Below are 45532 nucleotides of genomic sequence, written 5' to 3'. Positions count from 1 at the left end.
GGCGGGGGTCTGGATGTTGCGGAAGACGCTGGCCTGGGAGGCGTGGCGGATGACGTCGTCGCGGGTGACCTCGCCGGCGAGGCCGGTGGCCTGCACCTCGAGGAGGTCGACGTCGAGGTCCTTCGCGAGCTTGCGGATCGGCGGCTTCGCGATGACGGGGAACGGGGCAGCGGTCAGCGGGGGGCGACCGCGAAGGAGTGCAGGGCGAGAACGTCGCTCAGGCGGGCGGCGACGCGGGCGCCGCGGACGCTGGTGCCCTGGGGGTCCAGCGGCGGGCTGACGACGGCGGCGCCGAGGCGGCCGGGAGCGGAGAGGACGAGGGCGCCCGAGACGCTCGACTTGGCGGGGACGCCGACCGCGCGCATCCAGCGGCCCGAGCCGTCGTAGACACCGCACGTCGCCATGACCGCGACCACGTCGCGCGCGACCGACGCCGGCACGACCCGCTCGCCGGTCCCCGGGTGCACGCCGCCGAACGCGAGGGTCGCGCCCATCGCGGCCAGGTCGCGGACGTCGACCAGCACGGCGCACGCCCGGGCGTACGCGGAGACGGCGTCGTCGGCGCTGCGATGCAGGGTGCCCTCCGCGCGCATCAGGTGCGCGAGGGCGTGATTCCGGTCACCGAGGAGGTGCTCGTCGGCGGCGACGCTCTCGTCGACGGAGAGCGGGCGGCCGGCGAAGGCGGAGAGGCCGCGGAGGATCCGCTCGCTCCGGCCGTCGGCGTCGCCCCCGTCGACCAGGGCGGCGGTCAGCAGCGCTCCCGCGTTGACCATCGGGTTCGGCGGACGCCCGGTGCCGCTCTCGAGCTTGAGGGCGTCGAAGGCCTCGCCGGTGGGCTCGATGCCGACGCGGTCGAGCGCGTCGCCGCCGGTGTCGAGGAGCGCGAGCGCGAACAGGAACGGCTTCACGGCCGACTGGATGCTGAACCGCTCCTCCGCGTCGGCGCTCGCGCGGACGGACCCGTCGGGCAGGACGAGCGCGATCGCGCACAGACCCGGGTCGGCGTCCGCGAGCGCGGGGATGCTGTCGTCGACCTCGCCCCCGTCGTCCGGCAGCACCTCCCGGCGCAGCGCCTCGAGGTCGAAGGCCAGGGGATCGGGGAGGGGGCTCATCCGTCCACTCTGTCAGGGCGGGGAGCCCGTCGCGTCCCGGGCCTCAGACGAGCCCGAACTCCGCGTCCAGCGCGTCCAGCTCCGCGGCGAACGACGCGCGCAGACTCTCCTTCTCGTCGGCGGGCAGCCAGGAGGCCTCCGCTCCGGTGAGCGCCATCGCGCGCAGCTGCGCGGCGGTCGCGCCGATCGGGCCGGCGGTGAGGCGGTACTCGTCGGCGAGCGTGGTCGGGAACATCCCGGGATCGTCGGAGCAGGGCACGACCCGCAGTCCCGCGTCGAGCATCGCCCGGATGGACGCGCGCCGCCAGGGCCGCCAGGAGCGGCGAGAGGTCGTCGAGGCGACGGTGAACACGACGCCCTGCTCGCGGACGCGCTCGACGACGGCGGGGTCCTCGAGGACGAAGTAGCCGTGGTCGATCCGGTCGCAGCCCAGCAGATCGAGGCAGGTCGTCGTGTTGGCCGCGGTCGGGGCGTGCTCGGAGGAGTGGGCGGTCCGGCCCAGGCCGGCCTCCCCGGCGAGGCGGTAGGCGTCGGCGAAGCGCTCGGGCGGACCCGCCGTCTCGAGGTTGTCGAGCCCGATCCCCGCCACGTACTCGTGGGGGTGGCGGACGACCTCGCGGACCAGCTCGAGCGCCTCCTCCCCGCAGTGGCCCGCGGCCTGAGCCGGGACGGTTCCCGACGGGGCCGGCGGGACCGCGCGGCTCCGGGAGGCCGGACGCGGTCCCGCGGGTGTGGCGCCGCTACGCCGTGAGGGCGACCGCCGTCCACGAGACGGGCGGGAGGGTCAGCGTCAGCACGCCGTCCTCGAGCGTCGCCGGGGCCTCGCGCAGGCGCACGCGGTCCTGGTCGTCACGCGTGTTCTTCGCGTAGGGGTCCTCGTCGAACAGGGCCACCGCCTCCGCGATGCTCGAGACTCCGAGGCCGCTGACGTCGACGGTGACCTCGATCGGCTCCGTCTGCGAGCGGTTCACCAGGAAGACGGCCGCGCGGCCCTCGTCGACGGTGGCGACGGAGTCGATGAGCGGAGCGTCGCCGTGGCGGGCGGTCGAGTAGGTCCCCGCGTCGATCCGGGGGCGCAGCACCGAGCCGGAGGCCAGGCGTGCAGTGGTCGAGAACGGGAAGAACGTGGTCTGGCGCCAGGCGGCTCCGCCCGGCTCGGTCATGATCGGCGCGATCACGTTGACGAGCTGCGCGAGGGAGGCGGAGGTGACCCGGTCGGAGTTCTTCAGCAGCGTGATCATCAGGTTGCCGAGGACGACGGCGTCGGCGACGGAGTAGACGTCCTCGAGCAGGCGCGGGGCGTAGGCCCACTCGCGGGTGCTCTGGTCGCCCTCGGCGTCGGCCTTCTCCTTGGCCTGCCACTCCTCGAGGTACCAGACGTTCCACTCGTCGAAGGAGAGCTTGATGTCCTTCGTCTTCTTGAGCTTGAACTTCACGTGGTCCACGGTCGCCGCGACGGTGGCGATGAAGTACTCCATGTCGAGGGAGGAGGCGAGGAAGGAGCCGAGGTCTCCGTCGTACTCCTGGTAGTAGGCGTGGCACGAGACGTACTCGACGTCGTCGTACGCGTGCTCGAGGACCACGCGCTCCCACTCGCCGAAGGTCGGCATCGACGAGCTCGACGAGCCGCAGACGACCAGCTCGAGCGAGGGGTCGGCGATCTTGAGGGCCTTGGCGGTGCGGGAGGCGAGCTTGCCGTAGTCGTCGGCGCTCATGTGGCCGACCTGCCAGGGGCCGTCCATCTCGTTCCCGAGGCACCACATGCGGATGTCGTAGGGCTCGGTCCCGCCGTTGGCGATGCGCTGGTCGGCGAGAGCGGTGCCGGCCGGCCCGTTGGCGTACTCGAGGACGTCCAGCGCCTCGAGGACGCCGCGGGTGCCGAGGTTGACGGCGTACATGATCTCGCTGCCGGTCAGCTCCGCCCACTTCGCGAAGTCGTCCAGCCCGACCTCGTTGGTCTCGAGCGAGTGCCAGGCCAGGTCGCGGCGGCGGGGGCGCTCGGAGCGCGGGCCGACGCCGTCCTCCCAGCGGTAGCCCGAGACGAAGTTGCCGCCGGGGTAGCGGATCGTCGTGGTGCCCAGCTCCTTGACCAGCTCGACCACGTCGAGGCGGAAGCCGTCCTCGTTCGAGGCGGGGTGGCCGGGCTCGTAGATGCCGTCGTACACGCAGCGGCCGAGGTGCTCGACGAACGAGCCGAAGAGGCGCGGAGTGACGGGGGCGACGACCGCGGCGGGGTCGAGGCTGATGCGCGCGGTGGCGGCGGGGGCGTCGGTCATGAGGGCCTTTCGGGCTTCGGGCTCCCGCAGCGGGCTCGGCGGCGAGCGGTCTTTCTAACGTTGTACACGATGGTCCGCCCCGGCTCGGCCGCTGTCAAGAGCGGCACGGGGCCCACCCGCCTCGCTGCGTGCCGCTCCCGAGGTCGGCCGACCTCCTCCCGCATCGACCCTCCCCGCCGCCGCTCAGCGCACCTGTGCTCGACTGGGCGGGTGCCCTCCTCCGATGCCGTCACCGACGCCTGCTCCGAGCTCGCCGACCGCGCCGACGCCCTCGCGGCGTCGCATCCCCGCCCGCGCGCGTTCCTCGCGGCCGTCGCGAAGGACGTCGCCGGCATCCGCAGCGCCCCGCTCGGCGCTCTCGACCTGGCGCACGGCGGCCGCAACCGGGTCCGGGGGAAGGGCTTCCGCCGCCCCTACGACGACGGCACCCGCGGCCAGGCCCGCCACTTCGCCGGCGTCGCGGGCGCCACGCTGTACCTCGGCGGCCCGCTCGCGCACCTGTTCCTCCGGACCGTCGGCGGCGACGTCCGCGGCTCGGCCGACGACCGGCTGACGACGCGGGCCGTGGAGTGGAGTCGGCTCCTCCGCCGCGGCGAGCTGGCCGTCGCGGACGCGGGAGCGTGGATCCGCCGCGAGATCTGCGGCAGCGGGACCTGCGCCTAGGCCCCGGCCGACGCCCGGCCGACCGGCGGGTCCTCCGCGATCGGCCGGCCCGCGGTCGACTCCCGGGCGACCACGGTGAACGCCGCCTCGTGGAGCGTCCCGGGGCCGGTGCGGGTGCCCTCGATCCGGGCCTGCAGCACCTCGACCGCAGTGCGCGCGATCTCGTCGCGCCCCGAGTCCACGCTGGAGAGGCTGGGGGAGGAGTAGCCCGCCTCGTCGATGTCGTCGAAGCCGATCACCGCCACCTCCTCGGGCACGCGGACCCCCGCCTCCTGGAGCGCGCGGACCGCGCCGAGCGCGAGGGTGTCGTTGAGTGCGAACACGGCGTCGAAGTCGAGCCCGGAGGCGAGCACGCGGCGCATCGCCTCGGCGCCGCCGGAGCGCCGCCACGGGCCCGAGACGCCGATCATCCGCTCGTCGTAGGCGATGCCGGCCTCGGCGAGTGCGGCGCGGTAGCCCTCGAGGCGGAGCGACGCCGAGCTGACCGCGGCGTCGGGGTGCGTCCCGAGCACCACGATCCGGCGCCTTCCGGAGGCGAGCAGGTGCGCGGTGGCCGCGTGCGCCGCCGCAGTGTTCTGCATGGTGACGTGGTCGACCAGCCCGGTGAAGATCCGCTCGCCGAGCAGCACCAGGGGGAAGCCGACCGCGAGTGCGTCCTCGTCGGCGAGGCCCAGCGGGCTGAAGAGCAGGCCGTCGGTGAGCTGCCGGCGCTCGCTCGCCAGGACGCTCCGCTCGCGCTCGGGGTCGCCGCCGGTCTGCTCGATCAGCACCGTCAGGCCGCGCTCGTCGGCGGCGCGCATCACGCTGTCGGCGAGCTCGGCGAAGTAGGGGAGGCTCAGCTCCGGCAGGGCGAGGCCGATCACGCCGGTGCGGCCGCGGCGCAGGCTCCGCGCGGAGAGGTTGGGGCGGTAGCCCAGCTGCGCGATGGCCGCCTGCACCCGGGAGCGGGTGGCCGGGCGCACGTGCGGATAGTCGTTGATCACGTTCGAGACGGTCTTGATCGAGACGTCGGCGGCGCGGGCGACGTCGTGCAGCGTGACGGCCACGGTCCTCCCTCCGCTCGGCCCTCACGCTACCCCGGGGCTCCGCTCCGGCCTGTCGCGGATCGACGCCGGGGCGGCGTGCGGGCGGGGCGCGCCGCCGGAGCAGGACGCGCCCCGCGGCCGATCAGGTGTACCAGCTGGGCTCGGGGACGGTGTCGAGCAGGGCGAAGACGCCGACCTCGCGGCGCTTGTAGGGCAGCGGATCGTGCAGGGAGTGGGTGCGGAGGTTCCGCCAGTAGAGGTCGAGTCCGACCGAGCTGGCGGAGGCGCGGGCGCCGGTCAGCTCGAAGACGCGGGTCGCCGTCGCGAGGCCGTCCTCCACGATCCGCGCCTTGGCGGCGGCGATCCGCACGGCGATCTCGCCGCGGCGCCGAGGCGTCAGCTCCTCGCGCGGAGCGTGCAGCGCGGCCGAGAGCGCGGCCCCCGTCGCGTCGATCAGCGCCTCGTCGGCCCAGAGCCGGGACTGCAGGTCGCCGTATCCCTCGAGCACGTACCACTCGTCGCCGGCGCGCTCCTTGTCGTCGCCGCCGTACGGCCAGGCCCGGGTGCGCTCGCGGGTGTACTGCGCCGCGCGCTCGAGAGCTCCCTGCGCGATGCCGAGGTAGAACTCGGCGAAGACCTGCTGGATGACGGGCACGTTGAGGGTGTTGTAGACGAGCGGACGGTAGACCTTGTCGACGAAGCCGGCCGCGGCCGCCCACGGCACGCGGACGCCGCGGATCTCGACGGAGCCGGACTCGGTGAGGCGCTGGCCGAGGCTGTCCCAGTCGCGGCCGAAGACGATCCCCTCCTGATCGGTGGGCACGATCGCGAAGAGGTGGGTGTCCGTCCCCTCGAGCACCCCCTCGAGCACGGTCAGGTCGCTGACCACGCCGCCGGTCGAGAACGACTTGCGGCCGGTGAAGACCAGCTCGTCGCCCTCCTCCCGCACGGTGAGGTCGGAGTCGCGCGGGTTCACCGCGCCTCCGTAGAGGAGGTCCCCCTCGGTCGCGAGCTGCTCGACCGCGATGATCTGCTCAGGGGTCCCCACGAGGCGGGCCGCCCAGGCCCAGAGGTAGTGGTAGCCGAGCAGCTGGCCGATCGAGCCGTCGCCGCGCGCGACGGTGCGGACGACGCGGAGGGCGGTGGTCCACTCCTGGGCGCCGCCGCCGTGCTCGGCGGGCCCGAGCAGCGTGACGAGGCCGGCCGCCTTGAGCAGGGCGACCTCGGCGAAGGGGGCGGCGCCGGCGCGGTCGCGCTCGAGGGCGTCGGTCGCGAGCACGGCGGCGACCTCCTCGGCGCGGACGAGCCAGGCGTCGGGGGAGTCGGGCCGGGGGGCGGCCGACCAGTGCTCGGCGGCGGCGCCGATCGGCGTCGCGGCGTCGGCGCCGGTGGTCGTGGGTGCGGTGGTGGTCACGGTGTCCTCGTCTCGTCGGGGGCGGTGTGCAGCGACTGTGCCAGGGGCGAGGTGCTCGGAGCGAGGCGCGTGTCGCCCCGTGTCCGCGTGTGTCCGCGGATGACCGGCGGGCGCCTCTGCACGATTTTGACAATCGTTATCAATAGCCGTTAGCGTGGGGGCACCCGCCCGGCCCCTGACCCAGATCGGCTCACCGTGAAGACCCGCCTCCTCGCCCTCACCGCCCTCCTCGGCGGCACCGCGCTCGCCCTGAGCGGCTGCTCCGGAGCGGGCAGCGCCTCCGACAGCTCCTCCGCCGCCGCCGCGGGCGGGCCCGTGAAGGTCGTCGCGTCGACGAACGTCTACGGCGACCTCGTCTCGAGCATCGGCGGCGACCTGGTCGAGGTGACCAGCATCATCGACAGCCCGGACAAGGACCCGCACGAGTACGAGGCCACCGCCCGCGACCAGCTCGCCGTGTCCGGCGCGACCCTCGTGATCGAGAACGGCGGCGGCTACGACCACTTCCTCGACACCATGATCAGCGCGGCCGGCACCGAGGCCCCCGTCATCACGGCCACCGTGATCGCCGGCCTGGAGGACGTCCACGACCACGCGGAGGAGGAGGAGTCGGAGGGCGGGCACGAGCACGCGGAGTTCAACGAGCACGTCTGGTACGACCTCTCGGTGATGAAGGAGGTCGCGGGGCGGATCGGCGACGAGCTCGCCGCGCTCGACCCCGACAACGCCTCCGCCTACTCCGCCAATCTCGCCACCCTCGACGAGGGGCTCGACGCCCTGATCGCCCGCGAGGGCGAGCTGAAGGGCACGCTCTCCGGCCGCTCCATCGCGATCACCGAGCCCGTCCCGCTGTACATGACCGATGCGCTCGGCCTGACCGACGCGACTCCCGAGGCCTTCAGCGAGGCGGTCGAGGAGGGCACCGACGTCCCCGCGACCACGCTCCAGGAGACGCTGGCGCTGTTCTCCGGCGAGGCCGTGGACGCGCTGATCTACAACGAGCAGACCGAGGGCGCGCAGACGGACGCGGTGCTCGACGCCGCGAAGGCCGCCGGGATCCCGGCCGTCCCCGTCACCGAGACGCTGCCCGAGGGCGACGACTACACCGGCTGGATGACCGCCAACCTCGACGCGATCGAGGGAGCCCTCTCCCAGTGAGCCACGACTCCCCGACCAGGCCCGTCTCCCCGGAGGCGGGCCCTTCGGCGTCCGTGCTGCGGCTGCGCGGCGCCGGCCTCCGCTTCGGCGACCGCGAGCTGTGGAGCGGCGTCGACCTCGACGTGCGCGCCGGCGAGTTCGTCGCGGTGCTCGGCGCGAACGGCTCCGGCAAGACGAGCCTCCTGCGCGCGGTGCTCGGCCAGCAGCAGCTGAGCGCGGGGGAGCTGCAGGTGCTCGGCGAGCCCGTGCACCGCGGCAACCGGCGCATCGGCTACATCCCGCAGCAGAAGCTCGCCGACGAGGGCACTCCGCTGCGCGCCCGCGATCTGCTCGGGCTCGGGATCGACGGCCACCGGTTCGGCCTGCCCCTGCCCTCCCGCTCCCGGCGCGCAGCCGTCGACGCGCTGCTCGAGGCCGTCGGCGCCACCGCCTTCGCCGACGCCCCCATCGGCAGCCTGTCCGGCGGCGAGCAGCAGCGCGTCCGCGTCGGCCAGGCGCTCGCGGGCGACCCGGCGCTCCTGCTCTGCGACGAGCCGCTGATCGCGCTCGACCTCGCCCACCAGCGGGCGGTCAGCGAGCTGATCGACCGGCACCGCCGCGAGCGGAACCTCGGCGTCCTCTTCGTCACGCACGACGTGAATCCGGTGCTCGGCATGGTGGACCGCGTGCTCTACCTCGCCGGCGGCCGGTTCCGGATCGGCACCCCCGACGAGGTCCTGCGCTCGGAGGTGCTAAGCGAGCTCTACGATGCACCCGTCGACGTGATCCGCGCCCGGGGCCGGGTCATCGTGGTCGGCGCACCCGACCACTCGCACGTGCACGAGCACGAGGAGGGGCAGTCGTGACGGACGTCTGGTCGCAGATCTTCGACTTCTCGGACTACGGAGCGCTGCTGTCGCTCCTGATGAACTCGGTGATCGCCGGCGCGGTCCTCGGAGTGGTCGGCGGGCTCATCGGCGTCTTCGTGATGTCGCGCGACATGGCCTTCGCGGTCCACGGCATCAGCGAGCTCTCGTTCGCGGGGGCGTCCGCGGGGCTGCTGCTGGGCGTCGGCGTCGTCGAGGGATCGATCGTCGGCTCGCTGATCGCGGCGGTCCTGATCGGCGTGCTCGGCTCGCGCGCCCGCGACCGCAACTCGATCATCGCGGTTCTGATGCCGTTCGGACTCGGCATCGGCATCCTCTGCCTGGCCCTCTACCCGGGCCGCAGCGCGAACAAGTTCGGCCTGCTCACGGGTCAGATCGTCGCGGTCGACGACCCGCAGCTCGGGTGGCTGATCGGCATCTCGGTGGTCGTCCTCGTCGGTCTCGCGCTGATCTGGCGCCCCCTCACCTTCGCGAGCGTCGACGCCGACGTGGCGGCCGCGCGCGGCATCCCCACCCGGGCGCTCTCGATCGCGTTCATGCTCCTGCTCGGCCTCGCGGTCGCCGTCTCGGTGCAGATCGTCGGCTCGCTGCTCGTGCTCGCGATCCTGGTGACGCCGGCGGCCGCGGCGCTGCGCCTGTCCGCCTCGCCGGTGATCGTGCCGCTGCTGAGCGTGCTCTTCGCCGTCGGCGCGCTGGTGGGCGGCATCCTGCTCGCGCTGGGCGGATCGATCCCGATCAGCCCCTACGTGACGACGATCTCGTTCGCGATCTACGCGGTCTGCCGGATCATCGGCCGCAAGGGCGTCCGGCGCTCCCGGCTCGCCGTCGGCGGGGGGCGGTAGCGTGGCCCGGGTCGTGCGGAGTGGAGGTGGTCCAGTGGTCAAGCGCAACACGTGGCAGCGCGAGGCGGTGCGCGAGGCTCTCGGGCGTCGCGAGGACTTCGTCAGCGCCCAGGGCCTGCACAGTGCGCTGCACGCCTCCGGCTCGCCGATCGGGCTCGCGACGGTCTACCGCGCGCTCTCGGACCTGGCCGTGGAGGGAGAGGCCGATTCGCTGCAGTCGCCCGAGGGCGAGAGCCTCTACCGCGCCTGCACGCCGGGGACGCACCACCACCACCTGATCTGCCGCCGCTGCGGGCTGACGGTCGAGATCGCGGCCGACGAGGTCGAGGAGTGGGCGCGCTCGGTCGCGTCGCAGAACGGATTCACGGACGCGCACCACGTCGTGGACGTCTTCGGGCTCTGCGCGGCCTGCACCGCGGAGCTCGCCGAGGCCTGACGCCGGTCCGGCCGGGAGCCCGTCCGCGGGCGCCCCTCGATCCTGGTCCGGCTCAGGCCGGGAGGAACACCCCGATCGACCGGTCCTTCACCACGGAGCCGGCGGGCAGCACCCGCCCGCTCATCGCGAGGTAGACGCCCGGCGGCAGCAGCTGCACGGCGGCCACCGCGGTGCCGAGGTTGAACGCGGCGTCGCTGTCGAGCATCCGTGCGGGCTGCATCGCGCCGGTGAGGACGACCACCCGATCGCGGACGACGCCGAGGGCCTCGGCCGTCGCGGTCATCGTGTCGGTGCCGTGGGTGAGGACGATCCGGTCCTCCTCGGCGGCGAGCACCCGCTCGCGGATGAGGGCCCGATCGGCGTCGTCGAGCTCGAGGCTGTCCTTGGCGAGGACCTCCTCGACGCGGAACTCGAGCGTGGTGAGCACCGGGGCGAGCAGGCGCGGCACCATCGGGGCGCCGATCTCGAGCTCGCCCGCGAGCGAGTACTCCTTGTCGACGGTGCCACCGGTGGTGAGGACGAGGATGCGGTCAGTCACGCGATCAGACTAGGCGCCGCCTCCGACACCGGCACGTTCGTGCGCAGTGGCCGCGCCACGGCGGCGGCGGCGGCCCGCATCGGGAACGATGGAGCGCATGACATCCTCCTCCCCCTCCCTCCTCCGCACCGGAGCCAAGGTGCTCCTCGGCTCCGCCCTCCTCTTCGCGGGGGTGAGCCACCTCACCCGCAAGCGGGAGGAGTTCCAGGCGCAGGTGCCCGAGTGGGTGCCGCTGGACAAGGACGCGGTCGTGCTCGCCTCGGGCGTGGTCGAGATAGGGCTCGGCGCCTCGCTGGTGCTCGCGCGCCGCCGGGCGCCGCTGGTCGGGGCCGCGGCCGCCGCCTTCTTCACCGCGATCTTCCCGGGCAACGTCTCGCAGTGGGTGACGCGGACGAGCGCCTTCGGCCTCGACACCGACCGCAAGCGCGCCGTGCGCCTCGCGTTCCAGCCGCTGCTGGTGGCGTGGGCGCTCTGGTCGACCCGTCGTCCGCGGGGCTGATCCCACTCGGCTGATGCCGCTCGGTGGGCGGCACGGCGCCGGCCGCGAGCGCGTGCCGTCCGCCGCCGGCCGCGGAGGATTCCCTTCAGACGTCGTGCTGCGCCTCGGCCAGCAGCGGCGCGAGCAGCTCCTCGATCCGGCGCCGCGCCCCCTCGGCGTCGCCCGCGGCGATCGCCTCGACCAGCTCGGCGTGCTGGCGGGCGTGCACGTCCTCCTCGCCGACGACGTCCTCCTCCAGCACCGACTCGAACATGCCGGTGAGGCCGTCGTAGAGCTCGACGAACAGGTCGTTGTGAGTCGCGACGACGACGGCCCGGTGCAGCGCGGTGTCCGCGGCGATCCGCTCGGCGAGCTCCGGCGCCTCCCACGAGCGGGCCCGGCGGGCCAGCAGGGCGCGGAGGGAGGCGACGTCCTCCCCGGTGCGGCGCTCGGCCGCCAGCGCGGCCGTCGCCCCGTCGATCGCGAACCGCAGCTCGAGGCCCTCCCGGCGGGCGGCGCTCGGGATGCGGCGGCGCAGCGACTCGGCGAGCTGCGAGCGCGCGGTGACGAACGTGCCGCGCCCCTGCTCCCGCCGCACGAGGCCCGCCTGCACGAGGGCCTGGACGGCCTCGCGGACGGAGTTGCGTCCGGCGCCGGTCCAGCGGGCGAGCTCGGCCTCCACCGGGATCCGCTCGCCGACGGCCCAGCGGCCGGAGCGGATCTCCTCGTGGAACAGCGCCGTGACGTGGTCGATCACGCTCTCGCGCTGGAACGGCGCCGCGGGGCTAGACTCGCCAGAATTCATCCCATCATCCTATCTCTCGGGGACTCCATGACCGCAGCACCGACGCTCCGCGCCACCGCCCTCCTGGCCCTCGCCGCCATCGCGATCACCGCGCTGAACCTCCGCACCGCCGTCACCGGCTTCAGCCCGCTGCTCGACACGATCGGCGCCGATCTCGGCTTCGGGCCCTCGCTCTACGGGGCGCTGGGGACGATCGTCACCGCCTCCTTCGCCGTCTTCGGCTTCGTCGCCGCGGCCGTCTCGCGCCGGATCGGCCTGGAGCGCACGCTCGCGATCGCGACGCTGGTGACCACACTGGGCATCGCCCTCCGCGCGCTCAGCCCGAGCCCGGTCGCTCTGGTGCTCTCGACCGTCGTCGCCTTCGCGGGCGTGGGCACCACGAACGTGCTCATCGTGCCGATCGTGAAGCGGTACTTCGCCGAGCGGATCAAGACGGTCAGCTCGCTCTACCTGGCGCTGCTGCAGGTGGGCCAGTTCGTCGCTCCGCTGGTCGCGGTGCCGCTGGCCTCGACGGCGGGGTGGCGCTGGGCGATCGGGATCTGGGCCGTGATGACGGCCGCGGCCTGCCTGCTCTGGGCGGCGCTCGCGACCCGCGGAGGAGGCGGGGCGGCTCCGGCCGCCGCCGGCGGCCGCGTGGACGGGGCCTGGCGCACGCCGCTGCTCTGGGCGATGGTGCTGATGCTCGGGATGACCGGTCTGCACACCTACGGGATCATTACCTGGCTGCCGACGATCCTCGTCGACGCGGGCGCGGATCCGGCGCAGGGCGGGGCGCTGCTGGCGCTGTTCTCGGTGTTCGGCCTCGCCGCCGCCTTCGTGGTGCCGCCGCTGACGCTGGGGATGCGCAACCCGGTCGTGGTCGTGGTGGTGTGCTGCGCGCTGCTCGCGGTCGGCTACGCCGGCCTCGTCGTCGCTCCGCTGGAGGGAGCCGTGGCGTGGGTGGTCTGCCTCGGGCTCGGCGTCAGCACGTTCCCGATGACGCTGACGCTCGTGAACGCGCGGACGCGGACGACCACCGGCTCCTCGACCCTCTCCGGCGCCACGCAGGGGCTCGGCTACGGGCTCGCCTGCCTCGGTCCGCTGCTGATCGGCGTGCTCTACGAGGCGCAGGGGGACTGGGGCGGCGCGTACGCGCTGCTGTTCGCCGGAGTGGCGGTGCTGCTGGTCAGCGGGATCGTCGCGTGCCGTCCGCGGTTCCTCGAGGACGAGGCGGCGCTCCGCCGGGCCTGAGCGGCGGCGCTCAGCGCGACGCGGCCGGAGCGAGCGCGGAGACGATCCGCCCCAGCCCGAAGCGCCAGGCGCTCTCCACATCGCCGCCGAGGGTGAAGGCGCCGGTGATCTCCATCCCGATGAACCCCGTCGCCCAGGCGGTCAGCGTGCGCGCCGCCTCGAGGGCGTCCTCCTCGCCCGCCAGCTGCGCGGTGAGGTCCAGCAGGCGGGCGCTCGCCGCGTCGCGGTACTCCTGGGCGGTGACGGGCGTGCCGGGAGCGGGGGCCGTCACGAGGAGGAACGCGGCCGGCCGCTCTCTGGCCGGAGCTCCTGGCCGAGCTGCGCGCAATGGGCCGCACCCTCGACGACGTGCGCGGCGTCGTGCTGACCCACGGCGACTCCGACCACGTGGGCTTCGCCGAGCGCCTGCGCCGCGACCACGGCGTGCCGGTCCACGTGCACGCCGCCGACGCCGAGCGGGCGAAGGGCGGGGCGAAGCCGAGGATCGCGACACCGCGGCTGCGCGTCCTGCCGCTCCTCGGCTTCGCGGCCTACGCGCTGCGGAAGGGCATCGCGACGGTCCCGCCGCTCACCGAGGTCGTCGAAGTGCACGACGGGCAGACGCTCGACCTGCCGGGCACTCCGCGCGTGATCGCGCTCCCGGGCCACTCCCCGGGGAGCATCGCCGTGCACGTGCCGCCGGCCGACGCGGTCTTCGTCGGCGACGGGCTGACCACCCGCCACGTGCTCACCGGCCGCACGGGTCCGCAGCCCGCGCCCTTCACCGACGAGCCGGAGCAGGCGCTCGCGTCGCTCCGGGCGCTCCTGCCCACCGGGGCGCGCTGGGTGGTGCCGGGCCACGGAGCGCCGTGGAGCGGCGGGATCGAGGCGGCGGTCCGGCTGGTCGAGAGCGCCTGAGGCGCGGAGCCGTTCAGGAGGCGGGGACGAGCTTCCAGCGGTCGGCGAGGATCTCGAGGCCCTTGTCGAAGGTCGCCGACCACGCCGTGACGTCGTGGGCGCTGTCCGGCACCTCGAGGTAGGTGGCGCTCATGCCGGCGGCGACGGCCGCGGCGTAGACGGTCTTCGCTCCGGGGAGGAACGAGGTGTCCTCGGCGCCGACTCCGAAGATCGCGACGGTGCCGGTGTAGGGGGCGTTCGCCGCGAGGACGTTCACCGGCTTCGCGGCCTCGTAGGCGGCCTGGTCGTCGCCGAACCCCTGCGCGACCGTCGCCGCCTCGCTGCCGAGGGTCGGCGCGAGCTCGCCCGAGGCGTCGACGATGTTGCCGAAGAGCGACGGGTGGCCGGCGCCGAGCTGGATCGAGCAGGTCCCGCCCTGCGAGAGGCCGCCGATCGCCCAGTGCTGCGCGTCGCCGAGCACCGGCAGGTTCGCGCGGATCCAGTTCGGGACGTCGACGGTGAGGTAGGTGGCGGACTTCCCGAGCGGCGAGTCGACGCACATCGGGTTCCTGTCCGGATCGCCCAGCTGGTCGGGCGACACGACGATCGGCGCGAGGCCGGCGTGCGTGGCGGCGTAGGCGTCGAGGGTCTGCTGGAACTTCTCGGTCGAGAGCGGATCGGAGGGCGACCCCGGCTGCCCCGAGAGCATGATCATCACCGGCAGCAGCGGCGGTGCCGCGGTGAGGGCCGCGGGCGGGAGGTAGACCACGGCGTCGCGGGCCGGGAAGCCCGACGCGGTGGCGGGGATGGCGACCGTCGAGACCGAGCCGACGGCGGGCATCCCGGCCGGGGCGGTCCAGGTCGCGAGGTCCGAGTGCGGTCCGTCCGCGGCGGCGACCGGCACGGAGGAGTCGGAGTACGCGCTGATCCCGAGCGCGCTGCGCACCGTGGGGTACTGGCCGAAGTCGATGTTGACGGTCATCGCGGCCGCCGCGACGACGAGCACTCCGGCCGCGAGCGATGCGAGAACCCCCCGCGCGCGGCGGCGGGCGATCGCGTGCCCGAGGACGACCAGGGCGACGCCCAGCCCGCCGATCCCGAGGCCGATCGCGACCCGGGTGACCGGCGTGAAGTCGACGCCGAACGGGCCGTCGGGCCCGTCGACGAGGGCGGCCAGGGCGGCACCGCCGATCAGGCCCAGGAGGAGGACCGCGACGGCGATCCCGCCGCGTCGGGAGCGCCCGCGGCGGGGAGCGCGGACGTGGGCGGCGAGCAGGAGGAGGAGCGCTCCGATCGCGAGCACGTAGACGGCGACGACGAGGGGGCCGGAGACGAGGCTCAGGTCGAGGAGAGAGGTCATGCGTCGATCCGGTCGGAGGGTGCTCGGGCGGGCGTCAGTCTGGCGGCGGTCTCTGGAGGAGAGCCGGGAGCTGTCGGGAGCGATTCTCCTCCCCGGGCGCGGATCCACCGAGCTCTCCACCGATCGGGCGCAACCCCGCGCGCCGCGCCGCCGCTCCCGCCTAGCGTGGGATTCCCGACGCACACCGCGCCCTCACGAAGGAGCCCGCACCATGACGCAGCACCCCCGCCTCGAGACCTCCTCCCGCGAGGCCCGCGCATGAGCCGCGGAGTCGCCGTCGTCACGGGCGGCACGGCCGGGCTCGGACGCGCCACGGTCCGCGAGCTCGCCTCCCGCGGCTGGGACGTCGCCGTGCTGGCACGCGGCGAGGACGGACTGGCGGCCACGGTCGCCGAGATCGAGCAGAAGGGCCGGCGCGGGCTGGGCATCCCGACCGACGTGGCCGACCGCGAGGCCGTCGAGTCGGCGGCCGACCGGGTCGAGGCCGAGCTCGGCCCGATCGAGCTGTGGGTCAACGACGCGATGGTCGGCGTCTTCGGCGAGTTCCTCTCGACCGAGCCCGCCGACTTCGAGCGCGCCGTGGGCGTCAACTTCTTCGGCTTCGTCAACGGCACCCGCGCAGCCCTCTCCCGGATGACCCCGCGCGACCGCGGGCACGTCATCCAGGTCGGCTCCGCCCTCGCGCACCGGGGCATCCCGCTGCAGGCCGCGTACTGCGCCTCCAAGTTCGGCGCCCGAGGCTTCACCGAGGCCGTCACCGCGGAGCTGCTGCACGCGAAGAGCCGCGTGCGCCTGTCCGAGGTCGACATGCCGGCGCTCAACACCATCCAGTTCAACTGGGTGAAGTCGCAGCTGCCGCACCACCCGCAGCCCGTGCCGCCGATCTACGAGCCCGAGGTGGGGGCGATCGCGATCGCCGACGTGGCCGATAAGCCGCGCCGCCGCACGTGGGTCGGCGAGCCGACCGCGGGCACCATCCTCGGCGACCGCTTCGCCGGGCGCTTCATGGACTGGTACCTCGCCCGCAGCGCCTTCGACGGTCAGCAGGCCCCCGACAAGACGGAGCCGATGCTGCCGAACAACGTCTACGAGCCGGTCCCCGGCGATCACGGCGCGCGCGGCCTCTTCAGCGACCGCGCGCACACCATGACGCCCCAGATCTGGATGATCCGCCACCGCGCCCTGAGCTACGCGGGGGCCGCCGCGGCCCTCGCCGCCGGCGCCGCGGGCGTCGTCTCGGCCCTGCGGAGGAAGTGACCGTGGTCGACGCCGTCGTCATCGGGGCGGGGCCCAACGGCCTCGCCGCCGCGGTCACGCTCGCGCGGGCCGGGCTCTCGGTCACCGTGCTCGAGCGCAACGAGACGATCGGCGGCGGCGCGCGCACGGCGGAGCTGACACTGCCCGACTTCCACCACGACGTCTGCTCGGCGGTGCACCCAATGGCGCTCGCGTCCGGCTTCTTCCGCGCCTTCGGGCTCGACCGGCGCATCGAGCTGGTCGTCCCCGAGATCTCGTACGCGCATCCGCTCGACGGCGGCCGCGCGGGCATCGCCTACCGCGACCTCGACCGCACGGCCGAGGCGCTGGGGCGCGACGGAGCGGCGTGGCGCGCCCTGATGGGACCTCTCTCCGAGCGGGCCGACCGCGTCGCGGGCTTCACGAACGACGCGCTGCTGCGGATCCCGACGGACCCGAGCGTGCTGATCCGCTTCGGACTGCGGGTGCTCGAGCAGGGCACCCCGGTGTGGAACCTGCGCTTCCGCGACGACGTCGCCCCGGCGATGTTCTCCGGGGTCGCCGCGCACTCGATCCGCCCGATGCCGAGCCCGTCGACGGCCGCGGCCGCCCTGGCGCTCGGCGCCTACGCCCACGCGCGCGGCTGGCCGGTGCCGATCGGAGGCAGCCAGTCGATCGTCGACGCGCTCGCCGACGACCTCCGGGCGCACGGCGGCACCATCGAGACCGGCGTCGAGGTGACCTCGCTCTCCGAGCTGCCCCCGGCCCGCGCCGTGCTCGTCGACGGCACGCCGACGGCGCTGCTCGCGATGGCGGGGGACCGGCTGCCCCCGGCGTACGCCGCGGCCCTCCAGCGCTTCCGCTACGGCAACGGCGTGGCCAAGGTCGACTTCGCCCTCGACGGGCCGGTGCCGTGGACGAACCCGGAGCTCGCCGGCGCAGGCACGTTGCACGTGGGCGGCAGCCGCGCCGAGATCGCGGCCGCCGAGCGCGACGTGAAGCGCGGCCGGCACAGCCGCAGCCCCTACGTGCTGGTGGCGCAGCCCTCGATCGCCGATCCGACCCGGGCGCCCGAGGGCAAGCACGTCCTCTGGGCGTACACGCACGTCCCCCGGTACTCGCCCGCCGACCAGCAGGAGGCGATCACCGCCCAGATCGAGCGCTTCGCCCCCGGGTTCCGCGACCGCGTGATCGGCGCCTCCTCGATGACCGCCCGCGACATGCAGGCCTACAACCCGAACTACCTGGGCGGGGACATCGCCGCCGGAGCCGCGAGCGTCGCGCAGCTGCTCTCGCGCCCGGTCCCCACGAACGACCCATGGCGGACGCCCGCGAAGGGGCTCTACCTCTGCTCCTCGTCCACCCCGCCCGGGCCGGGCGTGCACGGCATGGCCGGCTGGCACGCCGCCCGCAGCGCGCTGCGGCACGAGTTCGGGGTGCGCGAGTCGCCCGACCTGTCGCCGGAGGCGCACCCGGCCTGAGCCGCCGCCGTTGCGCTGCGCCCGTCGCCGCCCCCGGCCTGCCAGGCTGAGGGACGGCGCCGCCACGCGCCCGACCACCACCAGAAGGAGCCCGCGATGTCCCGCACCACCCGCGTCGTCCACTGCCCGCCCGAGTCCGTCTTCGCGGTGCTCGCCTCCGGCTGGCTGTTCCCGAGCTGGGTCGTCGGCGCGTCGCGGATGCGGAAGGTCGACGCCGACTTCCCGCACGTGGGCTCGCAGCTGCACCACTCCTTCGGCCTCTGGCCGCTCGTGATCGACGACCGCACCACGGTCCTCGAGTGGGACCCGCCGCGCCGGATGGTCATCCAGGCCGCCGGCTGGCCGCTCGGCGAGGCCCGGGTGCGCGTCGAGGTCGAGCCGCACGCGCGCGGCGCGAAGGTGCGGATGCACGAGGCGCCCGTGAAGGGCCCGGGCACGCTCATCCCGAAGCTGCTGATGCACTCGTTCCTCTGGATCCGCAACCGCGAGGCCGTGCGCCGGCTCGCCCACATGGCCGAGGCGGGAGCCGCGGGCCGCACGCTCGCGCCCGCCTCGCTCCCCTCGCCCGCCGACCGCGCCGGGATCGACCGGCCGAAGCACGTCTGGGCGCGCCTGACCGGAGCGATCGGGTCGATCGCGGTCGGGACGCTCGTGGTCCGCGGCGTCCTCGCGGCCGTGCGACGCGCCCGGAGCTGACGGGCCCGGACCCGACGGCGCCCGGAGTCGGCGGCGCCCCGGCAGGACGCCGCCCGGGTCAGACGATCCGCTCGACCAGCCGCACGTGCTGCACCGCGACGCGCTTCGGCTCGCCCGCGAAGGCGGCGTCGCGCTCTGGCGAGGCCAGGTACGCCCGCTCGACCTCGGCGAACGCGTCGGCGTCGCCGGCCGTGCTGACCGCCCAGACGAACTCGTTCACCTCGCGGTCGGCGTAGGCGAACTCGATCCGGAAGCCGTGGGCCTCGCGCGCCGGCACGATCCGCTCGGGGAACCAGGCGAGGAAGTCGTCCATCACCCCGTCCATCAGCTCGTAGCGTCGGAGTTGGATCGTCCTGGTCTCGGCTGCAGCGCTCATGCTGCGACGGTACCCGCCCGGCGGCCGCGCCGTCGCCGCGCTACGCTCGCCGCCGACAGCCCCACGCCGAGGAGGAAAGCACGGACCCCCGCCACCGCTCCCTCGCGCTGCTCGTCGCCGGCTGCTTCTTCATGGAGAACCTCGACGCCACGATCGTGACGACCGCCGCGCCCGCGATCGCCGCCGACCTGGGCGTCGACTCCGCCGCGGTCTCGATCACCGTCACCGCGTTCCTCCTCACCGTCGCCGTCCTCATCCCGGCCTCGGGCTGGCTCAGCGAGCGCTTCGGCGTGCGCCGCGTCTTCACCACCGCGATCGCCGTCTTCACCCTCGCCTCCCTGCTCTGCGCGCTCAGCCCCACGCTGCCGCTGCTGGTCGGCGCCCGCGTCCTGCAGGGCGTCGGCGGCGCGCTGATGGTGCCGGTCGGCCGGCTCGCGGTGCTGCGGGCGACTCCGCGGGAGGGGATCATCCACGCCATCGCGATCCTGGTCTGGCCGGGACTGGTCGCCCCCGTGATCGCGCCGTTCCTCGGCGGGCTGCTCACGACCGTCGCCTCCTGGCACTGGATCTTCCTGATCAACCTGCCCCTCGGGGTCGTCGCGTTCGCGATCGCGCGCCGGATCGTCCCCGCCACCTCCGAGAGCGCGCCGCCCCCGCTCGACGTCACGGGGCTGGTGCTCGTCGCGGTCGGGCTCGGCGCGCTGGTCGGAGCGGCGGGGCTCCTCACCGGCTCCGAGCTCGACGGGCGGGCGGTGGCGCCGCTGCTCGTCGGCGCGGTCGTGACGGCGCTCGCCGTGCGGCACCTGCGCCGCGCCGAGCATCCGCTCGTGCGGCTCGACGCCTTCCGCTTCCGCACCTTCCGGGTCGCCAACGCGAGCGGATCGCTCTACCGGGCGACCGTGAACGCGGTGCCGTTCCTGCTCCCGCTGCTGTTCCAGGACGCGTTCGGCTGGAGCCCGGTGCAGGCCGGCTCCGTGGTGCTGGCGCTCTTCGCCGGCAACCTGGCGATCAAGCCGGCCACGACTCCGCTGTTGCGGCGCCTCGGCTTCCGCGGGGTGCTGGTCGCGGCGAGCGCGGTCGGGGCGGCGTGCATGGCGGCGATGGCGTTCCTCGAGCCGGCGACTCCGGTGGCGCTCGTGGTGGCGCTGCTGGTGCTGAGCGGAGTGGCCCGCTCGGCGGGCTTCACGGCCTACAACACCGTCACGTTCGCCGAGGTCCCGCAGGAGGGGATGTCGGGCGCGAACACCCTCAACGCCACCACGCAGCAGATCGCGGCCGGACTCGGAGTCGCGGTGGGCGCGGTGGCGCTCGCCGTCGGCACCGCGATCGGGCCCGGCCTCGTCCCGTACCGCGTCGCCTTCCTCGCCCTCGCGGTGCTGACCCTCGTGCCGCTCGCCGCCGCCGCCCGGCTCCCGCGCGACTCCGGGAGCGCCCTCACCGCCTGACCCGCGCGCGCGTCAGGCGAGGCCGAGCGCGATCCCGTCGAGGATGTCGTGCGCGGTCGAGCGGACCCGGTCGACGCCCGGCGACGCCTCGTGGACCGCGCGGAGGACCTCTCCCCAGACCAGCGCGCCGGCCGCCAGCACGTCCTCGCGCCCCGGGCGCACCCAGGGGAGGGCCGCCGTCCCCTCCGGAGACAGCGCGGCGAGCTCGTCGCAGGCGGCGAGGACGTCGGAGAGGGGGAGGGACGTCTCGAGCGCAGCGCGGTCGGTGCTGCGGAGGACGTGCGCGGTGATCGTGAGCACGGTCGCGGCGACGCCGACGACGCTCCGGGCCTGCGAGAGGTCGACGGAGGAGGCGGCCAGCGCGGCGCCCACGTCCGCCCGCATCGCCGCGCGCTCGCCCTCCGTCGGTTCGGCGGCCCGGCGGTGGCGCTCGGTCAGGCGGACGCTGCCGACGTCCATCGAGTGCGCCTGCTCCGGCTCCGCTCCGCCGAGCACGAGCTCGGTCGAGCCGCCGCCGAGGTCGACGACCAGCACGGGCCGGGCGGAGTCGACGGCCGAGACCGCGCCGCGGAAGGAGAGCCGCGCCTCCTCCTCGCCGGAGATCGTCTCCGGGGTGACGCCGAGGATCCGCTCGACGGCGGCGAGGAAGTCCTCGCGGTCGGCCGCGTCGCGGGTGGCCGAGGTGGCGACGAAGCGGAGGTGCTCGGCGCCGGCCTCCTGCGCGGCGGCCGCGTACTCGCGGGTGACGGCGAGGGTCCGCTCGAGCGCGGCCGGGTCGAAGCGGCCGGTGCGGTCGACCCCGCGGCCCAGCCGCACGAGCTCGGTGCGGCGCTGGACGTCCCGGAGGCGGCCGCCCTCCACGTCGGCGATCAGCAGGCGGAGGGAGTTGGTGCCGCAGTCGAGCGCCGCGACGCGCGTGGGGGAGGACATCCGCCCATTCTGCCCGCGCGGCCCGGGCCGGAGGCGGGCGATAGCCTGGGGGAGAGACGAAGGAGCCGCCCGTGCACGAACACCACGTCCGCGTCCACCGCAGCGACGAGGAGCTCCCGCGACACGGGCAGCTCGCCCACGCGCTCGCCGAGGTCGCCGCCGATCCGGTCGAGATCGACGACGAGGTCGCCGAGATGGTGGTCAACCGGGTCATCGACAACGCCGCCGTCGCCACCGCGTCGCTCCTGCGCCGCCCGGTCGTCGCCGCCCGCGCGCAGGCTCTCGCGCACCCCGCCTCCATCGGCGGCCAGGGCTCGGTCGTCCTCGGCGTCGACCCGGCCCGCCGGGTCTCGCCCGAGTGGGCGGCCTGGGCCAACGGAGTCGCCGTGCGCGAGCTCGACTACCACGACACGTTCCTGGCGGCCGAGTACTCGCACCCGGGCGACAACATCCCTCCGCTGATCGCCGTCGCCCAGCACGCGGGCATCGGCGGGGCGCAGCTCGTCCGCGGCATCGTCACCGGATACGAGGTCCAGGTCGACCTGGTGCGCGCGATCAGCCTGCACCGGCACAAGATCGACCACGTCGCGCACCTCGGCCCCTCGGCCGCCGCCGGGATCGGCACGCTGCTCGGCCTCGACGTCGCGACGATCGAGCAGGCCGTCGCGCAGGCCCTGCACACGACGACCGCCACGCGGCAGTCGCGCAAGGGCGAGATCTCGAGCTGGAAGGCGTACGCGCCGGCCTTCGCGGGGAAGATGGCGATCGAGGCGGTCGACCGGGCGATGCGCGGCGAGACCAGCCCGTCGCCGATCTACGAGGGCGAGGACGGCGTCATCGCCTGGATGCTCGACGGCGCCGACGCGAGCTACGACGTCCCGCTGCCCGACCGCGGCGAGGCCAAGCGCGCGATCCTCGACACGTACACGAAGGAGCACTCGGCCGAGTACCAGGCGCAGGCGCTGATCGACCTCGCCCGCCGCCTGCACCGCACGCACCCCGAGGCCGCCGATCCCGAGCGCGTCGAGCGGATCGTCCTGCACACCTCGCACCACACGCACTTCGTGATCGGCTCGGGCGCGAACGACCCGCAGAAGTACGACCCGGCCGCGTCCCGCGAGACGCTGGACCACTCCGTGCCGTACATCTTCACGGTGGCGCTGCAGGACGGCGCCTGGCACCACGTGCACAGCTACGCCCCCGAGCGGGCCGCCCGCGCCGACACCATCGCGCTCTGGCACCGGGTCACGACGCAGGAGGACGCGGAGTGGACGCGCCGCTACCACTCCACCGATCCGGGCGAGAAGGCGTTCGGCGCCCGCGTCGAGATCCTGATGACGGACGGCACGACGATCGTCGACGAGATCGCGGTGGCGGACGCGCACCCGCTGGGCGCGCACCCGTTCAGCCGCGAGCAGTACGTGTCGAAGTTCCGCACGCTCGCCGCCGACGTGCTCGAGAAGTCCGAGATCGAGCGCTTCCTCGACCTCGCGCAGCGCCTGCCCGAGCTGACCCCGGAGGAGGTCGGCCGCCTCAGCGTGATCGCCGCTCCCGGCGTCCTCGCCTCGATCGAACCCCCGCGCGGCCTGTTCTGATCCCGCCGCGGGAGGGTCGTCCGCACGCACGGTGACGCGCGCACGGACGGCCTCCCGCGGCGGGGAGCGCCGTCGTCAGGCGGTCTGCTCGGCGACCCAGTCCTGGATCTCGGCGATGAAGCGCCGGCGCGAGAAGACCCGGCTCCGGGCCCGGAAGGCGTCGACGTCGAGCGCGAGCGCACGGCGCAGCAGGTCGCTCCAGTCGGGATCCCCCTCGAGGTCCGCGATGACGCCCCCGCCGGCGAGGGACACGCTCTCGCGCACTCCGCCGATGTCGGTCCCGATGACCGGCGTCCCGCAGGCCATCGCCTCGACGGGCATGATCCCGAAGTCCTCGACCGCGGGGAAGACGTACACGAGCGCCTGCGCGTAGAGCGCGCGGATCAGCTGGTCGGAGGGCGAGATGACGAAGGTCACGTCGGCCCGGATCTCCTCGGCGTAGGCGCGGAGCCGCGCCTCCCAGGGGCCGTGCCCGGCGATGACGACCGGCAGCCCGGTGCGGGCTCCGGCGTCCATGACCTTCTCGAGGCGCTTGTAGGGGACGAACCGCGAGGCGCCCAGGATGAACGGCCGGGCGAGCGAGTCGAGGAGGCGCAGCTCGTCGTCGTCGAGCGGGGAGCGCCAGTCGGTGATCGTCGAGAGCAGCTCGGTGTTCACCGGCGGGTAGATGACCCTCGACGGCTGGTGCCACGCGTCGCGCACCCGCTGCCCGGTGAAGAGGCTGTTCACCGCGATGGAGGAGGCCTCGGCGGCGCGGAGGCGGTCGATCGGCTTGAGGAGCAGGCTCGCGGTGCGGGCGGCGAGGCTGCTGCCGCGGCCGTCGCGGTCGGGCTCCCAGATGTAGCGGGCCGGGGTGTGCGCGTAGACGAGCTTGCGGGTCGGTCCGCTGGTGCGGACGTGGTGGGCGAAGAGGTGCGAGCTGACCAGCACCCACTCGCGGGAGGCGCCGACCGGGAGCCTCCACGTGGGCAGCATCGCCGGCAGAGCGAGGACCTTGTGGCGGCGCAGCGGCGTGCGCGCCAGCCAGGACTCCGAGACGGGCCTGCCGACGACCTCGGCGCAGTCGCTCCAGAGGACGCGGACGTCGGCGTCGGCGAAGGCCTCGGTCATCGCCTCGAGCACGCGCTCGGCGCCTCCGCGGCGCTCGACCCACTCGTGCACGATCAGGCCGGGACCGACCGGGGGGACGGATCGGGAACGGGTGGTCGCGTCGATGACGGCAGTGATGATGGGCCCCTTCCCCCGGGCGTGCGGTGAGGATCGGGCGGCCATCCGGAGACGGGAGCGGCTCCGAATGCTTATCCGTCGTCGGTGACCGATCAGCAGTGCAGTAGAAGCTAAGCGGCTCGTGGAGAAGGAATCGAAAGGCGAGTACGAGTCGTCGCAGAACGACGGGGAAAGAAGAGTCCGATGATCCGGATAAGCCGCGAGTGGAATGGCGAGGATCGTCTGGAGTTCGTCGCGGAGGTGCTATTCCCTCGGAGATCACAACGATGGAGAAGAGTCGCGGAGAAGAAGAAGTCACTCTTTCAGTGACGCCGTGCCGGAAGGATCAGGAGACGCCGATGCGCTGCAGGGTCTGCCACCGCCACTGGTCGCGGACGCCCTCGCGCACGGTGCGCACCGCCCGCCAGCCCAGCTCCCGCTCGGCGCGTGCCGGGTCGGCCCAGCTCGCGGCGAGGTCGCCCGGCCGGCGCCCCACGGCCCGCCACCGGACCGTCTCCCCGCTCGCCCGCTCGACCTCGTCGATCAGCTCGAGGACGCTCGTCGGCGAGCCCGTGCCGAGGTTGTAGACGCGGTGCCCGGGCCGCGCGCGCTCGAGCGCCGCGACGTGCCCGGCCGCGAGATCGCAGACGTGGATGTAGTCGCGCAGCCCCGTGCCGTCGGGGGTCGGGTAGTCGTCGCCGAGGACGTCGACGCACCGGGAGGGGTCGCCCGCGGCCCGCGTCAGCACGGGCAGGAGGCTCCCCGGCGCCGTGGCCGGATCCTCGCCGATCCGCCCCGACGGGTGCGCGCCGATGGGATTGAAGTAGCGGAGGCTGACCGCGCGCAGGAGGGGATCGGCACGCGCGGCGTCGCCGAGGATCTCCTCGATGACGCGCTTGGTCGCGCCGTAGGGGCTCGCCGCGCTGAGCCCGGCGGGGGAGTCCTCCCCGACCGGCATCGCGCCGCCCGGGCTGTAGACGGCCGCCGAGCTCGAGAACACGACGGTGCGGATCCCCGCCTCCGCTGCGACCGAGAACGCCGCGGTGGCGAGCCCGACGTTGACCGTCCAGTACTCGACGGGCCGCCGCACCGAGTCGCCGACCGACTTGAGCCCGGCGAGCAGGACCAGGGCGTCGACCGGGCCGTGGGCGGCGAGGAAGCGGGTCAGTGCGGCCGTGTCGCGCGCGTCGGCGATCAGGCGGGGGACCACCGAGCCGGTCAGCTCCTCCACCGTGTCGAGGGTCCGCTCGCTCGCGTGCGAGAGGTCGTCCACGACCAGCACCTCGTGGCCGCTCTCGAGGAGCGCGACGGCGGTGTGGCTCCCGATGTAGCCCGCTCCGCCCACCAGAAGGACTCGCATGCGGGGGAGCCTAGATCGGCTCCCGCACGGCGTTGGCGCCGCTGTCGGGCCCGCGGATCCGTCGATCCGCGCCGCCGTCACCCGTGCGCGGGACGCCCTCTGCCGCGGTCGTAGCCCGCGATCGCTGCGGACTCGACGGCGAGCGCGACCAGCTTCTCGCCGACCGGGCGGGGCACCACTCCGAGCGCGGCGTCCGCGAATCCCGCGACCAGTGCCGTCCGCCGCTCGCTCCCGTCGCGGGCCAGGAGGCGCACGGCTGCGTCCCACGCGCCGGCTGCGGGCACCGCCTCCCGCACCTGCTCGGGGTGCAGCCGCTCGAAGGTGCGGCGGGCCGCCCCCGAGAGGAACGCGCGCCGGCTGCGGACCGCCGCCGAGACGGAGGCGCCGTGGTGCAGGGCCTCGGCGCCGGGCTCGATCCGCACCGGCACTCCCAGGCGGTGCAGCCGGTAGCCCCAGTCGACGTCCTCCCAGCCGTACTCGCGGTAGTCGGTGCTGTAGCCGCCGACCCGGTCGTACGTCGCCCGCGTCACCGAGACGTTGCCGCCCCAGTAGCGCCAGGAGGCGTCGGAACCCGCCGCGTAGGCGCCGCGGCGGAAGCGCTCGCCGGCGGGCCGGCCGTAGGCGCGGGAGTAGGCGGTGCCCGGGTCGACGTCGGGGCAGAGGCCGACGACGCCGATGACCGCGTCCCGGTGGGCCGCGACGTGCGCGGCGGCCCAGCCCGGGCCGGGCTCGAGGTCGTCGTCGCAGCGGATCAGCACGTCGCCCCGCGCGGCGTCGAAGCCGGCGGTGAGCGCGGCGGAGCGCCCCCGGTTCTCGGGGAGCACGACGCGGCGCACGGGCACGGGGGAGGCGTCGAGGGCGGGCTCGCTGGCATCGACGACGCCGTCGAGGACCACGACCACGTCGAGGTCGCGGTGGGTCTGAGCCGCGAGGGCGGCGAGGAGGCGGGGCAGGCGGGCCGCCCCCGCGTAGCTGGGGACGACGACGCTCGCGACACTCATCGGGACTCCTCGCCGCGCGGGCTGCTCTCGACCAGGAGCAGCTCCTCCAGCCCGCTCAGCACGCGCGCCAGGTCGTCGGCGATGGCGCCGGGATCGGTGGTGTGGAGGCGGGCGAGCCGGTCGGCCAGGCCGGAGAAGTCCTGCGGCTCGTCGTCGAGCGCGCGCCAGGTCGCGGCCACGCTCTCGCGCAGCGCGTAGGGGCTGCCCATCGGGGAGACGTCCAGCGGGAGCACCAGGACGCGCCCGTTCAGATCGACGGAGGCCGTGTCCGGGCGGCGCCGCCAGAGAAGGAGCCGGGGGTCCTCTGCCATCTTCTCCGCGTCCTCTCCGCTGATCGCCGCCAGTGCGAGTAGAAATCCGCCAGCGCCTCTTATCGCGACGCCTCTCTCGCTATGTTTGCCGCCGACGCGCCAAGGGGTCTACGTCGAGCGACAGCACCGGAGGGCCGCCAATGTCGGAGTCTAATCCGCTCGCATCCAGCGATATCAGCGATAAGAGCGAGAAGAAGAGCGCGAATTCCGCGGGCGTCTTCGCACGGCGGACGGTCGTGGCCGGAGCGGTCTGGTCGGTGCCCGCGGTGATGCTGGCGCAGTCCGCCTCCGCCGTCTCGATCAGCTGCTTCCCGGTGGGCACGGTCTTCCAGGCGGTCGCCCGCGGACGCCTCCTCAGCGGCTTCCTCGGCGGCGTGAACCTCGACAATGTCGCCGGTGTCTCGGGCGTGACGGCGACTGCGCCGGCGTCGGGACCGAATCCGCCCGACCCGGTCGTCGTGACGGGCGGCGTCAACGCCACGGTACTGAACGGCATCGCCGTGAACGCGACCGGGCTGACCGGCACGCTCTCCTCCCTCCTCACGCTGGCGGCTCCCGCCGGCGTCGGCACCCTCAACCAGTACGCGGAGGCGAGCACCACCGGCACCGTCCGCGGAGCCTCCGGTGCGATCACCAATGCCGGCCAGCTGGCGCTGACCCCGACGTCGGGGAGCTACCCCGACTTCGGCACCGTCAACCTGCAGGCGATCCTCGCCGCCGTCGGCGGGCCTGGTCTGTCTGACCTCCTGACCAACGTTGCCGGGCTCACTCTGCAGATCGGCGCCGTCACCGGACGCGCAGCTCTTCAGTCGGCCTGCGTGCCCGGGTCGGACAACCTGCAGCGCGACTACCAGATCACCAGGCTGAACCTGGTGCTCACGTCGACGGCGCTGACAGCTCTCGTCACTCAAGTGACGACCGCCCTGACGACGATCGGCAATATCGGTCTTGTCACCGTCGACACCGCCGCCATCCTCGCGGGGAACCTGCCGGGTGGAGGTCAGCCGATCCAGGCGAGCCTCGGGACGACTCCGGCGACACTGACCATCGATCTCGCCTCCCTCCTCGGGCCGGCTCCCGGGCAGCCCGGGAACACGCAGTTCGGCTCCTACTCCGCCTTCCTCAACAACCTCCCGCCGAACTCGACGCTCCTCGTGGACAGCGGACTCGGCGTTCCGGCGGCGGCCCTGACCGCCTTCACGACGTCGCTGGTCACCGTGCTCACACAGCGGCTGCGCGAGAACATCAGGATCCTCGGGATCCCGCTGAACGGCGCTGGCGTGCTCGCCAGCGTCTTGACCCTGGTCCTGAACGTGCTGAACCCGCTGCTCGCGGCCCTGCCTGCTCTTGTCGGAGCCGTTGTCACCACCGCGATCACCCCGGTCTTCGCCGCCCTGCGGGACGTCATCCAGATCGACGTCAACGCGCAGAACCGCTCGACCAACCCGACCGGGCCCGCCGCCCTCGAGGCGCTCCCCGTCGGCCGCTACGACGTCGCGGCGCTCTACATCCGCGCGGTGGGGCTCGTGAACCTGCTCGACCTGTTCATCGCCCGCGGCTCCGTCGGGCCGAACGTCCGCACGGGCTAGCCGCGCTCGGCGCCGTCAGGCGCCGCGGACCACGAGGCCGTGCTCGACCATCGCGTCGAGCACGGCCTCGACGTGCGCCCGGGGGTCGCCCGCGGGCGGGGCGCCGTGCTCGGCGACGACGGCCCCGGTCAGCGCGTCGACCGTCGCGGGCGTCCCGAGAGCACGCCACAGCACCGGGCCGATCCCGGTGAGCGTCTCGACCCGCTCGTCGAGGAGGCAGCTGACCACTCCGTCGCGCTCGACCCACTCGACGCCGGCGGCGCGCGCGAGCAGACCCGGGCCGGGCGCCGCCGCATCGGCCTCGGGCGCGTCGGCGACGACCGGCGACGCCTCCCCGAGGCGCTCCAGGAGCGGCAGCACCGTCTCCGCCTCGCGGTAGTGGAGCACCCGGGCCCCGCCGACGGAGTCGAGCAGCCCCGCGAGGTGGTGCAGCGCCGCGGGCAGCCGTGCGAAGTGGCTCAGCTCGGGCAGCAGCACCGAGAGCGCCTCGTCGAAGGCGATCGGCTCGAGCCGGGGCTCTGCCGGGCCGGACGGGTCGCGGGCGATCAGGAGCAGGGCGGCCAGGCGCAGCGGAGCGTCCGGCAGCGGCTGCAGGCCCATCGCGGCGGGGGAGCGGTGCCGCTTCCAGTCGCCGCCGTCGAGGAGGGCGACGGGCTTCCGGAACGGCAGCACCCGCCCGTCGCGGCGGACGGCGAGCGTCTCGTCGGTCACGTACCCGTACCGCCGAGCGGCGAGGCTCACGAGGGTCGACTTCCCGGCACCGGGCCGGCCGACGAACGCGACGACGCGGCCGTCGGTCAGGGCGACCGCGGAGGCGTGCACGCTGAGCAGCCGGCCCTCGCAGGCGTCGGCCGCCGCGAGGGTGAGCGCGGCGCCGATGTGCTCGGCGAGGGCGTCCTCGGTCGGCTGCGCGATCACTCCCGGCTCCCCGACCGGCTCGGTCAGCGACACCCGGTACTCGGAGCCCGGGCGATCGGCGTCGTCGTCCACGTCGTTCCACGACTCCTCCACCTCCGCCACGAAGCGGTCGGGGACGGTGTCGTCGAAGGTGAAGCGCACGCCGAGACCGAAGGGGGCGCGGATCAGCCGGCGGGTCATGTCAGGTCCTGTCCGTCCGTCGGAGGTGGTCCCACGCGAGCGGAGCCGTGCGGGCGCCGCGGCGCAGCCGCCGCCACCAGCCGGCCGCCACGTCGATCCGGCGCGGGCCGATGGCGGGGTCCGCGGCACGCAGGGCGTGGGGAGCGGGGAAGACGGCGCGGGCGAGGAGCAGCGGCCGCTGCCGCCAGCCGGCCGCGCGCACGGCCTGCACCCACCCCGCGGAGGCGTGGGGCGAGCTCGCGTTGATCCGCCACGCCCGCAGCTCGGCCGCGGGCACCTCCCCGGCGCGCGCGCGGATGCCGAGCGCATCGAGGAAGGGCTGCGCGGTCTGGACGGCGCCGAGCTCCTCCGCCGCCGCCCGGAGCGGAGCGTGCAGCTGCGCGCGGGCGGCCACCGCCTCGACGAGCAGGTCGTAGTCGGAGGGCCGCGTGAGGCGCGGGTCGGTGATCTGCCAGGCGTCGCGGAGCGCGTGCAGCGCCAGCACGAGCGCCGAGTCGGCGACGCTCGCGGTCGCCACCGGACGGCCGGCCAGCTCCACGATCCGGTGCCGGCTCCACAGCGCCTCGAAGGCGTCGCGCGGCGGCACGAGGAATCCCGGCCACCGCCAGTGCACGTCGATGTCGACCGGCCAGGCGGCGTGCCGGTAGGAGCGCGAGTGCTTGGCCGCGAGCGTCGGTCCGTCCGGCCAGGGCCGCTCGGTCCAGCCGTCGGCGGCCAGGAGAGCCAGGATCCGGGGCAGGTCGTCGGGGGCGACCAGCAGGTCGACGTCGCCGGAGGCGCGGGGCGGCCGGAGCCGGTCGGCGGCGGCGGTCGGTCCCTTGAGCACGAGTGCGCGCAGGCCCGCCGCGTCGGCCCGCCGGTGGACGAACGCCGACACCAGCGGCACGGCCTCGTCGGCCCAGAGAACGCCCACGAGCTCCATCCGGTCAGTATTCCAGCGCTCCCGCGGCCCGCGGAGCCCGGCCGGGCCCGGTGGAGCCGGGCGCTCGTCTCGGTGAGGATGGGCCCGCGGGCCGCGGGGGCGCCGCGCGGAGGCGGCGGGGCGGCGGATGATCCACGGGGGAGCGGGCGGCGCCGGGCGGCCTCCGGTGGCGCTCGCGACCAACAACGGCGACATCGGCGGCGGCGAGGTGATGCTGCTGAGCATCGCGGAGGCGCTCGAGGCGCTCGAGGTCCCGGTCGTGGTCGTCGGCCCCTCGGAGCCGCGTGCGCTCGTCGTCGCCGCCCTCGCCGCCGGCCACCGGGTCGTCGAGCTCGAGGCCACGGGCAGACCCGCCTGGATGCGCGCGCTGCGGCGCTGGGACGCCTCCTCCCGCGAGGGCGTGCTGTGGTGCAACGGGCTGGTGCCGGCCGTCGCGACCGCAGGGCGTCCGCGGCGGATCGTGCATCTGCACCAGCGCCCGTCCGGCCTGCAGCGGCTGCTCGCGCCCGTGGCTCGCCGCGGCGCGCTGGCGACCCTCGTCCCCTCCCGCTACCTGGCGGGGGTCGTCCCCGGGTCGACCGTGCTGCCGAACTGGAGCCGCCGCGTCGACCTGCCGGAGGCGCGGCCGCGGGAGGACGGGACGACCGTCCTCGGCTTCCTCGGGCGTCCCTCGCTCGCGAAGGGGGTGCGGGTCCTCACCGAGGCGCTGGCGCTGCTGGAGGCCGGGGAACCGGGCGCGTATCGCCTGGTGCTGGCGGGCGAGCCCCGGTTCGTGGCGGAGCGGGAGCGTCGCGAGGTGGAGGCGGCCCTCGCTCCGGTCGCCGCTCTGGTGGACCGGCCGGGGTGGATCGAGCCCGGCGACCTCTTCTCGCGGATCGACCTCCTGGTGGTGCCGTCGGTGCAGCCGGAGTCGTTCGGCCTGGTCGTGACGGAGGCGATGTCGGCCGGCGTCCCCGTGGTGGTGAGCGATAGCGGTGCGCTCCCCGAGGTCGTCGGCCCGTCGATCGACGCCACGTTCAGAGCCGGGGATCCGCGGGCTCTGGCCGAGCTGATCAGAGCCCGGAAGAAGAGAGGACTATCGGAGTCGCGGGAGAGGGATCGTGCCCGCTGGAACGATTCCTACTCCCCGTCCTCCGGGAAGTCGGCTATCGACGGACTTCTGGCGCGGATGGCCCTCTCCGATGATTCCTGATCCTCCCGCCAGGAGACCGATCCGCTTTCCGGGGAATGCCGCGGGGAGCCTCTCCTCCTCCCTCGGGAAAGGACGACGATGACCCGCGAACCGGAAGTCCTCAGAGTGCTCGGACTGTTCCTCAAGCACTCGACACTGCGCCTGGCTCCGGGCGAGCCCTTCGCCCGCGGGAGGCTGCCGTACCGGGCCGACCTCCTCCGGGACGACTCGACGCGGCTCCTCGTCCCCGGTCACGCGTCTCGGCCCGCGCACGTGAAGCTCCGCGACGTCGTGGAGCACCGCACGGGGCTGAACGTGGACACGCAGCTGCGCGCGCTCCGGGCGGTCCGCTCGGCCGACGCGGTGCTCTGCGTGCTCGAGCCGGAGGCGGGCCTCCCCGCCCTGCTCCGGCGCGCGCGGCTCGGGCCGTACGGCCGCACGCCGCTCGTGGTCCTCTCCTGCTGGTGGGCGGAGGAGCTGCTCACCGGCTCGCCGGAGCGGCGCCGACAGGTGGTCCGGCTGCTCCAGGGCGTGGACCGGCTCGTCGTGCTCAGCGAGAACCAGCGCGAGGTCTTCGCCCGCCACGGCGTCGACGAGCGGCGGATCGCACCGGTGCTCTTCGGGGTCGACTCCGACTACTACCGGCCCGTTCCGCCGCGTCCGAAGCGGTTCGAGGTGCTCGCCGTCGGTGTCGACCGCGGGCGCGACTTCGACTCGCTGGTCGCCGCCGCCGAGCGCCTGCCGCACCGGCGGTTCGACATCGTGACCACTCCTGCGCGGCGGCCGTCCCGGGCGCTGCCGGCCAACGTCGTCCTGCACGATCCCGTCCCGGTCGGCCGGCACCGCGACAACCTGCGCGACGCCGAGCTCGTCGTCGTCACCAGCCACGACCTCGCCTATCCGACGGGCCAGAGCGTCCTGCTGGAGGCCTCCGGCTGCGGGACCTGCACGGCGGTCACCGCGAGCGCCGCGATGACCGGCTACGTCCGCGACGGCGAGACGTCCTTCGCGCTGCCCCTGCACGATCCAGCGGGGATCGCGGCGGTGCTGGAGGCGGTGCTGAGCGACGACGGGAAGAGGGCCGAGGTCGCCAGGGCGGGCCGGGAGCGGGTGCTGGCCGAGCTGAACGCGCGGCACATGTGGGCGGGCGTCCGCGCGGTACTCCGCGACGCGGTCCGCGAGCGCGGCCGCGCCTGAGCGGCGGTCGGCCGGGGCCGCACCAGGCGAGCTCCGCCCCACCGGGAAGCGCCCGCCGACCGGGACCTGCGCGCCCCGGATCCGCGGATACGCGCCGGATCGGGTGGACGCGGGAGGCGCTACTCCGGCGGCAGAGCGCGGACGCGGGCGGACTGCTCCGCGAGCAGAGCGAGACCCGCGCCGACGACGACGAACGAGATCGGGGCGAAGAACACCTCGCCGAGCTGCGTCGCGCACAGCAGCACCAGGATGCTCGCCGCGCCGACCGCGTGCCCCGGGCGGCTCCCGGCCCCGGCGGCCGTGGTCGCGAAGCCGGCCACGAGCACGGTGCCGACGACGCCGACGAGCAGCACGACGCCGCCCTCGGCCATCAGCGCCAGGTAGGAGTTGTGGAAGAACCAGTCGATCCCGTCGACCCGCGCGGTCGCCTCTCCGAGCCCGGAGCCGGTCCACGGCGAGAGCGCCACCTTGTCGACCGAGGCGTCGAGGATGCGGGCGCGCAGGGCGTCGGAGCCGGCCCGCTCCACCCCGTAGCCGCCGGCCGTCGCCAGGTTCCGCTCGGCCCAGAGGAACAGCAGGACGAGGCCGCCGCCGAGGAGCGCGCGGAAGAGCAGGCGCAGGTACGGCGCCGCGACGAGCCACACGAGCGCGCAGGCGTAGGCCGCCATCGACGTGCGGGAGTCGGTGGCGACGACCGCGGCGGCCCCGAGCGCGAGCACGCCGATCCGCAGCCACAGCCGTGAGCTGAGCGCCGAGACCAGCAGCGCCGCCGCTCCGTAGACGAGACCGGCCACGTTCTTGTCCTGGAGGAAGCCGGTCAGGGCGCCCTGGTAGCTGTCCGGGGCGAGTCCCGCGACGAACAGCACGGCGTTCAGCGACAGGGCCGCGGCGAGTCCTTTGAGCCCCGAGACCACGTCGATCCGCCCGCTCGCGAGGAAGCCCGCGGCGAGCATGACGAGCGCGATGTTCGCCGCCCGGCGCAGGGCGTCGAGGCCGTCGAAGGACGAGCCGGCGAGGACGAAGGCGAGCAGTGCGAGGCACAGCCACGGGTACCAGGCGGCCCGTCCGAGACGGCGGGTCGGACGCCGGAAGAGGCTGACGAGGACCAGGGCGGCCAGCGCCGTCTGGGCCAGCGGGACGCTCCCCGGGAGGAAGGGGGTGGGGAGCCGGTAGACCAGGAGGCCCATCAGGACGGCATCGAGTATCCGAGCGGAATGTGCTATCGGAAAGGCCGCGTGAACGAGCGGGTAACGCCTCTCGACGACGATCTCTCCCCCTGGCGCGGACATGTCGTCATCCTCGCAGAAAGGGCCTTCCGAGGGGTCGGGGACCGCCTAGGGAAAGGCGCTCCGCATTGCTAGCGTGACCGACACCTCAGCATCGTCGTGCGGCGCATGCGCGGCACGCAGAAAGGTGCGCAGTGACTGTCGTCGATCTCATCGCATTCATCCGGCGGAACTGGCGGACCCTCGTGGTCGCCGTGCTCGTCGGAGCCCTGGCGATGTCCGCCTTCTCGTTCCTCACTCCGAAGGTCTACGAGTCGAGCTCGGCCGGATTCGTGATCGCCGCGAGCGACGGCAGCTCGGCCGATGCGATCAGCGGGTCGCAGACCGCAGTGACCCGGGCCAACGCCTACCTTCCGCTGATCTCGAGCAGCGCCGTCTCCGAGCGGATCGAGGCCGACCCGGAGGCGAACCCCGGCGGGGAGGCCCTGAGCGGCCGCCTCACCGCGAGGGTCGCTCCGGGCAGCACCCTGATCGAGGTCACCGCCGCGGCCGGGACCGCGCAGAACGCCGCAGCCCTGGCCAACGGGGCGCTCGCGGCGCTGGCGGCCGTCATCACCGACATCGAGACGCAGTCCACCGCCGACCGCACACCGCAGATCACCGTCGTCCCGCTCGAGAACGCGGAGCCGCCCGCCGCCCCGACGAGCCCCGACTGGGTGCGGAACATCCTGCTCGGCGCCCTGGGCGGCCTGGTGCTCGGCTTCGGTCTCGCCTTCCTCCGCCGGGCCCTCGACATCCGCGTGCGGACCGTCGACGACCTCACCGAGCTCTTCGGCGTCGGCGTCCTCGGGCGCATCCCCAAGGCCGGACGCCCGGGCCGGACCGGCGGCCGCCGCGGCACCGACGCGCTCACCGCGGAGGCGTTCCGCTCGCTCCGGACGGGCCTGCGCTTCTCCAGCGTCGACGAGGAGACGCGCAGCGTCGTGATCACCAGCGCCAACCAGGCCGAGGGCAAGTCCACGATCGCCGCCGGACTGGCCCGCGTCACCGCGGAGTCCGGGCAGCGCACCCTCCTGGTCGACGCGGACCTCCGCCGGCCCTCCGTGGCGCGGATGCTGGACATCGACGGCGCCATCGGCCTCAGCGAGGTCCTCAGCCACCAGATCCCTGTGGACGACGCGATCCGCCCCACCGGCACCGCGGGCCTCTACGCCCTCCCGGCCGGGCACATCCCGCCGAACCCGTCCGAGATGCTCGGCTCCGAGGCGATGCGCGCCCTGGTCGCGCGCCTCTCGAAGGACTACTTCGTCATCATCGACGCGCCGCCCGTGCTGCCCGTCACCGACGCCTCCATCGTCGCGACCGTCGTCGACGGCGTCGTCTTCGTCGTCGCCTCGAACCAGACGCACCGGCCCGAGGTGGTCGCCGCCCGGCGGATCGTCCAGCAGGTCCGCGCCCGCGTGCTCGGCACCGTGCTCAACATGGTCACCGCCCGTGACGGCGACACCGGGTACTACTACTACGACCGCAAGAACGCGTACTACGCCGAGCCGCAGCCGGCGACGGGGCGCAAGCGCGCGGCGGCGGCACCGCGCCGGTCCGAGCTCGCCCCGGTGGAGTCGCGGGCCCTGCCTCCGCAGACGTCCCGCCGGGCGGCTCGATGAGCGGGCGCCTGCTCCTGCTCTGCCATGCGAACGTGGCCCGGTCGCCCTCGGCCGAGCTGATCGCGGCGCGCCTGCTCGGCGCCGGCTCCGACTGGCGGGTCGAGAGCGCGGGAACGCACGCGGAGGCCGGCCGCGGGCTCGACCCCGAGCTCAGCGATGCGCTGCGGGCCCGCGGACTCTCCACGGCCGGGCACCGCGCGCGCCAGGCCGACGGCCGGATGCTCGCCGGCACCGATCCCGTGCTGGTGTTCGAGGCGGGCCAGCGGGAGTGGGTCACCCGCCACTTCCCGGCCGCCGCGCGCCGCACCACCACGGTCCGCCGGGCGGCGCGGCTGGCGGGAGCCGCCCCCGGCGTCCCGCTCCTGCGGCTGCTCGCCGACGACACCGCCCCCTACGGCGCCGAGGACGACTTCGCCGACCCGTTCGGGCGCGGACCGGACGTCGCCGCGGCGGCCGTCGAGGACATCGACGCCCTGCTCCGGGTGATCCTCCCCGCTCTCGGTGCTCTGCCCGTCGGCGCGGAGCCCCCGGCCGCCACCGTCCGGAGCACCCGCCGCTCGCTCCGCCGGGACCGCGCCGCCGAGACGGTCGCGAGGTGACCGCCGAGGGGGTGAGCGTCGTAATCCCGCACTACGGCGACCCCGCGCCCGCGCTCGCCCTCGTCGAGCGGCTCCGCAGCCAGGAGTCGCCCCCCGCCCTCGAGATCGTCGTCGTCGACGACGCCTCCCCGGTCCCGTTCCCGGCCGGGATCGACGGAGTGGAGGTCGTGCGGCGCGAGCGGAACGGCGGCTTCGGCGCCGCGGTGAACACGGGCGCCGCCCGGGCGCGCCACCCGCTGCTCCTGGTGCTCAACAGCGACCTCGTCGTCGGACCCTCCTTCCTCCGCGACCTGCTCGAGGCGGGACGGCCGTGGCTGCCCGCGGTCGTCGCTCCGGACCTCGTCGACGCGGGCGGGGAGCGGCAGTGGGTCGGCCGGCGCTTCCCGCGGCTGCGCCACTACGTCGTGGAGTGGCTCACTCCGCTCGCGCGCTGGCGCCCGCGGCTGCACGCCGCCGTCGGCCACGACACCCGGTGCGCCCCGGGCGCGACGGTGCCGGTGGACTGGGTGGTGGGCGCCGTGATGCTGCTGCCGGTGGCCGAGTTCCGCGCGGTCGGCGGGTTCGACGAGTCCTTCCACATGAACTGCGAGGAGGTCGACCTCCAGCGCCGGCTGCGCGAGCGCGGCGTGCCCTCGGTCTTCGCCGGCTCCGTCGTCGCCGAGCACACGGGAGGCGGCTCCTCCGACCCCGCGCGCCGGCTGATCTGGCTGGTCGCCTCGCGCCTGCGCTACGCCCGCAAGTGGGGCGGGCGCCCCGCCGCCCTCGCCGCGGCCCTGCGCGCCGCCTCCGCCGTGAACCTCGCCGCCAACGCGGTGCGTGCCGCCGCCGGCAGCGACGTGCGCCCGCTGGCCGTCCTCCGGCGCGAGCTCCGGCTCGTCGCCGCCGCCGAGGCGGCGTCCCGGTGAGCGGGCCCGTGCTCGTGGTGAGCCCGGTCTTCCACGGCTACTGGGAGGCGCTCGAATCGGCGCTGGCCCACCTGGGCGACGACGTGGTCGTCCACCGCTACGACGCCGCGACCGGGCTGGGCCACGTGCGCGACGCACTCGGCCACCGGCTCCCCGGGGGCCGGCTCCGGCGCTCGTCGATGCGCGCCGAGACCGACCGCGCGATCGCGGCGCTGCGGGCCGTCCGGCCCCGGGCCGTCCTCGTGGTGAAGGGCGACTCCCTCGGCGACGCCTGGTGGGAGGAGATCGGCCGCGCCGGCGTCCCCGTGGTGCTCTGGCTCTACGACGAGCTCCGCAACATGGGGCACCCCGTCGACCGTCTGCGCTCCCTCGCCGGGGAGGCGGTGTCGATCGTCAGCTACTCCGTCGCCGACGTCGCCGAGCTCGTCCGCGCGGGGGTTCCGGCCGGGCACCTGCCCGACGCCTTCGACTCCCTCCTCTCCTTCCGCCCCCGCCCCTCCTCCGCGGTGACCTTCGTCGGCGCCCGCTACCCCGAGCGCGAGCGCGTGCTGCGGGAGCTCGCGGCCGGCGGGGTCGCGGTCGAGGCGTACGGGCGGCAGTGGTCGCGCCATCCCTGGGACGTGGCGCGCACCGGCCGCTGGCGCTCGGCCGGCGTCCCCGCCCGCCGCGACGTCCCGCGGGCGGGCTACTACGGAGTGATGGCCGGCTCGACCGCGACCCTGGCGCTGCACGGCGCGGGCCACGGCGGGCTCTCGATGCGCGCCTTCGAGGCGCCGGGCGTCGGGGCGCTGACCCTGATCGACCGGCCCGAGGTGGCGGAGTTCTACGAGGTGGGCAGCGAGGTGCTCGTCTTCGAGGAGCGCGACCAGCTCGTCGAGCACGTGCGGCGGGCGGGCGCGGACCCCTCGTGGGCGCGGCGCATCCGCGAGGCGGGCGCGCGCCGCACCGGCGCCGAGCACACCTTCGTGCACCGGATGCGGGAGGTGAGGGCCCTGTGGCGCTGACGCACCCGACCGACCTGGAGGCCTGGCGCCGCTGGCAGCGCGGCCGCGACCCGCTGCGCACCGCCCGGGCGGCGCTGCGGGGCTCCGAGCCGACCCGCCTGGTGCTGCACGTGCGCGGCGACCGGCCCGCGGTCCTGCTCGCGGTGGAGGCGTCGACGGCGAGCGCCCTCGCCTCGACCGCGGCCTCGCTCGCTCCTCTCGGCGGGGCTCCCGCGGCGGTCCTCGCTCCCTCCGGAGCCGGCGACGCGCTGCCCGGGCTGCTGCCGGGCCGCTGGAGGGCGCACCCGGTCGACCCGGAGGCGGACCCGCCCGCCGAGCTGCGGGGCCTCCGCGCCGTGATCGCCACCGGCCACTTCCTCGCGGCGGGAGCGGCCGCCCACCGCTGGTCCGGAATCCTCGGCGCCCGCTTCCTGGTCGTGCAGCACGGCCTGCTCACCCCCTCCGCCCCGCCGCTCCCGCCCGGAGCGACGCTGCTGGCGTTCTCGGAGGAGGACGCGGCCTTCTGGACCTCCGGCCGCAGCGACGTGGAGACCGAGGTCGTCGGCAGCCAGCTGCTCTGGACCGCGTCGCGCCGGCCGCGCCCCGAGCGGCTCGAGGAGCGGCCCCTGTTCCTCGGCCAGCTGCACGGCGCGGAGCTGCCCCGGCGGACGGCCGCGGCCACCGCCTCCCGCTTCTGCCGCGAGGCGGGCGCCGACTACCGCCCCCACCCCGCCGAGGTCGACCGCCGCTCGCGCTGGCAGCACGCGCGGTGGGAGCGCCGCGGCATCCGGGTGCTCCGCGGCGGCGACCTCGCCGCGCAGGCCCGGCCGGTCGCCTCGATCTTCTCGACCGGGGTCCTCGAGGCCGCGGCCGCCGGGATCCCCGCGTGGGTCGTCTGCGAGGACCCGCCCGCCTGGGTGCTCGAGTTCTGGAGCCGGTACCGGCTCGCGCGCTGGGGCGGGGAGACGCCGACCGCGGCTCCGCCCGTCCCGTCCGTCGAGCCGGCCGTCGCCGTCGCCCGCCGGGCACTCGCCATCGCCGAAGGAGGCACCCCGTGACCGTTCTCTGCGTCATCCCCGTGCGCGGGGGCTCGAAGGGCGTCCCGCGCAAGAACGCCCGCCCCGTCGCGGGCCGCCCGCTGGTGGTCTGGAGCATCGAGCAGGCGCTCGCCGCCGGTCTCGACGTGCTCGTGTCGACCGACGACCCCGAGCTGGCCGCGATCGCGGAGGGGGCGGGAGCGGACGTGCCGTTCCTCCGGCCCGCCGAGCTGGCGCGCGACGAGACGGCGACCGAGCCCGTCGTGCTCCACGCGATCGAGCACCGGGCCGCGCTGGGGCGCCGCCCGGACGCGGTGATGCTCCTCCAGGCGACCTCGCCGATCCGGCTCCCGGGCACCCTCGCCCGCGCGCTCGAGCAGTTCGCCTCGACGGGGGTCGACTCGCTGGTGGGCGTCGTCCCGCAGACGCCGTTCTTCTGGCGGCTGCAGGAGGGCGCCTCCGTGCCGCAGTACGACGTCACGGCCCGGCCGCGGCGCCAGGACCTCGCCGAGGCCGACTTCTTCTACCGCGAGACCGGGTCCCTCTACCTCACCCGCACCGAGGTCTACGAGCGCGAGCGCAACCGGATCGGCGGCCGGGTCGGCCTGTTCGTCATGGACGAGGCGGAGGGCGGGGACATCGACACCGAGGCGGATCTCGCGGTGGTCGAGCAGACCCTCCTCGGCCTGTCGGCGGGAGGCGGCGCATGATCATCGACCGGCACCTCGCCCCGTTCATCGTATTCGCCGAGGACCCGGTGCTCACCGCGCTGGCCAAGATCAACGCGAACAAGCAGCGGATCGTCTTCTGCGTCGACGGGCACGGGATCCTCCGCGGGTCGGTGTCCGACGGCGACTTCCGCCGCTGGATCATCGCGAACCCGACGGCCTCCCTCGACGTCCCGGCCCTCGCCGTCGCGAACACCGCCGTCCGCACGGCGGGAGCGGACGAGCCGGCCACCGCGATCGTCGCCCGGCTCGGCCGCGACGGGATCAGCCACCTCCCGCTCGTCGACGATCGCGGGCACCTCGTCGCGATCGCGGTCGAGGGCGACCGGGCGCTGCGGATCGGCCGCCACGAGGTGGGCGACGGCCACCCGGCCTTCCTGATCGCGGAGATCGGCAACAACCACAACGGCTCGGTCGATCTGGCGCGGCGGCTGGTCGACCTCGCGGTCGAGGCGGGCGCCGACGCGGTGAAGTTCCAGCTGCGCGACCTCGACTCCCTCTACCGGCGCGCCGGCGGGGCCACCGCGGGGGAGGACCTCGGCGCCCAGTACACGATCGACCTCCTGCGCCGCTTCTCGCTGCCCGCCGAGCCGCTCCTCCGGGTCTTCGACCACGCGGCCGAGGCCGGGATCGACGTCCTCTGCACCCCGTGGGACGCCCCGAGCGTGCAGGCCCTCGTCGACTACGGGATCCCGGGCCTCAAGATCGCCTCGGCGGACCTCACCAACCACGGGCTGATCGAGGACGCCGGCACCCGGGGACTGCCCCTGCTGCTCAGCACCGGGATGTCCCGCGAGTCCGAGATCCTCGAGTCGGTCGCGCTGCTGCGCTCGCTCGGCACCTCCTTCGCCCTGCTGCACACCCAGTCGACGTACCCGGCGCCCTACCGCGACCTCAACCTCGCCTACCTCGACCGGCTCGCCGAGATCGGCGGCGGCGTCGTCGGCTACTCCGGCCACGAGCGGGGCTGGCACGTCCCCGTCGCCGCCGTCGCCCGCGGGGCCCGCATCGTCGAGAAGCACTTCACGGTCGACCGGGGGATGGAGGGCAACGACCACACGGTGTCCCTGCTCCCCGACGAGTTCCGCCGCATGGTCGGCGAGATCCGCGACATCGAGGACTCGCTCGGCACGCGCGACGCCCGATCGGTCTCGACGGGCGAGTCGATGAACCGCGTCTCGCTCGCGAAGTCGCTGGTCGCCTCCCGCGACCTCTCGATCGGGGACGTGGTGCGCGCCGCCGACGTCGTCGTCCGCAGCCCCGGCCGGGGCCTCCAGCCCAACGAGCTGCCGCAGCTGCTCGGCCGCGCGCTCCACCGCGACGTCGAGGAGGGCGGGTTCTTCTTCGCCGGCGACCTGCGCGAGAGCACGCCGTCCGGCCGGCCGTTCCGGTTCCGCCGCCCCTGGGGCCTGCCGGTGCGGTACCACGACCACGCGGCGCTCGCCGCGGAGTCGAACGCCGACTTCCTCGAGTTCCACTTCTCGTACCGCGACCTGGAGATCGAGCCGGACGACGTGTTCACCCGCCGCCTCGACTCCGGCTTCACCACCCACCTGCCGGACCTGTTCGCGGGCGACTTCCTCGTCGACCTCGCGTCCTTCGACGACGACGTGTGGGAGCGCTCGATCGCGGAGGTGCAGCGCACCGTCGAGACCACCCGGAGCCTCGCGCGCTGGTTCCGCCAGGAGGAGGACCCGATGATGGTCGTCACGATGGGCGGCTTCACCCGGCACGCGCACGTGGCTCCGGATCAGCGCGCTCCCCTCTACGAGCGCGTCGCCGACGCCCTCGAGCGGATCGACGCGAGCGGCGTCCGCGTGCTGGCGCAGACCCTCCCGCCCTACCCGTGGCTCATGGGCGGGCAGCAGTTCCACAACCTCTTCGTGGACCCGCGCGACACCGCCGAGTTCGCGGCCGCGACCGGCACGCCGCTCTGCCTCGACGCCTCGCACACCAAGCTCGCGGCGAACCACCTCGGGCTCGCCTTCTCGGAGGCGGTCGCGCTGCTCGCTCCGCTCAGCGCGCACCTGCACCTCGTCGACGCGACGGGTGTCGACGGCGAGGGGGTGCAGATCGGCGAGGGCGAGATCGACTGGCCGGACTTCGCGGCGTCGCTCGACGAGCTGGCGCCCGGGGTGCCGTTCATCCCCGAGATCTGGCAGGGGCACGTGAACAGCGGCGAGGGCTTCTGGACCGCGCTCGAGCGGCTGGAGGAGTGGCTGTGACCCCGCTCGCGCTCTGGGCGGTGCCGGTCGGCGAGTTCGGCGGGGTGGCCCGCCACGTCCTCGACGCCGCGCGGCACGGGATCCCCGGCCACCGGCTCGTCGTGCTCTGCCCGGAGGGAGCGCTCGCCGAGCGGCTGCGGGAGCAGGGCTCGGCCGTGACGACCGGGTGCTTCGGAGTGTCCGCCGGTGCCGCCGCCTCCGTGGCGACCCTGCGCGCGACCGCGGCGGCTCTCCGCCCGGCGGTCGTCCACTCCCACCTCGCCCACGCCGACCTCGTGACCGCGGCGACCCCGCTGCCCCGCGGGGTCCGCCGCGTCACGACGGAGCACGGCATCGCCGGGCCCGACGTCTACCACCGCACCGCCCTGCGGGCGCGGACGACCGCGGCGGCGCACCACGCGCGGCTGCGGTCCTTCGACGGCGCGATCGCCGTCTCGGAGGCCACCCGCCGCACCATGATCGAGAAGTGGCGGCCGAGCCTGCCGGTGCAGGTCGTGCTCAACGGAGTCGACGCCGCGCCCCGCGACCGCGAGCCGGGGGAGCCGGGCTCCCTCCGGGTCCTCTCGCTCGCGCGCCTGGCGCCGGAGAAGCGCCTGGACGCGCTGCTCGAAGCCTTCGCGGTGCTGCGCCGGCGCGTCCCCGGCGCCACGCTGACCGTCGCCGGCGAGGGACCGCTCGACGGCGCCCTGCGCGCCCGGGCCGAGCGGCTCGGCCTCGGCGACGCCGTGTCCTTCCCCGGCTTCGCCGATCCGGAGGCGGCGCTCGCCGCGGCGGACGTCGTCGCCCAGCTCTCGGTCTGGGAGAACTGCTCCTACACGCTGCTCGACGCGGCCGCCCGCGGGATCGGCGTGGTCGCCTCCGCGGTGGGCGGGAACCCCGAGATCGTCGAGCGGGACTCGCTGGTCGACGCCGACGACCCGGAGGCGGTGGCCGCGGCGCTGGAGCGGCAGGCGTCGAGGGCCGCGGCTCCTCGTGCCGTGCGGGACGTCTCCGCCATGTGCGGCGGGATCGCCGCCGTGTACGAGGGGGTGGCGGCGTGAGCGGCGGGTCCCTGCGACCGGGGCTGCGCACCCTCCTCTCGCTGGCCGGCGCCGCCTCTCCGGGGTGGATCACCGCCGCCGTCGCGGGCTCCCTCGCGCTCGCGGTCCTCGACACCCTGGGCGTCGCCGCGATGGTGCCGCTCATGGCGCTGCTCACCGGGACCGACACCACCACGGGCGCGCTCGGCGTCCTCTCCGGCGTCCTCGGCTCGACGGACGTCCAGACCCTCCTCCCGATCATCGCCGGCTTCGTCGCGGTCGTCTTCGTGCTCAAGAGCGCCGGGACGATCGTCTTCCGGTGGTGGCTGCTCGGCCGCACCACGCGGATCTCGGCCGACGCTGCGACGGAGCTGCTGCGGCGGTACGTCCTCGCGCCCTACGCCGTCCACCGCTCCCGGCGCCTCGCCGAGGTGTACCGGACCATCAACGACGCCAGCGCGCAGGCGGCCGGCGTGCTGCTCGGCGTGATCGGCATCGCCTCCGACCTGCTGGTGCTCGTCGCGATCGTGGCGATCCTGCTGGTCGCCTCGCCGGTCGCGACCCTGTTCGCGGCCGTCTTCTTCGCGGTGCTGCTCGGCGGCGTCCAGGCCCTCCTGCGGCGGCGGCAGGGCCGGATCGGCGAGGAGATGGCGGAGGCGGCGCTGGAGTCGTGGCAGTTCCTGCTCCCCTCGCTCGACGGGTTCCGCGAGGCGCGCCTCACGTCGAGCGCGGCGAGCCTGGTCGCCGGCTTCAGCGGGGCCAAGCGCCGCAGCGCCCAGGCTCTGCGCTCCCTCTCGCTCGTCTCGGAGCTGCCGAAGTACCTGCTCGAGATCGGCTTCGTCGTCGCCGTCGTGGGCGTCTCGGGGATCCTCGTCGCCACCGGCTCCGGCGCCGAGGCGCTCTCCGTCCTGGGCGTCTTCGCGGCCGCCTCCCTCCGCGCCCTGCCGACGCTCAACCGCGTCTCGGCCACGTTCGCGATCGTGCGCAGCGGGCAGGCGGGGCTGCGGATCGTCTCCGAGGCGGCCGAGGAGCTCGCCTCCGAGGGGGCGCACGACGAGACGCCCGGGCCGGGCGGCCGCTACTCCGGCGACATCGCGCTCGAGCACGTCACGTACCGCTACGCCGACTCCGACGTGGACGTGGTGCGGGACGTCTCGCTGGTGATCCAGCGGAACGCCACGACCGCCTTCGTCGGATCCAGCGGCGCCGGCAAGAGCACCCTCCTCGACCTGGTCCTCGGCCTGCTCCCGCCCACGAGCGGTCGGATCCTCTGCGGCGGGCGGCCGATCGACGAGGACCCGGCGGCCTGGTACGCGGGGCTCGGCGTGGTGCCGCAGGACGTGTTCCTCCTGGACGCGACCGTCGCCGCGAACGTCGCCTTCGGGGTGCCGGCGGCCGAGGTCGACCACGAGCGCGTGCGCGAGGTGCTGCGGACGGCGCAGCTCGAGGAGTTCGTCGGCGGGCTGCCGCAGGGTCTGGACACCCGCGTGGGCGAGCGCGGCGTCCGCCTCTCCGGCGGCCAGCGCCAGCGGCTCGGCCTCGCCCGGGCGCTGTACCGGCGCCCCTCGGTCCTCGTCCTCGACGAGGCGACCTCGGCGCTCGACAACCGCACGGAGCACGAGATCTCGCGGGCCGTCGCCGAGCTGCACGGCAGCATGACCGTCCTCGTGGTCGCCCACCGGCTCTCGACCGTGCGCGGCGCCGACCGGCTGCTCTTCCTCGACGGCGGCCGGATCGAGGGGGCCGGCACCTTCGAGGAGGTGCGGGCCGCGCACCCCGGCTTCGCCCAGCTCGTGGCGCTCGGAGAGCTCTCGTGAGCAGGGGAGGCCCGCGGTGGTGACGCTCGGCGACGTCCGCTCGGCGCTGCTGGCGCCCCTCCGCCGACGGGGCACGACGGTGCTGCTGCCCGGCGAGTCGTTCGGGGTCGGGAACCTCGCCTACTTCTGGCTGCAGGCCCACGCCCGTCGGAGCCGCGGGGTGCCGACCGCGGTGCGCGCGACGCGGAGGACCGCGGAGTGGGCGGAGGTCTTCCCGCGGGTCCTCGAGGAGCTCGTGGTGCCCCCGGCGGAGATGTCGTTCTTCAGCCCCCGCGAGCTCGGGAGCGTCCACCAGGAGCTCGGCGTGGAGTTCACAGCGGACGAGCTGGCGGACTTCGTCGCGACGATGCTGCTCCCGCCCGGCGGCCCGTTCACCGCTCTGGTGGCGGCGGCGCGACCGGAGGCGGACCTCACCCTGAACATCCGGCGCGGCGACTACTACAGCGTCCCGGCCTTCCGCGGCCGCTACTCCTTCGACGTGGTCGAGTACGTCGACGCGGCACTCGCCCTGGCCCGCGAGCGGGAGCCCGTGCGCAGCGTCCTGATCGTGTCGGACGACCTCGACTGGTGCCGGGTGAAGCTGGCCCGCGTCCTCGAGGGCCTCGAGGTGCGCTTCCCGGGGGCGGGGACGCCGGT

Annotated in this window: 44 protein-coding genes and 1 pseudogene; 26 read left to right on the top strand and 19 right to left on the bottom strand. The window is 74.8% G+C overall.

The genetic code is table 11. The annotated features are described in order from the left end of the window. The 4 genes and pseudogenes from C5C36_RS18290 to C5C36_RS14625 all read right to left on the bottom strand — a co-directional run. Positions 1-267: pseudogene (locus tag C5C36_RS18290) on the bottom strand (E3 binding domain-containing protein); the annotation flags it as partial. Further along, complete coding sequence (gene glsA, locus C5C36_RS14635; protein WP_104309971.1) at positions 174-1112, bottom strand: glutaminase A; 939 nt, start codon at positions 1110-1112, stop codon at positions 174-176. The pseudogene C5C36_RS18290 and the gene glsA, both read right to left, overlap by 94 nt. Positions 1113-1155: 43 nt before the next feature. Continuing rightward, positions 1156-1737, bottom strand: a complete 582-nt coding sequence (locus C5C36_RS14630; RefSeq protein WP_104309970.1) for a hypothetical protein — start codon at positions 1735-1737, stop codon at positions 1156-1158. A gap of 115 nt (positions 1738-1852) precedes the next feature. Beyond that, positions 1853-3388, bottom strand: coding sequence for an alpha-N-arabinofuranosidase (locus C5C36_RS14625; RefSeq protein WP_104233557.1), 1536 nt, complete (start codon positions 3386-3388; stop codon positions 1853-1855). A gap of 210 nt (positions 3389-3598) precedes the next feature. Between C5C36_RS14625 and C5C36_RS14620 the strand changes: the two genes are divergently transcribed. Further along, positions 3599-4051, top strand: coding sequence for a hypothetical protein (locus tag C5C36_RS14620; RefSeq protein ID WP_104224546.1), 453 nt, complete (start codon positions 3599-3601; stop codon positions 4049-4051). Here C5C36_RS14620 and C5C36_RS14615 read toward each other — a convergent pair. Together C5C36_RS14615 and C5C36_RS14610 are read right to left on the bottom strand one after the other, a co-directional pair. Continuing rightward, positions 4048-5097, bottom strand: coding sequence for a LacI family DNA-binding transcriptional regulator (locus C5C36_RS14615; protein WP_104247995.1), 1050 nt, complete (start codon positions 5095-5097; stop codon positions 4048-4050). The two genes, C5C36_RS14620 and C5C36_RS14615, sit on opposite strands and share 4 nt — an antisense overlap. 121 nt (positions 5098-5218) lie before the next feature. Further along, complete coding sequence (locus tag C5C36_RS14610) at positions 5219-6490, bottom strand: acyl-CoA dehydrogenase family protein (RefSeq protein ID WP_258072316.1); 1272 nt, start codon at positions 6488-6490, stop codon at positions 5219-5221. Between the two features lie 195 nt (positions 6491-6685). Here C5C36_RS14610 and C5C36_RS14605 point away from each other — a divergent pair, with 195 nt between their 5' ends. Genes C5C36_RS14605 through C5C36_RS14590 form a run of 4 tightly spaced genes read left to right on the top strand, consistent with a single transcriptional unit; the run spans position 6686 to position 9792 of the window. Next, the gene (locus C5C36_RS14605; protein WP_104227226.1) at positions 6686-7648 is read left to right on the top strand and encodes a metal ABC transporter solute-binding protein, Zn/Mn family; all 963 of its coding nucleotides are present in this window, start codon (positions 6686-6688) and stop codon (positions 7646-7648) included. Further along, a complete protein-coding gene (locus C5C36_RS14600) occupies positions 7645-8493 on the top strand; it encodes a metal ABC transporter ATP-binding protein (protein ID WP_104227225.1) in 849 nt (282 codons plus the stop codon). The genes C5C36_RS14605 and C5C36_RS14600 overlap by 4 nt, the downstream gene beginning before the upstream one ends. Before the next feature lie 59 nt (positions 8494-8552). After that, positions 8553-9356: a metal ABC transporter permease gene (locus tag C5C36_RS14595; RefSeq protein WP_104233592.1), complete on the top strand. Its 804-nt coding sequence runs from the start codon at positions 8553-8555 to the stop codon at positions 9354-9356. Between the two features lie 34 nt (positions 9357-9390). Next, positions 9391-9792 (top strand): Fur family transcriptional regulator, encoded by a 402-nt coding sequence (locus C5C36_RS14590; RefSeq protein WP_104238381.1) that lies wholly within the window; start codon positions 9391-9393, stop codon positions 9790-9792. A 52-nt stretch (positions 9793-9844) separates the two neighbouring features. On the opposite strand, the gene C5C36_RS14585 is transcribed toward C5C36_RS14590, so the two are convergent. After that, positions 9845-10330 carry an asparaginase domain-containing protein gene (locus tag C5C36_RS14585; protein ID WP_104224541.1) on the bottom strand — a complete coding sequence of 162 codons (486 nt, stop codon included), beginning with the start codon at positions 10328-10330 and terminating at the stop codon, positions 9845-9847. An 88-nt stretch (positions 10331-10418) separates the two neighbouring features. Here C5C36_RS14585 and C5C36_RS14580 point away from each other — a divergent pair, with 88 nt between their 5' ends. Then, positions 10419-10829, top strand: coding sequence for a hypothetical protein (locus C5C36_RS14580; RefSeq protein ID WP_181027249.1), 411 nt, complete (start codon positions 10419-10421; stop codon positions 10827-10829). A gap of 85 nt (positions 10830-10914) precedes the next feature. Here the strand turns inward: C5C36_RS14580 and C5C36_RS14575 are convergent, their stop codons facing one another. Continuing rightward, the gene (locus C5C36_RS14575; RefSeq protein WP_104309969.1) at positions 10915-11613 is read right to left on the bottom strand and encodes a FadR/GntR family transcriptional regulator; all 699 of its coding nucleotides are present in this window, start codon (positions 11611-11613) and stop codon (positions 10915-10917) included. Between the two features lie 27 nt (positions 11614-11640). Here C5C36_RS14575 and C5C36_RS14570 point away from each other — a divergent pair, with 27 nt between their 5' ends. Continuing rightward, positions 11641-12843: an MFS transporter gene (locus C5C36_RS14570; protein WP_104309968.1), complete on the top strand. Its 1203-nt coding sequence runs from the start codon at positions 11641-11643 to the stop codon at positions 12841-12843. 10 nt (positions 12844-12853) lie between these two features. On the opposite strand, the gene C5C36_RS14565 is transcribed toward C5C36_RS14570, so the two are convergent. Then, positions 12854-13114 carry a TetR-like C-terminal domain-containing protein gene (locus tag C5C36_RS14565; protein WP_104261301.1) on the bottom strand — a complete coding sequence of 87 codons (261 nt, stop codon included), beginning with the start codon at positions 13112-13114 and terminating at the stop codon, positions 12854-12856. A gap of 38 nt (positions 13115-13152) precedes the next feature. Here C5C36_RS14565 and C5C36_RS14560 point away from each other — a divergent pair, with 38 nt between their 5' ends. Next, complete coding sequence (locus tag C5C36_RS14560) at positions 13153-13740, top strand: MBL fold metallo-hydrolase (RefSeq protein WP_258072318.1); 588 nt, start codon at positions 13153-13155, stop codon at positions 13738-13740. Positions 13741-13753: 13 nt separating this feature from the next. Here the strand turns inward: C5C36_RS14560 and C5C36_RS14555 are convergent, their stop codons facing one another. Further along, positions 13754-15079: an esterase family protein gene (locus C5C36_RS14555; protein WP_104297700.1), complete on the bottom strand. Its 1326-nt coding sequence runs from the start codon at positions 15077-15079 to the stop codon at positions 13754-13756. 258 nt (positions 15080-15337) lie between these two features. On the opposite strand from C5C36_RS14555, the gene C5C36_RS14550 reads away from it, so the two are divergent. The 3 genes from C5C36_RS14550 to C5C36_RS14540 all read left to right on the top strand — a co-directional run bounded on the left by C5C36_RS14550 (position 15338) and on the right by C5C36_RS14540 (position 18492). Then, the gene (locus C5C36_RS14550; protein ID WP_104233564.1) at positions 15338-16336 is read left to right on the top strand and encodes an SDR family oxidoreductase; all 999 of its coding nucleotides are present in this window, start codon (positions 15338-15340) and stop codon (positions 16334-16336) included. A gap of 2 nt (positions 16337-16338) precedes the next feature. Further along, positions 16339-17796, top strand: coding sequence for a phytoene desaturase family protein (locus C5C36_RS14545; protein ID WP_374954353.1), 1458 nt, complete (start codon positions 16339-16341; stop codon positions 17794-17796). Between the two features lie 96 nt (positions 17797-17892). Next, positions 17893-18492, top strand: a complete 600-nt coding sequence (locus C5C36_RS14540; protein ID WP_104309965.1) for an SRPBCC domain-containing protein — start codon at positions 17893-17895, stop codon at positions 18490-18492. A gap of 58 nt (positions 18493-18550) precedes the next feature. Here C5C36_RS14540 and C5C36_RS14535 read toward each other — a convergent pair whose 3' ends face one another. Continuing rightward, on the bottom strand, positions 18551-18868 hold the full coding sequence (locus tag C5C36_RS14535; protein WP_104224531.1) for an NIPSNAP family protein: 318 nt from the start codon (positions 18866-18868) through the stop codon (positions 18551-18553). A 131-nt stretch (positions 18869-18999) separates the two neighbouring features. Between C5C36_RS14535 and C5C36_RS14530 the strand changes: the two genes are divergently transcribed. Next, positions 19000-20313: an MFS transporter gene (locus C5C36_RS14530; RefSeq protein WP_104309964.1), complete on the top strand. Its 1314-nt coding sequence runs from the start codon at positions 19000-19002 to the stop codon at positions 20311-20313. Between the two features lie 12 nt (positions 20314-20325). On the opposite strand, the gene C5C36_RS14525 is transcribed toward C5C36_RS14530, so the two are convergent. Continuing rightward, positions 20326-21243 carry an exopolyphosphatase gene (locus C5C36_RS14525; protein WP_104263350.1) on the bottom strand — a complete coding sequence of 306 codons (918 nt, stop codon included), beginning with the start codon at positions 21241-21243 and terminating at the stop codon, positions 20326-20328. Positions 21244-21314: 71 nt separating this feature from the next. Between C5C36_RS14525 and C5C36_RS14520 the strand changes: the two genes are divergently transcribed. After that, on the top strand, positions 21315-22838 hold the full coding sequence (locus tag C5C36_RS14520; RefSeq protein ID WP_104263349.1) for an MmgE/PrpD family protein: 1524 nt from the start codon (positions 21315-21317) through the stop codon (positions 22836-22838). A gap of 75 nt (positions 22839-22913) precedes the next feature. Here C5C36_RS14520 and C5C36_RS14515 read toward each other — a convergent pair whose 3' ends face one another. From C5C36_RS14515 to C5C36_RS14500, 4 genes are all read right to left on the bottom strand, one after another. Further along, positions 22914-24110: a glycosyltransferase gene (locus C5C36_RS14515; RefSeq protein ID WP_104227213.1), complete on the bottom strand. Its 1197-nt coding sequence runs from the start codon at positions 24108-24110 to the stop codon at positions 22914-22916. Between the two features lie 280 nt (positions 24111-24390). Continuing rightward, positions 24391-25404 (bottom strand): UDP-glucose 4-epimerase GalE, encoded by a 1014-nt coding sequence (gene galE, locus C5C36_RS14510; protein WP_104263347.1) that lies wholly within the window; start codon positions 25402-25404, stop codon positions 24391-24393. A gap of 77 nt (positions 25405-25481) precedes the next feature. Then, complete coding sequence (locus C5C36_RS14505) at positions 25482-26405, bottom strand: glycosyltransferase (protein WP_104309963.1); 924 nt, start codon at positions 26403-26405, stop codon at positions 25482-25484. Then, positions 26402-26716 carry a hypothetical protein gene (locus C5C36_RS14500; RefSeq protein ID WP_104309962.1) on the bottom strand — a complete coding sequence of 105 codons (315 nt, stop codon included), beginning with the start codon at positions 26714-26716 and terminating at the stop codon, positions 26402-26404. Before C5C36_RS14500 ends, C5C36_RS14505 begins: the two co-directional genes overlap by 4 nt. Positions 26717-26856: 140 nt before the next feature. On the opposite strand from C5C36_RS14500, the gene C5C36_RS14495 reads away from it, so the two are divergent. Further along, positions 26857-28305 carry a choice-of-anchor G family protein gene (locus C5C36_RS14495; RefSeq protein ID WP_146081518.1) on the top strand — a complete coding sequence of 483 codons (1449 nt, stop codon included), beginning with the start codon at positions 26857-26859 and terminating at the stop codon, positions 28303-28305. 15 nt (positions 28306-28320) lie between these two features. On the opposite strand, the gene C5C36_RS14490 is transcribed toward C5C36_RS14495, so the two are convergent. Both C5C36_RS14490 and C5C36_RS14485 read right to left on the bottom strand, forming a co-directional pair. Beyond that, on the bottom strand, positions 28321-29403 hold the full coding sequence (locus C5C36_RS14490) for a PqqD family protein (RefSeq protein ID WP_104309961.1): 1083 nt from the start codon (positions 29401-29403) through the stop codon (positions 28321-28323). A gap of 1 nt (position 29404) precedes the next feature. Continuing rightward, entirely contained in the window at positions 29405-30325 is a 921-nt protein-coding gene (locus C5C36_RS14485) for a nucleotidyltransferase family protein (protein ID WP_104309960.1), read from the bottom strand. A 127-nt stretch (positions 30326-30452) separates the two neighbouring features. On the opposite strand from C5C36_RS14485, the gene C5C36_RS14480 reads away from it, so the two are divergent. Together C5C36_RS14480 and C5C36_RS14475 are read left to right on the top strand one after the other, a co-directional pair. Beyond that, the gene (locus C5C36_RS14480) at positions 30453-31517 is read left to right on the top strand and encodes a glycosyltransferase family 4 protein (protein WP_104247944.1); all 1065 of its coding nucleotides are present in this window, start codon (positions 30453-30455) and stop codon (positions 31515-31517) included. A gap of 78 nt (positions 31518-31595) precedes the next feature. After that, positions 31596-32693: a glycosyltransferase family 4 protein gene (locus C5C36_RS14475; protein ID WP_104309959.1), complete on the top strand. Its 1098-nt coding sequence runs from the start codon at positions 31596-31598 to the stop codon at positions 32691-32693. A 119-nt stretch (positions 32694-32812) separates the two neighbouring features. Here C5C36_RS14475 and C5C36_RS14470 read toward each other — a convergent pair whose 3' ends face one another. After that, on the bottom strand, positions 32813-33880 hold the full coding sequence (locus tag C5C36_RS14470) for an O-antigen ligase family protein (RefSeq protein ID WP_104309958.1): 1068 nt from the start codon (positions 33878-33880) through the stop codon (positions 32813-32815). Positions 33881-34113: 233 nt separating this feature from the next. Here C5C36_RS14470 and C5C36_RS14465 point away from each other — a divergent pair, with 233 nt between their 5' ends. From C5C36_RS14465 to C5C36_RS14420, 10 genes are all read left to right on the top strand, one after another. Beyond that, positions 34114-35583, top strand: a complete 1470-nt coding sequence (locus C5C36_RS14465; RefSeq protein ID WP_104309957.1) for a polysaccharide biosynthesis tyrosine autokinase — start codon at positions 34114-34116, stop codon at positions 35581-35583. Beyond that, positions 35580-36182: a hypothetical protein gene (locus C5C36_RS14460; protein ID WP_104227202.1), complete on the top strand. Its 603-nt coding sequence runs from the start codon at positions 35580-35582 to the stop codon at positions 36180-36182. The genes C5C36_RS14465 and C5C36_RS14460 overlap by 4 nt, the downstream gene beginning before the upstream one ends. Positions 36183-36193: 11 nt before the next feature. Further along, complete coding sequence (locus tag C5C36_RS14455) at positions 36194-37087, top strand: glycosyltransferase family 2 protein (protein WP_258072315.1); 894 nt, start codon at positions 36194-36196, stop codon at positions 37085-37087. Further along, positions 37084-38091: a glycosyltransferase gene (locus tag C5C36_RS14450; protein ID WP_104263340.1), complete on the top strand. Its 1008-nt coding sequence runs from the start codon at positions 37084-37086 to the stop codon at positions 38089-38091. Before C5C36_RS14455 ends, C5C36_RS14450 begins: the two co-directional genes overlap by 4 nt. After that, on the top strand, positions 38082-39128 hold the full coding sequence (locus C5C36_RS14445; protein ID WP_104309956.1) for a hypothetical protein: 1047 nt from the start codon (positions 38082-38084) through the stop codon (positions 39126-39128). Before C5C36_RS14450 ends, C5C36_RS14445 begins: the two co-directional genes overlap by 10 nt. Continuing rightward, positions 39125-39817 carry a cytidylyltransferase domain-containing protein gene (locus C5C36_RS14440; RefSeq protein WP_104309955.1) on the top strand — a complete coding sequence of 231 codons (693 nt, stop codon included), beginning with the start codon at positions 39125-39127 and terminating at the stop codon, positions 39815-39817. The genes C5C36_RS14445 and C5C36_RS14440 overlap by 4 nt, the downstream gene beginning before the upstream one ends. Further along, positions 39814-42060 (top strand): N-acetylneuraminate synthase family protein, encoded by a 2247-nt coding sequence (locus C5C36_RS14435; protein ID WP_104309954.1) that lies wholly within the window; start codon positions 39814-39816, stop codon positions 42058-42060. The genes C5C36_RS14440 and C5C36_RS14435 overlap by 4 nt, the downstream gene beginning before the upstream one ends. Then, the gene (locus C5C36_RS14430) at positions 42057-43100 is read left to right on the top strand and encodes a glycosyltransferase family 4 protein (protein WP_104309953.1); all 1044 of its coding nucleotides are present in this window, start codon (positions 42057-42059) and stop codon (positions 43098-43100) included. Before C5C36_RS14435 ends, C5C36_RS14430 begins: the two co-directional genes overlap by 4 nt. Beyond that, positions 43097-44896, top strand: a complete 1800-nt coding sequence (locus C5C36_RS14425) for an ABC transporter ATP-binding protein (RefSeq protein ID WP_104224510.1) — start codon at positions 43097-43099, stop codon at positions 44894-44896. The genes C5C36_RS14430 and C5C36_RS14425 overlap by 4 nt, the downstream gene beginning before the upstream one ends. A 16-nt stretch (positions 44897-44912) precedes the next feature. Further along, the coding region (locus C5C36_RS14420; protein ID WP_181133830.1) for an alpha-1,2-fucosyltransferase at positions 44913-45532 on the top strand (620 nt) is incomplete at its 3' end.

This window comes from Rathayibacter sp. AY1G1 (assembly GCF_002932095.1).
Taxonomy (GTDB): Bacteria; Actinomycetota; Actinomycetes; order Actinomycetales; family Microbacteriaceae; genus Rathayibacter.
This window is presented reverse-complemented; position numbering and strand designations above follow the sequence as displayed.

What these genes read in the sequence shown, in the direction of transcription:
- C5C36_RS14540 (WP_104309965.1), top strand. Translation starts at nt 17,893, where the DNA reads ATGTCCCGCACCACCCGCGTCGTCCACTGCCCGCCCGAGTCCGTCTTC.
- C5C36_RS14575 (WP_104309969.1), bottom strand. Translation starts at nt 11,613, where the DNA reads ATGAATTCTGGCGAGTCTAGCCCCGCGGCGCCGTTCCAGCGCGAGAGC.
- C5C36_RS14490 (WP_104309961.1), bottom strand. Translation starts at nt 29,403, where the DNA reads ATGACCCGCCGGCTGATCCGCGCCCCCTTCGGTCTCGGCGTGCGCTTC.
- C5C36_RS14625 (WP_104233557.1), bottom strand. Translation starts at nt 3,388, where the DNA reads ATGACCGACGCCCCCGCCGCCACCGCGCGCATCAGCCTCGACCCCGCC.
- C5C36_RS14525 (WP_104263350.1), bottom strand. Translation starts at nt 21,243, where the DNA reads ATGTCCTCCCCCACGCGCGTCGCGGCGCTCGACTGCGGCACCAACTCC.
- C5C36_RS14505 (WP_104309963.1), bottom strand. Translation starts at nt 26,405, where the DNA reads ATGAGTGTCGCGAGCGTCGTCGTCCCCAGCTACGCGGGGGCGGCCCGC.
- C5C36_RS14485 (WP_104309960.1), bottom strand. Translation starts at nt 30,325, where the DNA reads ATGGAGCTCGTGGGCGTTCTCTGGGCCGACGAGGCCGTGCCGCTGGTG.
- C5C36_RS14595 (WP_104233592.1), top strand. Translation starts at nt 8,553, where the DNA reads ATGAACTCGGTGATCGCCGGCGCGGTCCTCGGAGTGGTCGGCGGGCTC.
- C5C36_RS14470 (WP_104309958.1), bottom strand. Translation starts at nt 33,880, where the DNA reads ATGGGCCTCCTGGTCTACCGGCTCCCCACCCCCTTCCTCCCGGGGAGC.
- C5C36_RS14555 (WP_104297700.1), bottom strand. Translation starts at nt 15,079, where the DNA reads ATGACCTCTCTCCTCGACCTGAGCCTCGTCTCCGGCCCCCTCGTCGTC.
- C5C36_RS14580 (WP_181027249.1), top strand. Translation starts at nt 10,419, where the DNA reads ATGGAGCGCATGACATCCTCCTCCCCCTCCCTCCTCCGCACCGGAGCC.
- C5C36_RS14480 (WP_104247944.1), top strand. Translation starts at nt 30,453, where the DNA reads ATGATCCACGGGGGAGCGGGCGGCGCCGGGCGGCCTCCGGTGGCGCTC.
- C5C36_RS14495 (WP_146081518.1), top strand. Translation starts at nt 26,857, where the DNA reads ATGTCGGAGTCTAATCCGCTCGCATCCAGCGATATCAGCGATAAGAGC.
- C5C36_RS14460 (WP_104227202.1), top strand. Translation starts at nt 35,580, where the DNA reads ATGAGCGGGCGCCTGCTCCTGCTCTGCCATGCGAACGTGGCCCGGTCG.
- C5C36_RS14570 (WP_104309968.1), top strand. Translation starts at nt 11,641, where the DNA reads ATGACCGCAGCACCGACGCTCCGCGCCACCGCCCTCCTGGCCCTCGCC.
- C5C36_RS14475 (WP_104309959.1), top strand. Translation starts at nt 31,596, where the DNA reads ATGACCCGCGAACCGGAAGTCCTCAGAGTGCTCGGACTGTTCCTCAAG.
- C5C36_RS14530 (WP_104309964.1), top strand. Translation starts at nt 19,000, where the DNA reads ATGGAGAACCTCGACGCCACGATCGTGACGACCGCCGCGCCCGCGATC.
- C5C36_RS14435 (WP_104309954.1), top strand. Translation starts at nt 39,814, where the DNA reads ATGATCATCGACCGGCACCTCGCCCCGTTCATCGTATTCGCCGAGGAC.
- glsA (WP_104309971.1), bottom strand. Translation starts at nt 1,112, where the DNA reads ATGAGCCCCCTCCCCGATCCCCTGGCCTTCGACCTCGAGGCGCTGCGC.
- C5C36_RS14500 (WP_104309962.1), bottom strand. Translation starts at nt 26,716, where the DNA reads ATGGCAGAGGACCCCCGGCTCCTTCTCTGGCGGCGCCGCCCGGACACG.
- C5C36_RS14535 (WP_104224531.1), bottom strand. Translation starts at nt 18,868, where the DNA reads ATGAGCGCTGCAGCCGAGACCAGGACGATCCAACTCCGACGCTACGAG.
- galE (WP_104263347.1), bottom strand. Translation starts at nt 25,404, where the DNA reads ATGCGAGTCCTTCTGGTGGGCGGAGCGGGCTACATCGGGAGCCACACC.
- C5C36_RS14550 (WP_104233564.1), top strand. Translation starts at nt 15,338, where the DNA reads ATGAGCCGCGGAGTCGCCGTCGTCACGGGCGGCACGGCCGGGCTCGGA.
- C5C36_RS14515 (WP_104227213.1), bottom strand. Translation starts at nt 24,110, where the DNA reads ATGGCCGCCCGATCCTCACCGCACGCCCGGGGGAAGGGGCCCATCATC.